53 protein-coding genes and 2 riboswitches (2 of these 55 cut by a window edge) are annotated in these 57,671 nt (G+C 53.1%); of the genes, 32 read left to right on the forward strand and 21 right to left on the reverse strand.

The window, feature by feature from the left end:
• The 3 genes from C4F51_RS05315 to C4F51_RS05325 all read left to right on the forward strand — a co-directional run.
• Positions 1–757 carry the final stretch of an ABC transporter substrate-binding protein gene (locus C4F51_RS05315; RefSeq protein WP_193907821.1) on the forward strand. The gene continues 818 nt to the left of window position 1, outside the view, so the window shows 757 of its 1,575 coding nt (coding positions 819–1,575); its start codon lies beyond the left edge, outside the window; the stop codon is at positions 755–757.
• Between the two features lie 138 nt (positions 758–895).
• Positions 896–1,519: a glutathione S-transferase family protein gene (locus C4F51_RS05320; RefSeq protein WP_193907823.1), complete on the forward strand. Its 624-nt coding sequence runs from the start codon at positions 896–898 to the stop codon at positions 1,517–1,519.
• A 118-nt stretch (positions 1,520–1,637) separates the two neighbouring features.
• A complete protein-coding gene (locus C4F51_RS05325; protein WP_193907825.1) occupies positions 1,638–2,687 on the forward strand; it encodes an NADP(H)-dependent aldo-keto reductase in 1,050 nt (349 codons plus the stop codon).
• Between the two features lie 77 nt (positions 2,688–2,764).
• Here the strand turns inward: C4F51_RS05325 and C4F51_RS05330 are convergent, their stop codons facing one another.
• The gene (locus C4F51_RS05330) at positions 2,765–3,067 is read right to left on the reverse strand and encodes a hypothetical protein (RefSeq protein ID WP_193907827.1); all 303 of its coding nucleotides are present in this window, start codon (positions 3,065–3,067) and stop codon (positions 2,765–2,767) included.
• Positions 3,068–3,419: 352 nt separating this feature from the next.
• Here C4F51_RS05330 and C4F51_RS05335 point away from each other — a divergent pair, with 352 nt between their 5' ends.
• A complete protein-coding gene (locus C4F51_RS05335; RefSeq protein ID WP_193907829.1) occupies positions 3,420–4,838 on the forward strand; it encodes a hypothetical protein in 1,419 nt (472 codons plus the stop codon).
• A gap of 90 nt (positions 4,839–4,928) precedes the next feature.
• On the opposite strand, the gene C4F51_RS05340 is transcribed toward C4F51_RS05335, so the two are convergent.
• The gene (locus C4F51_RS05340; protein WP_193907831.1) at positions 4,929–5,735 is read right to left on the reverse strand and encodes a hypothetical protein; all 807 of its coding nucleotides are present in this window, start codon (positions 5,733–5,735) and stop codon (positions 4,929–4,931) included.
• 262 nt (positions 5,736–5,997) lie between these two features.
• Between C4F51_RS05340 and C4F51_RS05345 the strand changes: the two genes are divergently transcribed.
• From C4F51_RS05345 to radA, 9 genes are all read left to right on the forward strand, one after another.
• The gene (locus C4F51_RS05345; protein ID WP_193907833.1) at positions 5,998–6,492 is read left to right on the forward strand and encodes a rhodanese-like domain-containing protein; all 495 of its coding nucleotides are present in this window, start codon (positions 5,998–6,000) and stop codon (positions 6,490–6,492) included.
• 75 nt (positions 6,493–6,567) lie between these two features.
• On the forward strand, positions 6,568–7,542 hold the full coding sequence (gene epsC, locus C4F51_RS05350) for a serine O-acetyltransferase EpsC (RefSeq protein WP_193907835.1): 975 nt from the start codon (positions 6,568–6,570) through the stop codon (positions 7,540–7,542).
• Complete coding sequence (locus tag C4F51_RS05355; RefSeq protein ID WP_193907837.1) at positions 7,539–7,778, forward strand: helix-turn-helix domain-containing protein; 240 nt, start codon at positions 7,539–7,541, stop codon at positions 7,776–7,778. Before epsC ends, C4F51_RS05355 begins: the two co-directional genes overlap by 4 nt.
• An 83-nt stretch (positions 7,779–7,861) precedes the next feature.
• Positions 7,862–8,053: a hypothetical protein gene (locus tag C4F51_RS05360; RefSeq protein ID WP_193907839.1), complete on the forward strand. Its 192-nt coding sequence runs from the start codon at positions 7,862–7,864 to the stop codon at positions 8,051–8,053.
• A 106-nt stretch (positions 8,054–8,159) separates the two neighbouring features.
• Positions 8,160–9,092, forward strand: a complete 933-nt coding sequence (locus C4F51_RS05365) for a family 2A encapsulin nanocompartment shell protein (protein ID WP_193907841.1) — start codon at positions 8,160–8,162, stop codon at positions 9,090–9,092.
• Positions 9,067–11,049, forward strand: coding sequence for a family 2A encapsulin nanocompartment cargo protein cysteine desulfurase (locus C4F51_RS05370; RefSeq protein WP_193907843.1), 1,983 nt, complete (start codon positions 9,067–9,069; stop codon positions 11,047–11,049). The genes C4F51_RS05365 and C4F51_RS05370 overlap by 26 nt, the downstream gene beginning before the upstream one ends.
• A 523-nt stretch (positions 11,050–11,572) precedes the next feature.
• The gene (locus C4F51_RS05375) at positions 11,573–12,733 is read left to right on the forward strand and encodes a conjugal transfer protein TraF (RefSeq protein WP_193907845.1); all 1,161 of its coding nucleotides are present in this window, start codon (positions 11,573–11,575) and stop codon (positions 12,731–12,733) included.
• Between the two features lie 242 nt (positions 12,734–12,975).
• Positions 12,976–13,896, forward strand: a complete 921-nt coding sequence (locus C4F51_RS05380; RefSeq protein ID WP_193907847.1) for a PDC sensor domain-containing protein — start codon at positions 12,976–12,978, stop codon at positions 13,894–13,896.
• 15 nt (positions 13,897–13,911) lie between these two features.
• Complete coding sequence (radA, locus tag C4F51_RS05385) at positions 13,912–15,282, forward strand: DNA repair protein RadA (protein ID WP_328701314.1); 1,371 nt, start codon at positions 13,912–13,914, stop codon at positions 15,280–15,282.
• Between the two features lie 40 nt (positions 15,283–15,322).
• On the opposite strand, the gene C4F51_RS05390 is transcribed toward radA, so the two are convergent.
• Together C4F51_RS05390 and C4F51_RS05395 are read right to left on the reverse strand one after the other, a co-directional pair.
• Positions 15,323–15,742: a DUF3597 domain-containing protein gene (locus C4F51_RS05390; RefSeq protein ID WP_193907851.1), complete on the reverse strand. Its 420-nt coding sequence runs from the start codon at positions 15,740–15,742 to the stop codon at positions 15,323–15,325.
• A 257-nt stretch (positions 15,743–15,999) separates the two neighbouring features.
• Complete coding sequence (locus C4F51_RS05395) at positions 16,000–16,971, reverse strand: LysR family transcriptional regulator (RefSeq protein ID WP_193907853.1); 972 nt, start codon at positions 16,969–16,971, stop codon at positions 16,000–16,002.
• 100 nt (positions 16,972–17,071) lie between these two features.
• Here C4F51_RS05395 and C4F51_RS05400 point away from each other — a divergent pair, with 100 nt between their 5' ends.
• The 9 genes from C4F51_RS05400 (at position 17,072) to C4F51_RS05440 (ending at position 28,319) form a co-directional block, all read left to right on the forward strand.
• Complete coding sequence (locus C4F51_RS05400; RefSeq protein WP_193907855.1) at positions 17,072–18,172, forward strand: alkene reductase; 1,101 nt, start codon at positions 17,072–17,074, stop codon at positions 18,170–18,172.
• Between the two features lie 22 nt (positions 18,173–18,194).
• The gene (locus tag C4F51_RS05405; RefSeq protein ID WP_193907857.1) at positions 18,195–18,578 is read left to right on the forward strand and encodes a nuclear transport factor 2 family protein; all 384 of its coding nucleotides are present in this window, start codon (positions 18,195–18,197) and stop codon (positions 18,576–18,578) included.
• A 157-nt stretch (positions 18,579–18,735) separates the two neighbouring features.
• A complete protein-coding gene (locus C4F51_RS05410; RefSeq protein WP_193907859.1) occupies positions 18,736–19,368 on the forward strand; it encodes a Rossmann-fold NAD(P)-binding domain-containing protein in 633 nt (210 codons plus the stop codon).
• A gap of 546 nt (positions 19,369–19,914) precedes the next feature.
• Positions 19,915–21,525, forward strand: coding sequence for a methyl-accepting chemotaxis protein (locus C4F51_RS05415; protein ID WP_193907861.1), 1,611 nt, complete (start codon positions 19,915–19,917; stop codon positions 21,523–21,525).
• Between the two features lie 223 nt (positions 21,526–21,748).
• Positions 21,749–22,636, forward strand: coding sequence for a hypothetical protein (locus C4F51_RS05420; RefSeq protein ID WP_193907863.1), 888 nt, complete (start codon positions 21,749–21,751; stop codon positions 22,634–22,636).
• 112 nt (positions 22,637–22,748) lie between these two features.
• Positions 22,749–23,657: an ROK family protein gene (locus tag C4F51_RS05425; protein WP_193907865.1), complete on the forward strand. Its 909-nt coding sequence runs from the start codon at positions 22,749–22,751 to the stop codon at positions 23,655–23,657.
• Between the two features lie 133 nt (positions 23,658–23,790).
• Positions 23,791–23,975: riboswitch (cobalamin riboswitch) on the forward strand.
• Between the two features lie 106 nt (positions 23,976–24,081).
• Entirely contained in the window at positions 24,082–26,016 is a 1,935-nt protein-coding gene (locus C4F51_RS05430; RefSeq protein ID WP_193907867.1) for a TonB-dependent receptor family protein, read from the forward strand.
• A 430-nt stretch (positions 26,017–26,446) separates the two neighbouring features.
• A complete protein-coding gene (locus C4F51_RS05435; protein ID WP_193907869.1) occupies positions 26,447–26,938 on the forward strand; it encodes a hypothetical protein in 492 nt (163 codons plus the stop codon).
• A 148-nt stretch (positions 26,939–27,086) separates the two neighbouring features.
• Positions 27,087–28,319, forward strand: coding sequence for a substrate-binding periplasmic protein (locus C4F51_RS05440; protein WP_193907871.1), 1,233 nt, complete (start codon positions 27,087–27,089; stop codon positions 28,317–28,319).
• Between the two features lie 75 nt (positions 28,320–28,394).
• Here the strand turns inward: C4F51_RS05440 and ettA are convergent, their stop codons facing one another.
• Positions 28,395–30,059 carry an energy-dependent translational throttle protein EttA gene (ettA, locus tag C4F51_RS05445; protein WP_193907873.1) on the reverse strand — a complete coding sequence of 555 codons (1,665 nt, stop codon included), beginning with the start codon at positions 30,057–30,059 and terminating at the stop codon, positions 28,395–28,397.
• A 376-nt stretch (positions 30,060–30,435) separates the two neighbouring features.
• Between ettA and C4F51_RS05450 the strand changes: the two genes are divergently transcribed.
• The 10 genes from C4F51_RS05450 to C4F51_RS05495 all read left to right on the forward strand — a co-directional run bounded on the left by C4F51_RS05450 (position 30,436) and on the right by C4F51_RS05495 (position 41,141).
• Positions 30,436–31,548 carry an ABC transporter permease gene (locus tag C4F51_RS05450; protein ID WP_193907875.1) on the forward strand — a complete coding sequence of 371 codons (1,113 nt, stop codon included), beginning with the start codon at positions 30,436–30,438 and terminating at the stop codon, positions 31,546–31,548.
• A gap of 1 nt (position 31,549) precedes the next feature.
• Complete coding sequence (locus C4F51_RS05455) at positions 31,550–32,335, forward strand: ABC transporter ATP-binding protein (protein WP_193907877.1); 786 nt, start codon at positions 31,550–31,552, stop codon at positions 32,333–32,335.
• On the forward strand, positions 32,332–33,312 hold the full coding sequence (locus C4F51_RS05460; protein ID WP_193907879.1) for an MlaD family protein: 981 nt from the start codon (positions 32,332–32,334) through the stop codon (positions 33,310–33,312). The genes C4F51_RS05455 and C4F51_RS05460 overlap by 4 nt, the downstream gene beginning before the upstream one ends.
• A 4-nt stretch (positions 33,313–33,316) precedes the next feature.
• Positions 33,317–33,892 (forward strand): PqiC family protein, encoded by a 576-nt coding sequence (locus C4F51_RS05465; RefSeq protein ID WP_193907881.1) that lies wholly within the window; start codon positions 33,317–33,319, stop codon positions 33,890–33,892.
• Positions 33,893–34,305: 413 nt separating this feature from the next.
• Entirely contained in the window at positions 34,306–36,672 is a 2,367-nt protein-coding gene (locus tag C4F51_RS05470; RefSeq protein ID WP_193907883.1) for a hypothetical protein, read from the forward strand.
• A gap of 194 nt (positions 36,673–36,866) precedes the next feature.
• Entirely contained in the window at positions 36,867–37,451 is a 585-nt protein-coding gene (locus C4F51_RS05475; protein ID WP_202987624.1) for a DedA family protein, read from the forward strand.
• A gap of 476 nt (positions 37,452–37,927) precedes the next feature.
• A complete protein-coding gene (locus tag C4F51_RS05480; protein WP_193907887.1) occupies positions 37,928–38,125 on the forward strand; it encodes a hypothetical protein in 198 nt (65 codons plus the stop codon).
• On the forward strand, positions 38,122–38,895 hold the full coding sequence (gene tpiA, locus C4F51_RS05485) for a triose-phosphate isomerase (RefSeq protein WP_193907889.1): 774 nt from the start codon (positions 38,122–38,124) through the stop codon (positions 38,893–38,895). The genes C4F51_RS05480 and tpiA overlap by 4 nt, the downstream gene beginning before the upstream one ends.
• Positions 38,896–38,997: 102 nt before the next feature.
• Positions 38,998–40,077, forward strand: coding sequence for a class II fructose-bisphosphate aldolase (gene fbaA, locus C4F51_RS05490; protein ID WP_193912379.1), 1,080 nt, complete (start codon positions 38,998–39,000; stop codon positions 40,075–40,077).
• Positions 40,078–40,172: 95 nt separating this feature from the next.
• Positions 40,173–41,141 carry a class 1 fructose-bisphosphatase gene (locus tag C4F51_RS05495; protein WP_193907891.1) on the forward strand — a complete coding sequence of 323 codons (969 nt, stop codon included), beginning with the start codon at positions 40,173–40,175 and terminating at the stop codon, positions 41,139–41,141.
• Between the two features lie 52 nt (positions 41,142–41,193).
• Here the strand turns inward: C4F51_RS05495 and C4F51_RS05500 are convergent, their stop codons facing one another.
• The 16 genes from C4F51_RS05500 to C4F51_RS05575 form a co-directional block, all read right to left on the reverse strand.
• Entirely contained in the window at positions 41,194–42,123 is a 930-nt protein-coding gene (locus C4F51_RS05500; protein ID WP_193907892.1) for a cobalamin-binding protein, read from the reverse strand.
• Between the two features lie 4 nt (positions 42,124–42,127).
• Positions 42,128–43,168 carry a threonine-phosphate decarboxylase CobD gene (gene cobD, locus C4F51_RS05505; RefSeq protein ID WP_193907894.1) on the reverse strand — a complete coding sequence of 347 codons (1,041 nt, stop codon included), beginning with the start codon at positions 43,166–43,168 and terminating at the stop codon, positions 42,128–42,130.
• On the reverse strand, positions 43,165–44,130 hold the full coding sequence (cbiB, locus tag C4F51_RS05510) for an adenosylcobinamide-phosphate synthase CbiB (RefSeq protein WP_193907896.1): 966 nt from the start codon (positions 44,128–44,130) through the stop codon (positions 43,165–43,167). Before cbiB ends, cobD begins: the two co-directional genes overlap by 4 nt.
• Positions 44,131–44,175: 45 nt before the next feature.
• Complete coding sequence (locus C4F51_RS05515) at positions 44,176–44,955, reverse strand: heme ABC transporter ATP-binding protein (RefSeq protein ID WP_193907898.1); 780 nt, start codon at positions 44,953–44,955, stop codon at positions 44,176–44,178.
• Positions 44,952–45,980, reverse strand: a complete 1,029-nt coding sequence (locus tag C4F51_RS05520) for a FecCD family ABC transporter permease (RefSeq protein WP_193907900.1) — start codon at positions 45,978–45,980, stop codon at positions 44,952–44,954. The genes C4F51_RS05515 and C4F51_RS05520 overlap by 4 nt, the downstream gene beginning before the upstream one ends.
• Positions 45,980–47,458: a cobyric acid synthase gene (locus C4F51_RS05525; RefSeq protein WP_193907902.1), complete on the reverse strand. Its 1,479-nt coding sequence runs from the start codon at positions 47,456–47,458 to the stop codon at positions 45,980–45,982. The genes C4F51_RS05520 and C4F51_RS05525 overlap by 1 nt, the downstream gene beginning before the upstream one ends.
• Complete coding sequence (gene cobO, locus C4F51_RS05530) at positions 47,458–48,090, reverse strand: cob(I)yrinic acid a,c-diamide adenosyltransferase (protein WP_193907905.1); 633 nt, start codon at positions 48,088–48,090, stop codon at positions 47,458–47,460. The genes C4F51_RS05525 and cobO overlap by 1 nt, the downstream gene beginning before the upstream one ends.
• A 54-nt stretch (positions 48,091–48,144) precedes the next feature.
• The gene (locus C4F51_RS05535; protein ID WP_193907907.1) at positions 48,145–49,983 is read right to left on the reverse strand and encodes a TonB-dependent receptor plug domain-containing protein; all 1,839 of its coding nucleotides are present in this window, start codon (positions 49,981–49,983) and stop codon (positions 48,145–48,147) included.
• A gap of 103 nt (positions 49,984–50,086) precedes the next feature.
• A riboswitch (cobalamin riboswitch) is annotated at positions 50,087–50,214 on the reverse strand.
• 595 nt (positions 50,215–50,809) lie between these two features.
• The gene (locus tag C4F51_RS05540) at positions 50,810–51,067 is read right to left on the reverse strand and encodes a helix-turn-helix domain-containing protein (protein WP_193907909.1); all 258 of its coding nucleotides are present in this window, start codon (positions 51,065–51,067) and stop codon (positions 50,810–50,812) included.
• A gap of 339 nt (positions 51,068–51,406) precedes the next feature.
• Positions 51,407–52,180 (reverse strand): lipoprotein intramolecular transacylase Lit, encoded by a 774-nt coding sequence (locus tag C4F51_RS05545; protein ID WP_193907911.1) that lies wholly within the window; start codon positions 52,178–52,180, stop codon positions 51,407–51,409.
• Between the two features lie 26 nt (positions 52,181–52,206).
• Entirely contained in the window at positions 52,207–53,364 is a 1,158-nt protein-coding gene (dapE, locus tag C4F51_RS05550) for a succinyl-diaminopimelate desuccinylase (RefSeq protein ID WP_193907913.1), read from the reverse strand.
• A gap of 171 nt (positions 53,365–53,535) precedes the next feature.
• Positions 53,536–53,946 carry a TM2 domain-containing protein gene (locus tag C4F51_RS05555; protein ID WP_193907915.1) on the reverse strand — a complete coding sequence of 137 codons (411 nt, stop codon included), beginning with the start codon at positions 53,944–53,946 and terminating at the stop codon, positions 53,536–53,538.
• A 707-nt stretch (positions 53,947–54,653) separates the two neighbouring features.
• Positions 54,654–55,349: a YebC/PmpR family DNA-binding transcriptional regulator gene (locus C4F51_RS05560; RefSeq protein ID WP_193907917.1), complete on the reverse strand. Its 696-nt coding sequence runs from the start codon at positions 55,347–55,349 to the stop codon at positions 54,654–54,656.
• Positions 55,350–55,371: 22 nt separating this feature from the next.
• Complete coding sequence (dapD, locus tag C4F51_RS05565; protein ID WP_193907919.1) at positions 55,372–56,403, reverse strand: 2,3,4,5-tetrahydropyridine-2,6-dicarboxylate N-succinyltransferase; 1,032 nt, start codon at positions 56,401–56,403, stop codon at positions 55,372–55,374.
• A 55-nt stretch (positions 56,404–56,458) separates the two neighbouring features.
• Positions 56,459–56,800 (reverse strand): ArsC family reductase, encoded by a 342-nt coding sequence (locus C4F51_RS05570; RefSeq protein WP_193907921.1) that lies wholly within the window; start codon positions 56,798–56,800, stop codon positions 56,459–56,461.
• 399 nt (positions 56,801–57,199) lie between these two features.
• Positions 57,200–57,671, reverse strand: the 3' portion of a protein-coding gene (locus C4F51_RS05575; protein ID WP_193907923.1) for a CvfB family protein. Its footprint extends 368 nt past the window's final position; only the last 472 of its 840 coding nucleotides appear in the window; its start codon lies beyond the right edge, outside the window — the gene reads right to left on this strand; its stop codon occupies positions 57,200–57,202.

The following is a 57,671-nucleotide window of genomic DNA, read 5'->3' on the forward strand; positions in this document are numbered from 1 at the left end:
ATCCCTGTTCGATAACAACCCCAAAGTGCGTTTGCTGCGCTCGGTAACGGCGGGTTGGCGAGGTTTTTATTTGAACACCGCCAAAGCCCCGTTTGACGATGTCCGGGTGCGCCAGGCGTTTCGTTTGCTGGCCGACAGGGAAGATCTGGTTGCGCGGGTATTAAACGGCGAAGGGCGTGTAGGGAATGACATTTATGCGCCGCACGACCCTACCTTTAATCACGCCATTCCGCAGCGCCAGCGCAACATTGAAGAAGCCAAAGCGCTGTTGAAAGCGGCTGGTCATGAGTCGCTGGAATTGGAAGCGACGGTAGACGTGGCCGGTGCCAATTCGGCGCTGGTATTTGCCGAGCAATTGCGACCTGCCGGTGTTCGTTTGAATGTAAAACAGGTGGACACGGCAACCTTTAACGGGCCGCGCCGCAGTGAATGGGTGCTCAGCACCGGCGCATCGTTGGGGCAACCCTTTCTGGCGCAGGCCACCACGCAAGATGCGCCTGTGTCAGCCAGTAACCGCACCAACTTTCACGATGAGCGTTTTTCAGAGCTATACTTTGAAGCGCAAAAACAACCGGACACCGCACTGCGCGCACCGCTGGTTCATGAAGCCCAGCAAATTCAGCACGAGCAGGGCGGGTTATTACTGTGGGGGTTCATCAACATACTCGACGGTTACTCACCCAATGTTGGCGGGCTGGTAGCGGAAAACTCGCACTTCCCCACCTGGCGTTTTGACAAAATCTGGCTGCGAAGCTGATTTTTCCAGTACACGCCGGGCAGTACATATAGAACAACCGTCGGTTGGCCTTGTTGCCAAAAAACCATTATCGGTTGCTGTGTACTGCCCGGCGTATTTTTTTATTGTTCCTTCAAACCGGTATCGGAATATTTCCCTATGACAACATTGTACATTGCACCGGGTGCCTGCTCATTGGGGACTCAGGTGGTGGTTCGTGAATTGCAATTACCGATTGATATCGTCAAGGTTCCCCTGCGCCAGGCCGACTCGCCCATTCACCGCATCAACCCGTTAGGCCGCGTACCGGCATTGCAGCTGGATAATGGCACAGTGATTACCGAAAACACTGCCATTCTTCCCTACCTGGCGGATCTGAAACCCGAAGCCGGTTTGATTCCTGCCGCAGGTACGGTAGAGCGCGCCCTGGTGCAATCCTGGTTGGGTTTTGGCTCGGCAGAAATTCACGCCGGTGCCTTTCGTATTGTCAATCGCGGTGGCAGTTGGGTAAGCGATGAAGGCGCGCAACAGGAGTTAAAAGATTTTGGTAAAAGCCAGCTGCGTAAATCTTTCACGCATGTGAATAATGCCTTGCAAAATAACACCTGGATTACCGGCGACAATTTCACCATTGCCGATGCCTACCTCGGCGTATTTGTGCGCTGGCTGGCGAAGTTCGGTAATGAGTTTGATGACCTGCAACAGCTTCGCCGTTTCCGCGACGCCTATGAGGCGCGCCCGTCAGTGATTGCCGCGTTGGAATTTGAAAGCGCAAAGGGTTAAGGTAGCAAAGCATTTTGAGCGGCCTACTATTTTGGCCGCGCTTTAATACCCTATGCGGCTGCGCTCACCGCCTTGCAAAACACGGTGAGCGCAGCCGCGGTTACCGGAGATGACTCGCATGCAATATCGCCGCCCTGGCAACGCCGACTTTGACATCAGTGTGATTGGTTTGGGTACCATGACCTGGGGAGAGCAAAACACCGAAGCGGAAGCGCACCAGCAGTTGGATTACGCGCTATCCCGTGGTGTTAACTTTATTGATACCGCTGAAATGTACCCGGTGCCGCCCCTGCCGGATACCCAGGGTGATACCGAACGTTTTATCGGCTCCTGGCTGACCCGCAGTGGCAAACGTAACCAGGTGATTCTCGCCTCCAAAGCTGCCGGGCCGGTCGGTGGTAATCGCCCCGGGCACATTCGCAATGGCAAACCGCATTTTGACCGCGCCAACCTCAGCCAGGCGCTGGATGACAGCCTGCGCCGTTTGCAAACCGATTATCTGGATTTGTACCAGTTGCACTGGCCGGATCGCCCGGTCAATTCGTTTGGCCAGTTGGGATACCAATGGGCACCACTGGACGAACAGGCAGCCAGTATTGAAGAAACGCTTCAGGTGCTGGCCGATTTTGTTCAGGCCGGGAAAATTCGCTCCATCGGCGTCTCCAATGAAACGCCCTGGGGCGTAGCGCAGTTTTTACGCATTTCCGACAAGCTGAACCTGCCGCGCATTGTCAGCATTCAAAACCCCTACAGCTTGTTAAACCGCACTTATGAAATTGGCCTGTCAGAATTTTCCCGCTACGAAAACATCGGCCTGCTGGCTTACTCGCCGCTGGCGTTTGGTGTATTAAGCGGTAAATACCTCAACGGCGCCCGTCCGGAAAAAGCACGTCTTACATTGTTTGACCGCTTCACCCGTTACACCAAGGCACCTATTGACGTTGCTGCAAAAGCCTACGTTGAACTGGCAAAAGAAGTAGGCATTTCACCGGTGCACCTGGCACTGGCTTTCGTCAACTCAAGACCGTTTGTCACCAGTAATTTGATTGGTGCCACCAGCCTTGAACAACTGAAAGAAAACATCGACAGTATTGATGTGGTGTTGTCAGACGATGTGCTGGCAGCCATTGAGGCTATTCACCTGAGCAACGCCAATCCTGCGCCTTGATAAAACGGACAGAATGGCACTTGCCGTACAGCCCGGAAAAATAAGGCACTTTGTCAATAACCGGACACCTGACTTGATCAGGCGTAATCTGTCAGCGCCACCCAGCCGCGAATACCGGTGTTATACACAAACGCCATACCGAGGTTTTTAATATAACGTGCATCACCCGCCGTTGGCGGACTGTATTCCTCAAGCCCCTCCAGCGCCAGGCAAGTGTCCAGCGGCGCCTGCCAGGTAAGTGGTTGCGCACTGGCTGGCATATGCAATTCCTCACTGCTCCACACCAAACCATCCCGCTCCACCGGCGACGCGCCATTAAAGTCCGCAGGAATAAACACCGCCGAAGTCCCCGCCATCTTCTTGTAACTACGCTCCCGCATACCACCTCCGCTATAGCATCAACAAAGCCTTATTAAAACAGCGATGGAAAAGGGCAGTTTGATGTAGCTCAAAACAGGGTTTATTTGTTGCCGAAGCGTGCGCGAACGATTTTTACAAAGCAGCCGATGGCGACAAGTCTGGAGCGGGTCGGCGAGCTATTACTGCGGCATTGCAAGAATGTGGTTGGTCGCCTGGTGTTCTTCAGCACTTGCAGGTTGATACTCCGGATTGATAGGTAGATTAATACTGTCCAGTATTGATGCTGGTAGACTGATACTCTAAAGCTATCAACCGCCGCGGTTCATCAAGAGCGCTGGCGAAGATCATTTGTCAAAGGTTGAGAGGGGCAAAGTGTTTTCACTGAAACGTAAGGGCGACTATCGCGTACAGCTGACCCGCATATTAAAAAAGCCTGGAAAGTATAGTGTTGAGCTGTATCTGTTTACTCCCCATGAAAGCAATTTCTCCGCATGGACTCTGACTGAGCAACATTTCTTTTTCAACTCCCTGGAGCATCGCTTTAGCCGGTTAGGCATGCCCGATAAAGACAGAGTCAGCAAGGCTGACCGCTCATTCAAACTGCTCTCGCCGCACTACGAGATTATGTACGGCTCCTGGCTGTTTCAATATCGCGCCTCAATGGACCGCCTGCGCCAACAAATTCAAAGCGCGGAGCCTACTGCCGAACCATTAAAGCGCGCGTTGCGCCTGAGCCAGAACTTTGCCGAACGCCTGCGCAAAACCATTCCCGAACAAAGCAATCAGCAGCGTTATTTTCGATTAGTGGATGTCTACTTTTCCTGGCATGCCGAGCAGTTCTTGCTGGAGTGTATGACGCTGGAAGGATTCTCCGAGTTGGATCAGGAGCTCCGCGATGCAATTCAGGGCTTTCTGCAGCAGGAATATCGGCATCGAGGCAAACTAAAATACATGAGTGACTTTAACGGCACGCCAACCCGGGTCTGGAACCGTATGAGTCTTTATTTACGGTTACTGGAATACCCCGTGCTGCTTCGCGCCAAGGTGACCGAACTGGGTGCTGGCACGGTAAAAGTGGTCAAGGCGATCTCGACGATGTTGGTCATGTCACTGGTCACTTACTTTTTGTTCAATGCGCGCTCGGGTGGCCAGCAGCTAACCCTGTCTTTGCTTGTAGGTATTGCGCTCGTCTATGCAATGCGTGACATCTTGCGTGACGATATGATCAAGAGCCTTACCCAATGGCTGCGCAAAGGCAAACCACGCTGGAAGATTCGCTTGCTCATGCCATACACTCACATTTTGTTGGCTCTGCAAAAGGTCTGGCTGGACTACCGCAAGCTGCCCGAGCTGCCGCAACAGGTCCTGGAAAACGCGGGAAAATGGGCCACCAATGAGGAGCGGCAAATCATTTGCTATCGCTCGGTGCTCAATCTGGGCAAAGCCGCATTGGAGCAGGATCAGATTCAGGAGCGTCTCATTCTGGATTGCGAAGAGCTCTGTAAAATGATTCAAGCTACCCGAAACAAATTGTTTGTGTGGGCAGATCAGGATGATCCATCATCTACCGTTCAGGCTCATCCCATAGAAAAGCAACACGATTACAACCTGTTGCTGGTGTGCACCGAGCCGGGTGAAACACAATCCTCGGCGCAGCGCTGGCACTTGCGATTGGGAACCAACGGCATCGTGCAATGCGAAAGTAAAAACACGCCTTGGCCGAGTCCGGAGGAGCAACAGCAGAAGAAAAATTGGTTGCAACGCCTACGCGAGCGTTTACGCGGCGGCTGATAGTCGCTGGAAGCTCTGATGGTTTTCAATCTACCTTATCAATAGAGATATGTAGAAAGCAGCCTGCCAAAATTCATCACTGTTATTGCGCTAAGTGAGCGCTTTTAGCGGATTAAAAATTTCAGCATTTTCAAATGACTGCTTCAGCGAAATCATCCCATCAAAATTTTCGCTGTGTTTATTGTCCAGGCCTCGTATGTCTCCAACCACAATCCTTTTCGCTAATGCAGTGTCGCTGCTGCTTTTACTCCTTGGTAATGCGGCTGCATTTGCTTCGGGTAATCGGTAAAAAATAGCATCCGGTTCCAAATCCAGTTGTTCCAGTAATTTAACGTCTGCCGGATTTTCTATGGTGATGCCAATGCGATAACCGCGTGAGCGGTAATTCAATAGCGCCTGGCGAAAGTGGGCGAGGCTGGTTTCGTCCAATAAGCGGGTGTGTAGTAATACCCGGTCTGGCCCAAGGCCGCAGTCGCTCAAAATTCCTTCAAAGGTTTTACCGTGGTCACCGGCTACGCCAGTGATGTGGCCTGGTTGTACGGCGAGCGCGAGCAGGTCGCGGTTGTCGTATTGCTGCAAATAATTTAGCGAGTGCAGGGTACGGGTGAGGCGATCCAGGTGCACCACTTGTTCGGTGTTTTCCAGTGAGTGAAATACTTCATCCAGACTGAATTGCTTGCCGGTTACGGAGCGGGCGATCAGTTCGCTGTAAAAGCCGGTGATGCCGTCTTCGCGTGGCTGAATAATCGGGTGGAATTGGCTGGAGAAGGTGAGGCTGCCGAAACGCGCACCATACACATTACCTGCTTTGTAAAAACCGGTCGCCGGTAACCGCTGGCTGCGTGCTTGCGATTGCAGCTGGTCATTGAAGTAGTGCATCAGTTCGGTCAGGGGCATGGCGTGTATCGGCTCATCAATATTACGAGAGCTTATGATAGAGAGCGGTAACACCTTTAAGAAAGAATAAATAATTCTCAGCTTATAACAGGGGTTGGAGGGTGAGTTACACGTCAGGAAAGGTATAACGATATGTATTTATATTCTTTCCAATTGTCTATAGCCATCATTATATTTTCTCCCATACCGAGTGCCGCTTGCATTCGTCACCAGGGACAGAGGTGTTTGCTTTTCACCCGTTCCTATTGTCATCGAGGTTTTTATGACTGTCGTATCCCTGAATCAGGTTACTCCGCCCTCAGCCAACCCGGATAGTTTGCCGCCGGTATTGCACGCTGCATGGCAAGCCGCCCGCGATGACGGCTTGAAGTTTGCCGGACAGGTTAGCCCGGACGATGCCTGGAAGTTGTTTACCGGCGGGCAGGCGCATCTGGTGGATGTGCGTGCGGCGGAAGAGCGCAAGTTTGTGGGCCATGTGCCCAATACCTTTCATGTGGCCTGGCAGACCGGCCCTGCGTTGATTAAAAACCCGCGTTTCTTGCGTGAGCTGGAAAGCAAACTGTCCAAAGACGCTCTAATCTTATTGTTATGCCGCAGCGGTAAACGCTCGGCGGCCGCAGCAGAAGCTGCCACAGCAGCCGGTTTTAAATACGTTTTCAATGTGTTGGAAGGTTTTGAAGGTGATCTTGACCAGCGCCAACAGCGTGGTGCCAGCGGTGGCTGGCGGCAACGCAATTTGCCCTGGGTCCAGGATTAATCACTTCAGGATTAGATAGTTACAGGATTAACAAAAAAACCGGGGTATGGGGCAGTTCGAGGCTTGAGGGACAATATGAGCAGTCATTACAACAAAGATCCTGACGTGAAGTTTATTGCAGCCACCAATTGGGAGCTGGATAAAATCGTCAGTGAGTTACGCGGTATTCGCAACGAGTGGCGCATTGAAAGCGGCCGCTTGCAAGAGTTGGGTTTGCGCGAGTTGCCTTCGCGCGACGTGTTGCAGAATATTATTCGCGAGCTGTGCGGCGCGCTGTTTCCGATGCGCCTTGGCCCGCAGGATTTACGTGAAGAAAGCGAAGATTATTACGTCGGTTACACCCTGGATGCTGCGCTGAGCCAGTTGCTGCAACAGGTGCAATTGGAGTTGCGCTACAGCGCCCGGCAGCACCGCGATACGCTGAGCGGTGTAGAAATTAAAACCCGCGCCAACACCATTGTGCGACAGTTTGCTGTGTCGCTGCCGCAGTTGCGCCGCATTCTGGATATCGACGTTCGCGCCGCTTATTACGGCGACCCGGCAGCCAAAAGCGTGGATGAAGTGTTGCTGTGCTACCCGGGTGTCGTGGCGATTATTCATCACCGGTTGGCGCATTTGCTGTATGAGTTGGGCGTGCCTTTACTGGCGAGAATTGTCGCTGAACTTGCCCATTCATCGACCGGTATTGATATCCACCCGGGCGCTACCATCGGCAGCGGTTTTTTTATTGACCATGGTACCGGCGTAGTGATTGGCGAGACGGCAATCATTGGCGAGCGGGTGCGTTTGTATCAGGCGGTTACGCTGGGTGCAAAAACGTTTCCGGCCGACGATACCGGTGCATTGCACAAAGGCTTACCAAGACACCCCATCGTTGAAGACGATGTAGTGATTTACGCAGGTGCCACCATTCTGGGGCGCGTTACTATCGGAAAAGGCTCGGTAATTGGCGGCAATATCTGGCTGACTCGCAGCGTACCTGCGGGTAGCAATATTACCCAGGCCAGTTTGCGCAACGATGCCACCACTACCACGGAGAGGAATTTATGAGTCTTTCATTACACTTCGGTCGAATCGTCAAACAGGTTCGCGAAACCCGCGGCTGGTCGCAGGAAGTTTTGGCTGACCGTGCTGAACTCAACCGCTCTTATGTGGGCGAAGTAGAGCGGGGCACCGCGGTGCCTTCTCTCAGTACCGTTGCCAAAATTGCTCGCGCCCTGGATTTGCCGGTATCGGATTTGCTGGCGCGCAGTGAGGCACGAGAGAGCGCCGAAGCGACCAGCTGATTTTCCCCCACCGGAGATAACGCGATAACGTGCTCCGGTTATGACGGTTTGATACGCATTGAAAAACTCGCTTGTTTAAATGAATGAAGCTTGTTTCTCAAGAATATCTTGCCGATCTGCCACCCGTTAGCTCCAGCTTAAAAACGCTTCAATCGTTGTTGATTTTCCAACAGTGTTTGGAAAATTACGGCTGGCTGACGACTATAGGTATCGAAAAAAGTGATTTAAAAAAATTATTTTTTTGTGGCGCGGGAATGGTGGCTTTAGCAGGTTGATGGCTTCTTATATCAATGCGATCTTAGCTTAGTCGATTTAATTATATGAAAATTTATTCTTACCTCAGCTTTCTGTTATACGAAATAACACTACCAGGAGCGTTTCATGTCTACTGACAATGATGCCCAGTTAGCGCTCGGCGATAATGCCGCTCGTCAGCTGGCCAATGCCACAAAAACCCGTCCCCAGCTTTCCATTATCACCCCCCGTTGGCTGGTGCATTTTCTGCAATGGGTGCCGGTAGAAGCCGGTATTTACCGCGTTAACAAAGTGAAAAACCCTACCCGCGTTACCGTGACTTGCTCACAGCGCGATGAGGCAGAAATTCCGCCTACCTTTGTTGATTACGTTGAAAACCCCCGCGAATATTTTTTAAATTCGGTCACCAGCGTGGTGGATGTTCACACCCGCGTTTCCGATTTGTACAACAGCCCGCACGATCAAATCAAAGAGCAGCTGCGCCTCACTATCGAGACGATTAAAGAGCGTCAGGAAAGCGAGTTGATCAACAACCCGGAATACGGTTTGTTGGCTAACGTGGATGAAACCCAGCGCATTTCTACTTTAACGGGTGCTCCTACACCGGACGATCTCGACGAGTTGCTGGTTCGCGTTTGGAAAGAGCCAGGCTTTTTTCTTGCGCATCCTTTGGCGATTGCGGCGTTTGGTCGTGAATGTACCCGCCGTGGTGTGCCGCCACCTACCGTCAGCCTGTTCGGTTCGCAATTTATTACCTGGCGTGGCATTCCGCTGATTCCATCGGACAAAGTGCCCATTGACGAAGACGGCAAAACCAAAATTTTGCTGATGCGTGTGGGTGAGAAACGTCAGGGCATCGTCGGTTTGTATCAGCCTGGTTTGTCCGGGCAACAAAGCCCTGGTCTGTCAATCCGCTTTATGGGTATTGGCCGTAATGCTATCGCGTCGTATCTGATCTCTCTCTACTGCTCTCTGGCAGTGTTGACCGAAGATGCTTTGGCCGTTTTGGATGACGTAGAGGTTGGCAAGTACCATGACTACCCGGATACCTACAAGTAAGGAATCGGTCGATAGCGGGGATTTTTCAGGTCAGGCATTGCCTGATCTGGATTCCATTGCCGCGATGGCCAATGCGTTTTATCGCGCATTGCCGGGCAGCTCTTCACCGGCTACTGCCGGTGTATCGGGCTTGCAACCGGCGCTTGATATTCCAGCCAAACCCCGGATCGGTTTGAGTACCGATACGCCCGCGCCTCCGCCGCACGTTGAGTCTTTCACAACGTCGTTACCGGGGCCGGGCTATTATTTTCTGGATCACAATAATCCCTGGGCGCAAGTTTCCCAGCCTGCTGCGCAAGGTGAGCGAATGCTGCCTGCGGATTACGGCTTGCCGAACGAGCAGTACGGTTTGCTCAATGACAAGCAGTTGGCTGAGTTGCTGAACGATGACGCTCGCGTGGTGAATCAGGCGAGTGCACCCGAAGCGCCGGAGTTACAGGTGCCCACCGGTTTTGATTCTGCCTCGGCAGATTATCACCGCGATCTACCATCGGGCAGCGATCGTATTGCGGCGCAGTCTTACCATTTACCGGGCGAGCCTGACGTGCAGCGCGCTCTTTCGGTGGAATCCATTTTCGGTCAGCGTGATGACGCATCGGTTGCTGCCGGCAACCGCCCATCGTCTTCTGCATCGCCAAAAAAACCAGGCAGCCCGGATTTTTATTTTCTGGAGTCAGGTCATGCGCCGGTGTTTGGCAATCAGCCGTTGGCTGCGTCCAGCCCGGTGGCGCAAGGTTTTGATATTCACGCTATCCGCAAGGATTTTCCGATCCTGTCAGAGCGCGTCAATGGCCGTCCGTTAATCTGGTTTGATAACGCCGCGACTACGCATAAACCGCAGTCGGTGATTGATCGCATCAGTTATTTTTACCAGCACGAAAATTCCAACATCCACCGCGCCGCGCACGAACTGGCCGCACGGGCTACCGATGCCTATGAAGCGGCGCGTAATAAAGTTGCCCGTTTTCTTGGCGCAAAATCGTCGGATGAAATTATTTTTGTGCGCGGAGCTACTGAAGCGATTAACTTGCTGGCCAATACCTGGGGCAAACAACATATTGGCGAGGGCGATGAAATTATTGTGTCGCTGCTTGAGCACCACGCCAATATTGTTCCCTGGCATATGCTGGCGAGTGCGGTGGGGGCAAAAATCCGTGTCATTCCGGTGGACGATTCCGGGCAAATTCTGCTCGAAGAATACCGCAAGTTGTTCAATGGCCGCACCAAACTGGTAGCGGCTACCCAGGTGTCCAATGCACTGGGTACGGTAACGCCGATCAAAGATATGATTGATATCGCTCACGCCTCCGGTGTGCGGGTGATGGTGGATGGCGCCCAGGCGGTTTCGCACATGAGTGTGAACGTGCAGGCGCTGGATGCGGATTTTTATGTCTTCTCCGGGCATAAAGTCTTTGGTCCTACCGGTATCGGCGTGATCTACGGCAAGCGGGAATTGCTGGAAAAAATGAACCCCTGGCAGGGCGGCGGCAATATGATTGCCGACGTTACTTTCGACCGGATCATTTATCAGGACCCGCCAAACCGTTTGGAAGCCGGCACCGGTAATATCGCCGATGCGGTTGGTCTTGGTGCTGCCATTGATTACGTGCAGCGCATTGGTATGGACCGCATTGCCCGTTACGAGCACGACCTGCTGGAATATGCCATGCACGGTTTGCGCACTATTCCGGGCGTGCGTTTGATCGGTACCGCGAAAGACAAAGCCAGTGTGGCGTCGTTTGTGCTCGACGGGTACAAAACCGAAGAGGTGGGCACCGAGTTGAACCGCGAAGGCATTGCGGTGCGTTCCGGTCACCACTGCGCCCAGCCGATTCTGCGCCGTTTCGGGGTAGAAACCACGGTTCGACCTTCCTTTGCGTTTTACAACACCTGTGAAGAAATCGACCTGCTGTTGAATGTGGTAGATCGACTTTCACGGCAGCGCCGGGGACGTTAGTGCGTTAACCACCGTGCAGGATGGTGGGGGATAAAAAAGCCGGGTGCCAACAGGTAACCTGGCTTTTTTATTGATAAGTCATCTGTGCTTTCGCTCACAATAACCAGTGCCATTCTGTCCGTTTGTCATTAGGCTCTTTGTTCCAAAAACGCATGAACACATCCCTGTGGCTCCGACGAGTCATCCCTCGCCGGGCGCCCCTGACTAACGGTTTTGGAACAAAGAGCCTAACGCCAAACTCGCATTGTGTCGGCATGGAGTTTGTCAGCAGTTTGAGCCGGATCACCAACGGGTGCTCCGGCTTTTTTATGGGGGCTTCCTGACGGTTGGACTCATCAAAAAGTATTCGAGGCGGATTTAGGTCTTCGGCGTTTAGATGAAAAATGCGACATTTGTGGAATTTCCATACCTAAACGATCTATCTGGGGATTCTTTTAATGCTTTATAATTATTTGGCGTTAAAACACACATTGTCATTACATTGCCATCTATTCGATTTCACTACGTCAAGGACTGCTCTTCAATGAAGAACCCGCTTTTAGCTGTCGCACTGCTCGCTGCCTCCACCTCTGTTGTTGCTAATGAAAACTTTAATGGCCGTTTAACCGGTATGTCCGGTGCTGGCTACGTTACCGCCGATTATGTCGATGGTGTTCTCAGCAACCCCAGTCTGGGTGCGACCTTTGGCGAGCGCGATGATTTTGCGGTGGTGTTGAACGTGGGTGCTACCGGTTCTGATAAAGATGATCTGATTGATGCGATGGATGAGCTGGTTGATTACATCGACATGCTCGATCGTATTACCAATTTCCGCGATCTTGACCCGAGCATGGCGACCGGTCTGATCGACCGCATTCGCGATATCGACGATAAAACCGTTTATGTACAAGGCGGTGCCAGCCTGGTCGTTGCTATCCCTAACGAATACCTGTCTGCATCGCTGGTGGTTAAAGCCAATGCACACGTGGGCGCCGCCACGCTGATTGATCAGGGCGATTACGATTTGATCCGCAATAGCGTTAACAATCCTTTTGATACCGCTGACCTCAAGTCGTCTGTAATTGGCAAGGGCGCGCTGGTGACCGAAGTGGGTGTGGCGCTGGCAAAAACCTTGTTTGAAAACGAGCGCGGCCGTTTGCTGGTGGGTGTTACGCCGAAGCGTGTAACCGTTGAAACCATCGCCTACCACGCTACCGTGGCGAACTACGACGAAGATGATTTTGATGCTGACGAATACACCCTGAAAAGCAGCACCAACAGCTTCGATGCCGGTGTCACTTTGATTGATGGCAACCTGCGTTACGGTCTGGTGGTTAAAGATGCGATCAGTAAGGAGTTCGCGGCGGTTAATGGCGAAAAAATGCGCCTCAAGCCACTGGCAACTGCGGCCGTTGGCTACCAGAGTGGCTGGTGGACTGCTGAAGCGGCATTGGATTTGAACACCGTGACCCTGTTCGGCCTGAACGGTGACGTACAAATTTTGCGCGCCGGTGTAGAAGTTTCTCCGTTGAGCTGGTTGCAACTGCGTGCCGGTTTGCAGCGCGATCTGGAAAGCACCCTGGAAAACACCTACTCGGTGGGCGTTGGTTTTAACATTATGAACACCTTCAATCTGGACATCGCCGGTGTCACCGGTGACAACAAAACCTACGGCGGCGCCATTCAGTTAGGTCTGCGTTTTTAATTGAGGGTTTACCCCTTGGCTGTCAGGCTCCGGGCGCGCTGCTCGGGCCTGACAGGTTTTAACACCTGAACATCCCCCGCTTTTTGCTGCTGTGTAGTCATGCGCCGCTCTGGTGCAAACCCCTTCTGTAGAATTTCTGCTTTTTAATCACTCGCCGGTTTTTATCGGAGTGGTCATTTTTTCGCGGTATGATAAGCCTGCCGGTTCTTTTGTTTTAACCCGTTTTTCCGAATGGATACGCTATGACGCCACGCAATTATCTGTATTTACTGAACAAATATGATGAGTACCAATCTGCCATTGATCAGTTATTGGGCTCTATTGTCACCACGCTATCGCCGCACCGCTTTGCCCGCGCCGCCGGTGAGCTGGAGGCGATTGTCAGTAAATTGCATGCATCCTATCCCTTTGTAGAGTTGATTTACTGCCTGGATGACAGCGGCAATCAAATCAGCAATTCCGCAGCTGCGCCCGGCATTGCCGATTCCAAACGCCGCGAAGGTGGCCTGGGTTCTGACCGCAGCAACCGGGTTTATTACACCAGTGCTATGCGCAACAGCGAAAGCATTACGGTAACGGCACCTTATCTGTCCAGCGCCACGCATCAGTTGGCTTTGTCGGCGGTACAGCGTTATCGCGACGGCGATAATAAAACCTGTTATCTGGTCATCAACGTTAACCTGGAAAAACTCATTACCTTTTTAAACGGTGATGACTTGCGCCGCCGGGTGCATCCGCTGTTTCAAATTGTCTACGGCATTATTGGTGTAATGCTGGTGCTGGTCGCCGGTTTGTTATTGCTCACGGCAGGCATTTCCTTGTGGGATGTGATGCGTGAGCATACCAATACCGCCACCGAAGCCTTCGGCATCGTGATATTGATAACCTTGGGGCTGGCCATTTTTGATTTGGGAAAAACCATTCTCGAAGAAGAAGTGCTGATGCACAAAGATGTTCATCACCAGGGATCAACCCGGCGAACCATCAGCCGTTTTATGTCGGCCATTGTGATTGCGGTTTCCATTGAAGCGCTGCTGTTGATGTTCAAATCCTTGCTGGGCGATGCCACGCATTTGAACAGCGCTGTTGCCATGCTGGTTGCTGCGGTAGCGCTGCTGGTGGGGCTGGGCGCTTATCTGCGTCTCACCACCGATAAAAAATAAACGGAGACAATGCCAGTGGCAAAAAATAAATCGGCCTTTGTTTGTAATGATTGCGGCGCGGAGTTCAGCAAGTGGCAAGGGCAGTGCACCGAGTGTGGCGCCTGGAATACGCTGAGTGAAGTGCGGCTTGGCCCCACGCCGTCCAACCGCTCGGCCAAGTTTCAGGGCTATGACGGCGCTGCCGGTAGTAACCCGGTACAAACACTGGCTGAAATCAGCGTGCAGGATTTGCCCCGTTTCAGTAGTGGTGCCGGTGAACTGGACCGCGTACTGGGCGGCGGTTTTGTGCCTGGCTCGGTGGTGCTGATTGGTGGTAGCCCGGGCGCGGGTAAAAGTACCGTATTGTTGCAAACCCTGTGTCATTTGGCGCGCACCATGCCGGCACTTTATATTACCGGTGAAGAATCGCTGCAACAGGTCGCCATGCGCGCCCAGCGCCTCGGGTTGCCCACTGACAAATTGCAAATGCTGAGTGAAACCAGCGTTGAAGCTATTTGCGCCATTGCGCAAAAAGTTGTGCCGAAAATTATGGTCATTGACTCGATTCAGGTGATGCACCTCGAAGATATTACTTCGGCACCCGGCTCGGTTTCCCAGGTGCGTGAAAGCGCCGCTATGCTCACCCGCTTTGCCAAACAAACCGGCACGGTATTGATTCTGGTCGGCCACGTTACCAAAGACGGTTCGTTGGCAGGCCCGAAAGTGCTGGAGCATATGATTGACTGCTCGATCCTGCTGGAAGGCGACAACGACTCCCGCTACCGCACCTTGCGCGGCCATAAAAACCGTTTTGGTGCGGTGAATGAGTTGGGGGTGTTTGCTATGACCGAGCAGGGCATGCGCGAAGTCAGCAATCCCTCCGCCATTTTTTTACAGCGCGCCGAAGAAATTGCTTCCGGCTCGGTGGTGATGGTGATGTGGGAAGGCACGCGGCCGTTGCTGATTGAGATTCAGGCCTTGGTGGATGACAGCCATTTGGGTAATCCGCGCCGGGTTGCAGTGGGTATGGATCAAAACCGCCTTGCCATGTTACTGGCGGTATTACACCGCCATGGCGGCATTATGGTGGGCGATCAGGACGTGTTCGTGAATGTGGTCGGTGGTGTGCGGGTGATGGAAACCAGTGCTGACCTCGCGGTATTGCTGGCGATTGTTTCCAGCTTTCGCGACCGCGTTTTGCCGGAAGATTTGATTGTATTTGGCGAGGTGGGCTTGTCTGGCGAAATCCGCCCGGTACCCGGCGGTCAGGAGCGTTTGCGCGAAGCGGCCAAGCACGGCTTTAAAAGAGCGATTGTGCCTTACGCTAATGCACCGCGTGAGAAAAAATCCGATATTGACGTGGTGGCGGTGAAGAGTTTGCAGGAAGCGCTGGATGCCTTGTCGTGAAAATGAAAAAGGGTGGCTGTTGATCGCCACCCTTTTTCATTTAATTCCGCAATTCTGCGGGAACATTTCCGCCATTTTCCGCAAGCTTTTGCAGCACCTGTTTGTGCAGCCAAATATTCATCTGCGCTGAATCTTCCAGTTTCTCCGGCGGAATTCTCAGTTCCATCGCCAACTCCTTGCGTGCTGCCAGGCTGCTATCCAGCCCTAACAATTTGAGCAAATCGACAATTGATGTTCTCCAATTCAACTTCTCCGGATTGGCCGCTGCCAGCGCCTCCAGTTTTGCAGTTACGTCTACGGGGGCAATCACGTTCGGCGTCGGTGTTGCTTCCGGCGTAACAGGTACCGGTGGCGCTGCAGCGATGGCGGCACCTTCGGTAGTGGCATGAGGCACCGTATCATTCTTCGCGGCTTCCCCGCCCAACCCGAGTTTTGAAAGAATTTTATTGAAAATACTCATGAGACTTTCCTTTTAATATCGTCAGAATTGCCAGCATACCCTCCGGCGACCAGTAATTCATCAGGATGGGTTTATCCTGGGTCTTTTGAACATAGCATAGCCTTGCAAAAACGAGACATTTCGCCGGGGAGGGTTTGCGGGTCAGGTTGGGCTATTTGCGCGTCAACGGATGGGTGTTTGACGATATTCGGTTAGAAAATTTTCCCTGCCGAACAGAGTGTTTTCTTCCCGTATAGGTTGCCTCAGGGAATATCAAATCAGGACCTTCTCGCTCTATTGGCGGTGCGCATATAATCAACAAACGCACGCAGTTTTCCGGGCATGTGTTTGCGGTGCGGGTAGTAAAGATGAAACGCGTCGTCCATGCCGCTGTGCTGTTTCAGTATTTGCCGCAGCGTGCCGTTGGCCAGCTCTTGTTTGGCAAAATCTTCGAAGACAAAACCGATGCCGTGGCCTTGTATTGCTGCATCAAGAACCGACCTCATTTCGTCGACGACAAGGCGCCCTTGCACATCAATTTGAACCATTTGCCCGTGGGCATCAAATTTCCATTCAAACAATCTGCCCCCTACCGAATAGCGTTGGCGAATGCAGTTGTGCGTTAGCAATTCATCAAGTGTTTGCGGTTCACTTCGCTCAAGGAAGTAACCCGGCGCAGCCACCACAATTCTTTTTTGTACCGCACCCAACTGCACGGCCACCATATCGTTTTGCAGTCTTTTACCCATGCGGATGCCGATATCAAAGCCGGCGTTGACGATATCGCTAAGTTGGTTATCCAGAGATATTTCGACATTGATCCGCGGGAATTTCTCAAAGAAGGGCGTCAGGTGCGGCTCAATCAAAATATGGTAGGCGACGTACGACGAGTTGACCCGCACCGTGCCGGAGGGTTGATCGGTTGCTAGCGAGACCTGCGACAAAGAGCTTTTGATCAGTGCCAGTGCAGGCGCCAATTCCGCGTTCAATGACGCGCCAGCCTCGGTCAAGCTGACACTGCGGGTGGTGCGGTTAAACAACCGGACATTCAGTTGTGCTTCCACACTTTTGATGGTGCGTGATACCGCTGTTGGTGTAACGCCCAGCTCTGCTGCCGCCCGCGCGAAGTTCAAATGTCGGGCCGCTGCCTCGAAGGTTAAAAGACCGGGAAAATGCACCGGTGGTGAAGGCAGTGAGCCTTCAATACCTTCCGTGCTGGCGGGATGTTTGATTATGACTTTTTTGCTCATACTCTATGTCCGCTTGTGACTATTTACGTCATTATCGCTGATCTTCATAGTGGTTACCGCAAGTAATTCATCACCAAACCACTTATCACCAGGAGTCGCTATGACGCTGACCCGCTCATCGACCGATCTTTTCTCACCAATGACCCTGGGCGCCTTATCTCTGGCGAATCGCATTGTTATGGCGCCTTTAACGCGCAGTCGCATGGGTGACGATGGCGTACCCGACGAATTGCACGCTCGCTACTACCAGCAGCGCGCCAGCGCCGGCCTGATTATCAGTGAAGCGACTAACATTTCCGCGCAGGGGCGGGGATACGCGTTGACCCCGGGCATCTGGACGGAACAGCAGGTAGCCGGTTGGAAACTGGTAACCGATGCAGTCCATGCGGCGGGTGGCCTTATTGTTTGCCAGTTGTGGCACGTAGGGCGCTTCTCGCATGTGGATCTGCAGCCGGAAGGTGCTGCGCCGGTAGCACCTTCTGCGATTCGAGCAGAAGGTCAGACCTACACCGACAATGGAATGCTGGATGTCTCTATGCCACGAGCACTGGAAACATCGGAGATTCCCGGCATTATCGAGCAATACCGACACGCTGCCAGGTGTGCAAAACGGGCCGGTTTTGATGGTGTTGAAGTGCACTCTGCGAATAGCTATTTGCTTGATCAGTTTCTGCGCGATTCCACCAACCGGCGCAACGATCAATATGGCGGTTCCATTGAGAATCGCAGTCGACTCACCCTGGAAGTTACCGCCGCCGTAGTTGAGGTGTGGGGGCATGAGCGGGTTGGCATTCGCCTTTCTCCGGTGACGCCGGATGCGGGTAACACCCCACTGGACAGTCAGGTCATGCAAACCTATGGCTACCTGATTGAGCAACTGAATCGCTTCCAGCTCGCCTACCTGCATTTCGTCGAGGGCGCGACAGCCACGTCACGCCTTGTTCCTGAAAACGTCGATCTCGATGCGTTACGTGCACTCTTCAAAGGGCCCTATATAGGCAACAACCATTACACCCTTGAGCTGGCGGTTAGCCGTCGTGCTGAAGGCAAAGTTGACGCCGTGGCTTTTGGTCGTCCGTTTATCGCAAATCCGGATTTGGTGCGTCGATTACAGGAAGGGGCAGAACTCGCTATTGCTCCCCGCGAAAGCTATTACGGCAATGGCGCAAAGGGTTATACCGATTGGCCGGCAATGATTTAAATTTACAACCAGGAGTAAAAACATGAACAAACCCACTTACGTGCAAGATTATCAAGCTATCGTTGAGGTTCTGAACAAATACAACGAGGGGGGCAAGCAGGCTAAAAGTAGCATCATGAAGCCGGCGTTTAGTGAACAGGCAACCATCTTCGGGGTAGATGGCGATGGTAAGCTGATTGGTGGTGAGATACAGGGCTTGTTCGATACCATCGACAGCGCCTTCCGTCCCTCTCCCGAAGCCCAGGGGGTAATCGTCAATATTGATATCGTGGGTACGGCGGCCAGCGCACGCATCGACACCAACGACATCTCCGGTTTTTGCTTTACCGATTTCTTTAATCTGCTGAAGGTTGATGGCAAGTGGATTGTGGTCAGCAAGATTTACCATACTCACGTCGCACCTTGATGTTTCACTGATGCCGTTTTAGTCACCGCACCATGGATGCGGTGGCTTTTCAATGGCAACAAGCTACCGTTAATTCGAGGTAGAAGGAACGACCCGGCGATTGGACGTACAACCTGTAAATCTATCAAGTCATATCAAGTTATAAAAGGAACGCACGATGAACTTGCTGCTTGTTGGTGCCAGTGGATTGGTGGGAAGTCATGTGCTGAAACTGGCGTTGCAGGATTCAAGAATAAGCAACCTAGTGGCACCATCACGACGTGCCTTATCAGTGCATGCAAAGCTGCATAATCCGCTGGTCGATTTCGATAATTTACCGATGGACGCCGACTGGTGGCAGGGCATAGATGCGGTCATCTGCACGCTCGGCACCACAATGAAAGTGGCAGGCTCCAAAGCCATGTTTTATCGCGTGGATCACGATTACCCATTGGCTTTTTCCCAAATTGCGCAGAGACACGGTACTCCTACTTATGTTTTGAATTCGGCGATAGGCGCAGACGCTTCATCGCGATTTTTTTACAACCAGGTCAAGGGGACGTTGGAGCAAGATCTGGCGGCCCTGGGTTTTCGCTCTTTTACGGCGGTGCGTCCTGGAGTTATTGGCGGGCAGCGTTCGGAATTCCGTTTTGGTGAATCGATATTGGTTAGGATTCTGGGGGTATTGAACCCCGTCTTGCCTCGCCGTTGGCGCATCAACCCGGCAGCGCATATCGCCCATGCTCTGCTGGAAAGTGCGGTTAATCCGGTTGCTGGTATTCACGTCATCAGCGCCGATCGCCTTGCCTGATACATCGACGGTGGAAACTCCTGCACCTTGATGACGCACTATTGGAAAAATCCATTCACAGAGCTTTTTTGCCCATCGATTTAATCGCGTATTCATTGTCTTAAAAATAATTTTCCGCACCTTTAAAAATCCGGCCTGGAAGGCATCATCGCGTTGCAATACCGGGAGTTTTTATTATTCGTTTCCTCTTGCCACCTCGTATTACGGGTTCTGGTAACGCCCTTCACAAAAGGCTTCGCCGGGCTTGCAACGGCATTGGCTTTCCGGCAGGATGGCGCCTCAAATCGATTGTTCAGGCGACAGCTATGCTGTTGGCCTGGTCTGCTTGACGCATTGTCTTTTCAATTTTCAATCAGGCTTGATCGATTCAGTTTCAAGCTGTTATCAACAAGGCCGGGGCAACAGCCCGCAGCCGACTCATACGCCAACAACTTGCACAGGTGCGTGCAGTAGACAGTTGGCTCGGTGACATGGATATCCGCACGATCGTGCATTCCCTTCCGGGGCTAAATTTTTCATCCTTCTATATCCCGAGACATGATTTCCATGCTGAAAAAGTCCCTGCGCGCGCAGATCCTTTCCTTGCTGGGCGGTAGCCTTGCGCTCATTTTAATTACCGCTCTGGCGTGTTTCAGTTTTCTTTCAGGCGGCATTCAGGCTTATCGCGGTTTGCTGGACGGGCCGATGCATAACTCGCGGCTGATTGACGTGGCCAACCTTGAATTTAAAGTGCAGGTGCAAGAGTGGAAGAATGTGTTGGTGCGAGGTCATGAGCAAGAAAATCTTGACCGTTACTGGAACCAGTTTGAAGCGCAGGAACGCAAAGTGCAGATCGTGCTCGATGAGCTGGCCGCGGATCCAACGTTGAAAGATCAGGTTGAGCGGCTGCGCAACGAACACCGCACGCTCGGTAATAATTACCGTACCGGACGCGATGCGTTTCTTGCCGCCGGCGCCAATGCCCAGGCGGGTGATGATGCGGTTCGCGGTATAGACCGCGCGGTCAGCGAGCAGATGACCGCGCTGGTTGAGCAATTGCACCAGCAGAGCCAGCAGCAGTCTGTAGAAATTAATGCGGTTGCGCAGCGTACTTTGCTGGTAGGCACCTTATTAATATTGGGCGCTGCCCTGGTTATTGGCCTGTTCAGTTTGTGGCTGGTCAATCGCCGTTTGATTGTGCCTATCCGTCACTTGATTGATCACATTGATCAACTCAGCCACGGACAATTCAGCAAGCGCGTAGAAAGCGACCGTCAGGACGAGCTGGGTTTGCTGGCCCGCGCCGCCAATACCTTGCGCGATTTTCTTGCTGATACCACCGAGCGTTTGCACAGCAGCACCCGTAACCTGGATAACGCCAGCGGTGAATTGAATGCAATTGCCTCACGCATGACCGAAGGCGTTAATGAGCAATTCCACCGCACCGATCAGGTCGCCACCGCCATGCATGAAATGTCGGCAACCGCGCAGGAAGTTGCGCGTCATGCTGCCGATGCAGCGCGCGCCGCTAACGATGCCGATGACTCTGCGCATCAGGGGGGGCTGGTGATGCAGTCGACCATTGCGACCATTACCGATATCCGTGGCGAGATAGCCAGCACCGCCGACGTGATTCATCAGCTGGAGGCCGATAGCGGGCGAATTGGCAAGGTGCTGGAGGTGATTCGCGGTATTGCCGAGCAGACCAATTTACTGGCGCTTAACGCGGCTATCGAAGCCGCACGCGCCGGTGAACAGGGGCGCGGTTTTGCGGTGGTGGCTGACGAAGTGCGCCACCTGGCAAAACGAACAGCTGAGTCTACTGCCGAGATCAACCAGATCATCGCCACCGTACAGACCGGCGCACTCGATGCCGTGCGCGCTATCGAAAGCGGCCAGCAACGTAGCGAGCAGGGCGTTACGCAGGTGACCGAGGCGGGTGACATGCTGAAGCGCATTACTGGCGCGGTGGAAGCTATCCGCGATATGAACCAGCAAATTGCCACTGCCGCTGAAGAACAAACACTGGTTGCGGAGGATATTTCCCGCAACCTGACCGAGTTGAGCACCATCGCCAGCGCCAACCAGGAAAACGTCGAACGCACCCGCGGCGCCAGCCAGAATCTGCACACGCTTTCCGGCGAACTCGGCGAAGTAACCCGCCGCCTCGGTTCCTGATCCATCCCCGCTGACCGGTGCATCACGCGCCGGTCATTCAATGCCCCGCACAATATTTTTCCTGGTGTTTTGACAGATGCTCGTCACCGTATTAGGGTATGCGACTGCTGTTGCTTCCGGCTTGTTTTTGGTTGCCAGGCTGGTCTATAACGATGAGGATCGTTTTTTTAAAATGCTATGAATTTTTGGAATTTTTCAGAAGTCAGGTATCAGGGACGTTGCAATGAAAAAAATAGTATTTTTTATTTCTGTTGTTACTGCATTTTTTATTCTTTGGATTTATCAAAAAAGCTTCACGGATAATACGCCTGTAGCTACCCCCAATAACCACTCTCTGTCTGCAACAAAAGGCAGGGAAGCGGCACCTGTCAGTTCCGATAAAAAATCCTTACATGATGATGTCGATGTTTCCACTCAATCTGTCAGTGCGCGGGGGAAGCCTGAACAACTGCTATATTCACCGCTTACCGAACAGGATATTGAAGAAACGCGCGCATGGATGGAAAAAAGAGAGCTGGATGAGTATGCCCGAAATCTTTATTCATCGTACGACGAATCAGTGCTTACTGAACTGGCGGATCAAGGCGATGTAGTGGCAATCAAGCAGCTTTATCATCGGTCTATGCAGGAGCTCATGGATGCTTCTCAAGTCTCCGGGGCTGAAATGACTGCGGCGTACATCCAGTGGCAACAACAACTTTTCGACAAGGTGGATAAGTATGTTTACTCAGCCATTTTGCATGGCGACAGGGAGTCGCTTGCTCACGGTGAGCGTTTATTTCAGAGATATTCTGGTGCAGGATTTGACCCGGATACTCGTGCAATGACATTGGATAGCCTGGCATTTTATGAGTTTGCCAACATAAGGGGCGATGTGATTCTTGGGCATATCGGCACGGAGGGCGCAACAAGACAATTTGAACGTACCCACGGGCCACTACAGCTATCAGCCGCTGAGAAAACGGCTATTCAGAACAGAGCCCGGCAAATTCACGATGAAGTGGAAAACAAGCGCATCGAATTGGGGCTGGGGCCATTTGACAACTCTGTTTCAGCGTGGGAATTAAAACGCGTGGAGTTAATGCGTCAACGCCAGGAGGGTATGGATTGAGATGATTTTTAATGTAACGCGCTTGTCGAATGCATTCCTGTTAATTGAACACATTGCCCAAAAATCCCCAAGCCTCCTATAATCGCGGCTTTTTAACCGGTCGGGTTTTGTTATGTCAGATTATCGTGTGGGTATTGATTTGGGTGGCACCAAAACAGAGGTGATTCTGTTGAATCTCCGGAGTGAAATCCTGTTCCGTACCCGCATTCCTACCGTGCGTGGCGATTATCAGGCGACTATCGAAAGTATTGCCACATTGGTGGCGCAGGCCGAAGCCGAAGTGGGTATTGCCGGGTTGCCGGTCGGTGTGGGTATTCCCGGTACGGTATCGCGCAAAACCGGCTTGGTGAAAAATGCCAATTCGGTATGGCTGAATGGTCAGCCGTTGCAAAAGGATCTGTGTGCTCGTATGGGCCGGGATGTAAAACTGACCAACGATGCCAACTGCCTGGCCGTGTCTGAAGCGACTGACGGTGCAGGCCAGGGCTACCCGCTGGTGTTTGCCGGAATTCTCGGCACCGGTTGTGGTGCTGGCCTGGCGTGGCAGGGTTCGCCGCTGGTTGGCCCCAACGGGGTCGCCGGTGAATGGGGGCATAACCCTTTGCCCTGGACGGATGCGGCCGAATTGGCGCAGCGCCCTTGCTATTGTGGACGCAGCGGTTGCCAGGAAACTTTTTTGTCCGGTACCGGTTTTTGTCTGTCTTACCAGCTTCGCACCGGGTTGGCATTGACCGGTGCCGACATCTCGGCACGGGCTGCTGCCGGAGAGGAGGCGGCAGTTGCCGTGCAAGAGGAATATCTGGATCAACTGGCGCGCGGTCTGGCGGCGGTTATCAATGTGCTGGATCCGGATGTGATTGTGCTGGGGGGCGGCTTGTCCAATAACCTCAGTATTTACCAGACGTTGCCGACGCTGCTGCCGCGTTATGTGTTTGGCGGGGAATGTGACACCCCGGTAGTGCAGGCCAAACACGGTGACTCCAGCGGTGTGCGCGGTGCGGCCTGGTTGAATCCGCTGTAAAAATGGCGCTGCTGCGCCCTGGCGCGCGGCATGCAAATTCCTGTCAGATATCGGTCATAAATTGTAGTCATCCTGCTTGACTCACCCGGGGCGTAGACATACATTGCGCCCCGAGGTTTTTCGCTGTCCCGATGTTTCACGCCGCTTGCGTGGTCATCTGCTTTTATAGCTACGGGGCGCGCAAATTAAATGGGAAGTCGGTGCGCCTTTGAGCAATGCCGACACTGCCCCCGCAACGGTAAGCCATTAACTGAATTGATGTGTTGCAGCACATTGGCCAGTGGTGAGTCCGATACCAGCCTTGCAGTTAGCCACGTAATTCTCTCGATGCAGCGGAGGGCTCATCGGTGACGATCCTGTGTATTGCGCAGATTGTTTGCTATCGCCTTCCTGTTGTCATCATCTCTCATTATTGAGGCATGTTATGACCCTATCTCTGTTTACCCGTGCACCTTTAAGCGCAGCTGTGATTCTTCTGACTGGCAGTTTGACTGCCCATGCGGTTGAAGAGGTTGCGCTGGATAAAGTCACCGTGAGCGGCACCCGCAGCGAAACTGTTCAGTTGCCGCTGGCCACCAGCATTACGGTTATTGATGCGGAACAAATCCGGCAGTCCGGGGCGACTCAGGTTTCAGAGGTCTTACGTCTTCAGGCGGGCATTCAGCTGCAAGACCTGGATGGCAGCGGCGGTCGTAATGTCACCATCGGTATGCGCGGTTTTACCGCCAACGCCGCCAATAACACTCTGGTGTTGGTCGATGGTCGCCGACTCAACAATGCCAGCCTTGCTGCACCGGCATTAAATACCATTGCCATTAAAGACATCGAGCGCATTGAAATTGTGCAGGGTAGCGCCGGCGTTTTGTACGGCGATCAGGCCGTCGGTGGTGTGATTAATGTGATCACCAAGCGCGCCACCAAAGGTGAGTTGAATGGCTCGTTGCAAGTGCTGGGCGGCAGCGATGATTTGCAAAGTTATACCGCCAGCGTTAACCAGGGGTTTGATAACGGTTTGAGCTACAACCTGTCAGCGCAAAAGCGTAAAACTGATAATTATCGCGATAACAACAAAGCCGATATCGAAAATGTTTTTGCCGGGGTGCGCTACGATTTTACCGGTGGTTTTATCTTCGCCGATGGCCAGCATGTGGATGATGAGCTCGGTTTACCGGGTAATTTGAGTGATGCCGCCGTAAAAGAAGATCGCCGTCAAACGCGCACGCCCAACGATTACGCCGATCAGAAAACGGAAACCTGGCGTGTGGGCGGTGGCGTTGATCTCGGCTCGGAATGGCAATTGCTGGCCGAGTACGCGGATCGTGAAGACAAATCCGAATCCTCCTACAGCGACTCGGTATCTCACCAGGTATTGCGTTCCAAAAATTTTACGCCGCGTCTGGTAGGCACACTGGGATTGAATACCGGCAATGCCATTGTTACCCTGGGCTATGACCGCAACGATGCAGAATACAGCTCTGCCAGCGCCTGGGGGGGTAACGACACTGAACAGAAAAGCGATGGTATTTACGGGCAATTGGTGTTGCCATTTACCACGGCACTCACCGCGACGCTCGGTGCACGTTATTCCAATGTGGAAGACATTGATAACCTGACCGGTGACAACCACAAAGCCAGCCTGAATGCGCAAGAGTACGGTTTGAATTATCAGTTCACACCGGCTTTCCGCGTCTTTGCCCGTTATGCCGAAGGTTTCCGTTTTGCCAACGCCGATGAAAATGCCTACACCTTGTTTGGTGTGGATTATCTACAACCGCAAACCAGTGAATCTGCCGAGCTGGGGGTGGCCTGGGACGGTGACCGCATCAGCACCAGCCTGACCGCGTATCAAATGGACGTTGATAATGAAATCATGTACGACGCCTTCAACTATGCCAACATCAATTTGCCCGCCTCAGAGCGCCAGGGTGTAATGGTTGATGCAACGTTTGTGGTAACGGAGCAGCTCTCCATTCGCAGCAACTACACCTGGACCGATGCGGAATTGTCCTCCGGCGATTTGAAAGGTAATGCGGTTCCGTTTGTTGCAGAAAACACGGCTAACCTGGGCCTGGTGTTCAAACCGCTTGATAGTTTGACGACCTCGCTGGATGCCAGCTACACCGGCTCCCGCTACCGGGTTGGTGATGACCTGAACAATGCCGCCAAAGTGAAAGATGTCACGCTGCTGAATGCCAACATCATGTGGGCAGTAGTAGAGAATGTTGAGTTGGGGCTGCGGGTTAAAAATATCACCGATGAGACGTACTCTGACTACCAGGGTGTGAGCGCCTTCTCTGGCAACTACCAGTATCCGCAACCGGGCCGTACCTGGAACGCCAGTGTGAGCTGGTATTTCTAACACCGGTTTACGCCTGCATCCGTCGCTCGCTGCCGGATGCTGTTAAACCACAAGTCCCGGGTGGGTTTCCTCCCGGGATTTTTTTATCCCCGCCACGATGTTGATTGAATTAATGTTGGCGGCCAATGACGAAAAATCTGACAACATCGGCTTTAATCTTGAATTGGTTATCCGTGATTCGACGGTTGCTCCAGTGGTTAAATGACGCTGAAATTATTGGCTTTACACCGGTCGGGCCAAGGCGAGGGCATGGGTGCAGCAACGCGTGAAGTAAAGATAGGGCGCGGTAAGCTTTTGTTGTGATCATCCGATCACAAAGTTTTATTTTGCTGGTTGTGGTGTTTGTGAATGACGCCTGGTTCTCAATGTCGCCTGCGGTGAGTCGGTATTCTCCTTGAAACGGATATAACCCGTCACCCAGGAGCCCGTCATGTCATCCGCCCACAGATTAAGTCAATTCTCCGGCAGTCATTTGGAAAAAGTTTCTGCACGTTTGGCTACATCCATGTCGCGTTCGCCAGTGGCTGCCAGGCGAGCAGCGGCGTCACCGGCCTTGCAGCAAGCGCGTAATGTGCTCGCTATCAACGTCGAGGATTTTATGGACCATGTGGCGTTTACGCCCTTCGGTGCATGGCAAGGTTATTTTGATTGCGCCACCTGGCTAAGAACACCGCGTGGTTTAACGCGCCCGGTACAGTTGGTGCTGCGATATGTCGATGCGCAGGGCGAGAAAACGCTGTTCGTGGATCGCTGTAGTGCCGGCGCTTGCCGCACCGTTTTGTTAAATGGAACCATCTTGCTGCGGGTGTGTGGCAAGGTACGCGAAGCGGCTTTCTTCCTGATGGATGATAATGCCCCCGGTGATGTCGTGGCAGAAGACTCGCACTTTCAACCGCAATACAGCCAGGTGTTACCGGTCTGATACCGCAAAGCTTTCAATTCTTCCCAAAAAGCGGAACTGGCCAAGCCGGTTCCGCTTTTTTTGTACTATTTAAGTCGTATTTTTCAACTCGGGTTTATGCGCGCGCCGACACTGGTATACTGCGACAAAACTTGCTCGCAGATCGTGTATGAAGCAGATTCCTGTAATTATGTTGGTGTGGTTGTTGGCGATCAGCCCGATGTCCGGTGCTGCGCTGACAGATCGTGAAATTCGCCTCGGTACCAATATGCATTTGGCGCCCGATGCTACCAATGACCCCCATTCTCCCCGTACCGGTTCGTTTGAGCCGCTGCAGTGTATTCTGGACCGTCTGGGCCAACCTTATTCCATCATCACCAAGCCCTGGCGACGTGCCTATCAGGAAGTGCGCAAGGAATTGCTCGACGGTTTTTTTACCGCTATCGCTTTACGGGATACGCAGCGCTATGGAAGCTTGTCGGAACCTTTGGTGCTGGAAAACTGGTACTGGTTCTGGCGGGCGGATATGCCGCCGGCGTCTTCATGGCGCGATGGTTACCGGTTGGGCACTATCCTCGGCAGCCAGCAGGAGTTGTGGTTAACGCAAGAAGGTTTTCCAAAAACGATTACCGCCAACAACTTGCCGCAATTGTTGAAGATGTTGTTCAGTGGTCGCATTGATGTACTGCTTGCCGATAAAGATCAATTTGAAGATGCGTTCAAACAATTAGCCGGAGAGTTCGCCTACCAATCCCGCTTCTTCCGTTATGTTCCGCTTAGCGTGTATTTTGGACATCCCTTTTTGAAACAACACCCGGATTTTTTAAAAGCATTTAACCGCGCCATGCCGGCCTGTGTATCCGATAATTTTTCCCTGTCGCCGTCCGAGCAAAAAATTATAGAAGACTACCTGGCACCGCTGATGGCGCAATGGCTGGTAGATGAATCACTCACCGATGCTGTTCAGGCGCAAAATAAAAACCTCGCTAAGATAACTGACGAAGCCTTACAGCAACTGGAAAGTGAATGGCTGGTGCCGATTGACGGAGAAGCCAGTTGGCAGTCCGAGGTTGTGAATCATCCGGTATCGGTTAAATTGCGGGGTTTCAAGCAACAAGCCGCCCCCCTGATTACCGAAATTATTGTGATGGATGCGCGCGGTGCCACGGTGGCGTCGAGCGATGCCACGACCAATTTTTTGAACCATCATGAAGAAAAATATTTATCGGTGTTTGGCAAACCGGAAGGTACCTTGCTGGTCGAGCCGGTGATGTACGATGCCTCCACGCGGCACTTTCAGGTTCATGTCAGTGCGCCGGTTTATATTGCCGGCGTAACACAAAGCGTTGGCGTGTTAACAGTGGGCGTTGATGTCGAGCAAGCGCTCTCGCTGGACGATTAACCGCCGTTCATTCTTTCAGCATAAAAAAAGCCCCGCACCGGATTATCCGGGCGGGGCTTTTTGCTTTCAGGTGGATCAGCTCTTCAACGGCTTGTACTTCATGCGCTGTGGCTGGGCATTTTCACCTTTACGCTTGACCAGATCTTCATGGTATTCCGCGTAGTTGCCTTCAAAGAAAACGATATCAGAATCGCCTTCGTAAGCCAGAATGTGCGTGGCAATACGGTCAAGGAACCAGCGATCATGCGAGATCACCATAACGCAACCCGGGAAGGCGAGGATAGCGTCTTCCAATGCGCGCAAGGTTTCGATATCCAGGTCGTTTGACGGCTCATCGAGTAACAGCACGTTGGCGCCCTGTTTCAAGGTGTTTGCCAGGTGCAAACGGCCACGCTCACCACCGGACAATTCGCCAACCCGTTTTTGCTGGTCGGAACCTTTGAAGTTGAAGCGGCCCACGTAAGAGCGGGAGCTGACTTCGTAGTTGCCGATGCGCAAAATATCGTGCCCGCCGGATACCGCTTCCCACACGCTTTTCTTGTCGTCGAGGTTTTCACGGCCCTGTTCAACGTAGGCAACTTGTACCGTATCGCCCAGGGTAACGGTGCCGCTATCCGGTTGTTCGGTGCCGGAAATCATACGGAACAGGGTAGATTTACCCGCGCCGTTACCACCCACAATACCCACTACGGCACCTTTCGGAATGGTGACCGACAGGTTGTCGATCAGCAGGCGATCGCCGTAGCCCTTGCTGACGTTTTCCAGCACGATCACTTTATCGCCCAGGCGCTCGCCCGGCGGGATGTAGATTTCGTTGGTTTCGTTACGCGCCTGGAATTCCTGGGATTGCAACTCGTCCAAACGGGCCAAACGCGCCTTGCTCTTGGCCTGACGACCTTTGGGGTTTTGACGCGCCCATTCCAGTTCGCTTTTCAGAGCTTTCTGGTGCGCCGCTTCGCTGCGTTGTTCCTGCGCCAGACGGGCATCTTTCTGCTCCAGCCAGCTGGTGTAGTTGCCTTCATAAGGAATGCCGTGACCACGGTCCAATTCCAGAATCCAGCCAGCCGCATTGTCGAGGAAGTAACGATCGTGGGTAATCGCTACCACGGTGCCGGAGAAGGCTTGCAGGAACTGCTCCAGCCAGAATACCGACTCGGCATCCAGGTGGTTGGTGGGCTCGTCGAGCAGCAGCATGTCCGGGCGCGACAGCAACAGGCGACACAGCGCTACACGGCGGCGCTCACCACCGGACAGTTTGCTAACGTCGGCATCCCACGGCGGCAAGCGCAGTGCGTCGGCGGCAACTTCCAGGGTGTGATCGAGGTTGTGTGCATCCCACGCCTGAATAATGTCTTCGGCGCGCGCCTGGCGTTTGGCCAGCACATCAAAGTCGGCATCGGGTTCGGCGTAATCGGCATAAATTTGATTCAGTTCTGCCAGTGCATCCACCGCTTCACGCACGCCATCTTCCACGTTGCCGCGTACATCTTTGGCCGGATCAAGTTGCGGTTCCTGGGGCAGGTAACCGACTTTGATGCCGGGCATCGGGCGTGCTTCACCGTTAAAATCGGTATCTACACCGGCCATGATGCGCAACAGGGTAGATTTACCGGAACCGTTCAGGCCCAGTACGCCGATTTTGGCTCCCGGGAAGAACGAGAGCGAGATATCTTTCAGAATTTCACGCTTTGGCGGCACAATTTTGCCAAGGCGATGCATGCTGTAAACATATTGAGCCATGTCGGGCCAGACCTCTGTCAATAATGAGTGAGTCAAAGCGGCGTACTATAAAGAAACAAGACAGGAGGGGGAAGTGTCCTCCGGTTTCCGGGGTGTTTTGATGATAAAACCATCAAAAAATCACATAAAAATTTAGAAAACGCAGAAAATTTGTGCAAAATTCATGGTATTGGCTGCGTTGGGCGTGGTTGCAATTTGCGCCCTGTGCAGGACGCTCCGACGATTTACCTCTATACTGCGCCAGTCGATTTGGCAAAATGGACGGTGCGCGCAAGCAGGATTTTTGCACCGGCAAACGAATCACTCACTGTACCTGGCCGGGCCGGGTGTATGCATTGCGACTACCACAGGGTAACCCCGACATTTCAGGAGAATAATGAGCAGCGCCAGTTACACCAGTGAATCCGATTCGTCGCAAACCCGGCTCGTGCTGGGCGGCGAATGGCAATTACAGGATGCGCCGTCCGGAGACGACATCTGTGCTTCCATCTCTCCCTCGACACCCCGCGTGGTGGTCGATACCAGCCCATTGCAGCGTTGGGATTCCAGCCTCGTTATCGCCATGACGCAGCTGGAGCGCTATTGCACCGAACAGGGTATTGAACTGGACGTTTCGCAAACGCCGCGCGGTCTTCAGCAATTGCTGGCGCTGGCGGGTGGCATCCCGGCTTTTCGTCCGGCAGAAGAACCGGAAAAACTGCATTTTCTCAGCCGCGTTTCCCACTTTGCGTTGGCGCAATGGGAACAGCTGCGCAACACGCTCATCTTTGTCGGCGATATTTGTCTGGCGCTGGGGCGGTGGTTGACCGGGCGAGCCAAAACCCGCCGTAGTGATATTTATTTCTTTGTTGAACAGGCAGGCCCACGTGCGCTGGCCATTGTTACCCTGATCGCGCTGCTGGTCGGGATGATTCTCGCCTACCTGGGTTCTGTGCAATTGCGTCAATTGGGCGCGCAGGTATACGTGGCTGATCTGGTAGCGATTGGCATGGTGCGTGAAATGGGCGCGCTGATGACGGCGGTAATTATGGCCGGGCGCACCGGTGCGGCTTATGCGGCGCAATTGGGCACCATGCAGGTCAACGAAGAGATTGATGCTTTAAAAGTGATGGGCATTTCCAGTATGGAATTTCTCGTGCTGCCGCGTTTACTGGCGCTGGTCTTTGTGATGCCGCTGCTGGCCATTTATGCCAACGTAGTGGGTATTATCGGCGGTGCCATTATCGCCACCAGCATGGATGTCAGCATCATCCAATATGTGCTGCAATCGCAAGGCGCGGTTGATTGGGTGGATGTCGCCAGCGGCCTCATTAAAAGTCTCTTCTTCGGTATTCTTATTGCCATTGCCGGCTGTCAGGCCGGGCTGAATTGTGGCCGCAATTCCAATGCGGTGGGCATGGCGGCAACCAACGCCGTGGTAAAAGCCATCGTCTACCTGGTGTTAGCCGATGCCGCGTTTAATGTGCTCTACGACAAGTTGGGGATCTGATATGGAAAAAGAAGCTTTTATTTCCGTCAGGGATTTATCCATCGGCTACGGTAAGCGCATCGTTCAGCAAAACCTGAATTTTGATGTAAAAAAGAACGATATCTTTTTTATTATCGGCGGCAGTGGCTGCGGCAAAACAACGCTGCTTAAACACATGATCGGTTTGATTGAGCCGGCTGCCGGTGAAGTCATCTATCATCCCCGCGCTGGCGAGACGGTCAATTTTTATCAATCCGATCAGGACACCCGCCTCGAATTGTTAAAGAGTTGGGGCATTACCTTCCAGTCCGGCGCCTTGTTTTCTACCATGACGCTGGCTGAAAACGTCTCCCTGCCGTTGCAGCTGTACACCGACCTGAGTGAAAAACAGATTGCCGAGGTGGTTTCCTACAAGCTGGCGCTGGTTGGCCTGGCCGGTTTTGAAAGTTTTTATCCATCAGAAATCAGCGGTGGTATGCACAAACGGGCAGGGCTTGCCCGTGCTATTGCCCTCGACCCCAAATTGTTATTTTTCGATGAGCCGTCGGCGGGGTTGGACCCGATCAGTTCGCTGCGGCTCGATCAGCTGATCCTTCAGGTGTGTCAGGCGCTCGACTCTACGGTGATTATCGTGTCTCACGAATTACCCAGTATTTTGTCCATTGGTACCAATAGCGTATTTCTTGATGCGCAACGTAAAACCATGCTCGATGCGGGCGACCCCAATGAACTGCTGGAAAACAGCCCTGAACCCAAAGTTCGTCAATTTTTAAGCCGTGCGGAAAGTTCTGCCGAGGAATCTTCATGAGTAGCAACAAGAACATTTCACTCGCCATTGGTGCTTTTATTGTGGGCGCCGTGTTCCTGGTTTTTATTGCACTGCTGTTTTTTTCCGGTGGCCGTTTGTTCGCCGATAAAGAGCGCGTGGTGATGTACTTTGACGGCTCTGTACAGGGCTTGCAGGTGGGCGCGCCGGTCAAATTAAAAGGCGTGGTGCTGGGTGAAATTGTCAATATTGAAATCAACTTTCAGCGCGATGATCAAATTGTAGTCACCGCCGTTACCGCCGATCTGGTGATGAAGCGCATCAATAGCGATGGGGTTAATGTCAGTGAGGCATTTCTTGAAAAAGCGATTGCCAATGGCCTGCGGGCGCAGCTGAACTACCAAAGTTTCCTCACCGGTTTATTGTACGTTGAACTGGATTTTTATCCCGGCAGCTTGCTGCGACTGCACGACATTCAAAAAAATTATGTTGAGCTGCCCACTATTGCTACCAGCTTTGAAGAAATATCCCGCTCGTTTCAGGAGCTGGATGTTAAAAGCCTGGTGGATAGCCTGAACAATATCACCCGCAAAATTGACGATATTGTGGGCGGCGGGCAGATTCAGGAAACCCTCGGCAACTTCAACCGGGTAGCTGAATCCATCGAACGCACCTCCCACACCGTGGACCGGGAAATCGGTTCGCTGGGGGCGGATATCAAGGTGACGCTGAACAGCCTTAACCACCTGATGACGGAACTGAATAATCAGGCACCCAGGTTGACTCATTCGCTGGATCAAAGTTTGAGTGCGCTGCAAGGCAGCCTGGAAAGTTTTGACCAGGCCACCAATAACCTCAACCAGATGTTATCCGATGATGCGCCGCTGGTTTATCAGTTGAACCGCACGCTGTCAGATATCAGCCGCTCTGCCCAGGCTTTTCAAAGCTTGAGTGAAACCCTGGATCAACAACCGGAATCCCTGTTACGCGGCAGAAAAGCCCTACCGGAAAAGGAATAAAATGATGCGCAAATTTTTAGGTATTTTGTTGGCAGTGTCGGTATTGGCGGCCTGTAGCTCGCCGCAAAAAAATTATTATGTACTCTCTTCGGCGTCTGCCCCGCAAACCACGGGCTCGCAGGAAATTACCACGCTTATCGGCATCGGCCCGGTTGAAGTGGCTGAATACCTCAACCGTCTGCACATCGTCTGGCAATCCGGGCAGGGCGAGCTGATTATGTCGGGCAATCACTTCTGGGCAGAACCGCTGGACAAAGGCATTACCCGCGCTCTCGCACTCAACCTGACGGCGGCTAACAGCAACCGCAGCACGGTTGCATTCCCCTGGCGCGCCGATAACAAGCCGCGCTACAGCGTGCGCGTTCAGGTCCAAGCCCTTGACCGCATTGACAGCAATGCCAGAATGGATGCTGTCTGGCAACTGGTAGACAACGACGCCGGCCAGGTCATCCACCGCAAACGCTTCGTCCAAACCACCCCGGTGGATGCTGGCGTCTCTTCTCTAACCCGTGCGTACAGTGATCTTTTGACGGTATTGGCGAAGGATATTGAGGGTTCGCTGATTACTTTTGGGGTTTAATAGGCTTCCGGCCGCAACCAGCTCGTCTCTTAAAAAAGTGCAATGGCTGTTGCTTCAGGAGTTAGCTGTTTCAAATAAAGCGGCTAACTCTTGCGTCGTTTTCCCGAATAAAAATAAACGGAAATATAATTTTTACGCGCCTTTCCCGGCGCTAAAGTTGGAATTCTGCTTAAGATTCACCGTGTTTTCCAACCGCAATCCCTTCATGCGTGTTAGTTGTCTTTGAGCGGGCGCTTTGCGACTTTCTGAAATGACAGGTAATAAGGTTATCTTGCATAACCTGTTAAGGTTTCTCATCTATCCTTCATTAATGTTCAAATTCGCAAAGGATATTTGGCTCGAGTTTTAGAACCCGGAGCAGATAACGATGACGGATATAAGGTTAAATTCCAATATAAGTAACGGAGCGCGGCATGAAAAATAACCTACCAATATTGGCGGCTTTGTTAACCGCTGCACTTTTGTTAACCGGCTGTGGCAGTGATTCGAAACCCGGACTTCCTGCACCGGTTCCTGCGCCCGCTCCGGAGCCTCAGCCTGAACCGGTTGGCTTTGAGCCGGGTACGCACCCGCGCTTTGATCCGGTGGTGGGTGATATTCCTTTTAATTCCGATCTGGTTTTTGCTGCGGCTGCAGCCAGTGATGGCACCGCAGATGTGGGTGTCGCTACTGATCCTGTCAGGGCTGCGGTTAATCAGTTGGACGGGTTTTCTTCCAGTGCTTATTTTGATGTACTGGTGGAGGGCAGCATTGATTCTTCTTCAGTGATTCCCGATCAAACTGTTTTCCTGATAGAGGTTGATACCGCGGGCAAAGATGCGTTGAATCCGGAAAATATAACCGGGCTGGCGGGGGCCGCCAATGTTGATGTGCAGGTGGTGTCACTGGATGCTGGAAGCCATAACGCGATTCGTGTCGTGCCCACGGAACCACTGAAACCTAAAACCAAATATCTGGTTATTCTCACCAATGATTTACGTGATGCAGCCGGGGACGCGCTGACCCCCTCCCGTGCTTATCACGATCTTCGTTCTGCGGGGGCTGATGTTCCTGCTGCGCTTCAACCGGTGCAGCAGGCGCTTGCCGGTTGGGAGCAATTGGCGAGTGGCTTTCTGGTTGCTGCCAGCAATGGACAATTAACACCGGAAACCGCAAAAGAGAAACTGGTGTTGGCTTATACCTTTACCACCACGGACGCTACGGCAACCTTGCTTGCTATGGCTGCACCTCGGGCTGCTGTGATGCAGATATTGAGGGATGCCACTACGGAACCGGTATTTGGCTTTCCCGAGGTAATTGAGTGGTCCAACGCAGGGATATTGTCCACACCTGTTGCCCGATCTTTGGGTGTCAGCGAATTCACCGGGATTGATTTCAATAATTTCAGCAGTACCTTGCTGGCCAATGTTGGCAAGTTGTACACCGGTTATATCCGTTTGCCTTATTATTTAACGCCGCCGGATGGTTTGCCCTTCGCGGGTTTTCTGGCAAAACAATGGACGCCGAATTTGGAGTTGGCCGCTCTGCTGAATACAGAAATACCGACAGATGTAGATGGCAGTTACAACCTGACGCATCGCTTTCCTTTCGCGGCCCAGGTAGCGGATGAGTCGTTACCTCTGCAAGTGACGCTACCGCAGGACAATCATATTCCAGGTTATGCAGGCGCTGCGACCTGTGGTCAGATTTACCAAAGCAATGGCTATCCGGTTGTTATTTTCGTGCATGGTATTACCAACGACCGCACTTCAGTGGTAGGGCTGGCGCATACGCTGGCGAGTCGTTGTATTGTTACCCTTGCTATCGATTTGCCTTTGCACGGTGTGCCGGCTAACAGCGCTTTTGTTAATGTCTTGAATGTTGAACACAGCAAGTCCATTCCCTTCTCCGCGTTGTATGGCAGTAATGCCCCGCGTGAGCGTCACTTCAATGTGGCCGGGGCTACCGGCGCGCCGGCGCCCATGAACTTTACCCAGCCAGGCACAAACGACGGCTCGGGTGCCCAGTTTATTAATTTGGGTAACCTCGCCAATACGCGTGATAACAATCGGCAAGCGGTGATGGATTTATTAAACCTGAATGCCAGTATTGGCAATATCAATACAGAGGTTCGCAAATTTAACCCTGTGGGTCTGGACGTTAACCGGGTGAATGTTGTGGGTCTGTCTCTTGGCAGTATGTTGGGTACGGTTTTTGTCAGTGTAAACCAGGCCGCTATACAGGCGGATGCTCAGGCTGGTCTTTCTTCAAGCTTAAAACCAATACGTGGCCTGGTGGCATCCGCACCCGGTGCCCAGGTGAGCCAGATTCTGGTGAACTCCCCAACGTTTGGCCCGGTCATTAACAATGGTCTCGCCGCTGCCGGTGTGCACGAGGGTTCTGCAGATTACGAGCGTTTTGTGTATACCGCACAAAGTATGCTGGATGCAGCTGATCCGGTAAGCTTTCTGCCAGCACTGGCACAACTGGATGTGCCGGTGTTGGTGCAGCAAGTGAATGGTGATCTCGTTATACCCAATGCGGTAGAGGGAGCACCTTTGGCGGGCACTGAAGGATTTGCCCAATTATTGTCGGCAACCCAGGTGGGGCTCGGTAATACACAGCTCGGGCGAGGTATTGTAAAAGTTACCGCCGGCGAGCACGCCTCTCTACTTAGAGTTAACACCGCTGCACCACAAATTACCGCCGAATTTCAAACACAAGTGGTGACTTTTGTACTGAATAATGGTCAGGTGGCTATCGGCGCAGGCGCACCACAAAACATTGAAATATCGGAATAATACGCGGGCTTCTCCAACCGGGACCGCTCGGCCCGGTTGGCGCTCGTTAAATTCAGACAACGACTCAAAAGCTCTGGTTAACGACCGGAAAAAATCAGTCTGTCGATTTGGGGGCGTATGAATGTCCCCAATAATAAAATGAACAGTAAGTTAATGCATGGGTAGCGGCAATGAGTGAATGGGTTCTATCCATTATGGAACGCCTGGGTTACTTCGGTATCGCCCTTTTAATGTTTTTGGATAACGTCTTTCCCCCAATTCCCTCTGAAATTATTATGCCATCCGCAGGTTACACCGCCTCCCGGGGGGAGTTGCAGCTTTTTGGGGTGATTTTGGCTGGCAGTATCGGTTCTTTGCTTGCAGCTGCCGCCCTGTATTGGATCGGGCGTAACATTCCCCGGCAAACTTTGTTTAGCTGGGTGGATCGGTATGGTAAGTATTTATTTATTAAATCGACCGATGTAGAAAAGGCTTTGGATTGGTTCGAGCGCTATGGGCATCGTGTCGTATTCTTTGGCCGTATGATTCCTGCGGTACGCTCGTTGATCAGTATCCCGGCGGGTATGAGTCGTATGCCGTTTTACAAGTTTATGTTTTACAGCACACTGGGTACCGTAATCTGGACAACCTTTCTGGCCTGTATCGGTTTTTACCTGGGAGAGAATCAGGCGCTGATGCAAAGTGTGTTGCATAAGGTAGCCATGTTGATTCTGGTTTTATTTTTGCTCTATATTCTGGTCTTTCTGATCAAAAAATATGTCAAGCCTGGTAATCGATAAACAGCTTTTTGACATAGCAACCGGAAGCATAATCACCCTTGCGGGTTTTCATGTTCGCCGCACCTTGTTTTCTGCTTTCTTCCTCCGCTGAAGTGCTGCGATTTCATTCCTTCCCTGACAGCGTTGTCATTTCAATAACGCTGACTTTCAAAAAATCCCATTGGAAAATAGTTAAAAGTACTATTAGTGGTAGAGATGGTTGCAGCGATTTATTAAATGAATTTTTGTAACCGATTACATTTTTTATGGGTTAAATGATGAAACGTTTACACGCTGTTTAGGCGTTTTTTTGGGAAGAATTTTCTAACAATTTGCCAATTTGTAAACTAAATTTATTGTCAGATGTTGCCCGATACGCATGCTCTGTGTAGTATCTCGCCTAACAGCTCACCAGAAGCAGTACCTATCGGCGCCGCATCCCATACTCCCAAAAAAAATTCCTTATTGCCTGTGATTGTACGGAAGGTAGGTATTACGTGACCGCGAATGTTTTTCAAATTATTCCGGACGAGGCTGTTAATGCTTCGCCTTTGCCCGGTTTGCGCCAAACCGCGACCCGGTTTCCTTTTACTTATACCTACTACGGCTTTGATGCCAGCCAGGAGCAGGAGAATGCTTCAGCCGGCGCATCGCTAACCCATAAGAACGACTTTGTACGAGAGAGCTGTGAATGAAAGCGCGTAAACCCATCGTGATCGCCAACTGGAAATTGAACGGTGGCCTGGATTTGATCTGTACATCCGTGGCTTCGTTTATCGGCAAACACTTCGATGCGCAAATTGCTATTTGTCCGCCGTACTTGTACATGCGCGACATGATGACGTTTTTGCAGTTCTCCGAATTGCAAATTGGTAGCCAGAACGTCAGCCGTTATGAGTCGGGTGCTTACACCGGTGAAACCTCGGCACAAATGTTAAAGCAGGCCGGTTGTTCACTGTGTCTGATCGGTCACTCTGAACGTCGCGCCATGTTTAATGAAAACAATGAAGGCTGCCAGATTAAAGTGCGTACCGCACTGAATAGCGGTTTGTTGCCGGTATTGTGTGTGGGTGAAAACCAGACCGAGCGTGAAGCCAACATCACTGAAGAAGTGCTGTATAAGCAATTGTCCGAAGGCCTGGCGAATATTGAATTGAATGGTCGCGACCTGTGTGTTGCTTATGAACCTGTTTGGGCGATTGGTACTGGCCTTGCGGCAACGCCAAGCATGGCACAGGAAGTACACCAGTTCATTCGCGCCGAGCTGACGAAAATTTTTGATGCCGAAAGTGCTGCACGCGTGCGCATTTTGTACGGCGGCAGCGTGAATAAAACCAACACTCGCGACCTGCTTGCACAGCAGGATATTGATGGATTGTTGGTAGGCGGTGCCAGCCTTGACCCGGGGCACTTCCTGGCCATTTGCGAGCAAGCCTCGGAACAGGCCGCCAAAGCTGCTGCGTGAGAGACAGCCGCTTTAATGAAGTACGGTAAAGAAAAACACCAACAAGAATAGAATCGGCGAATACCCGGTCACCATAGAATCAACCCGATGCAGGACACCATGATGAACTCTATCGTCAATCAAGTTGCTCCCGGCGTTGCCACGGGCGACGACGTAAAAAAATTGTTACTGGCTGCCAAAGAAGGTGGCTTTGCGTATCCGGCAGTTAACGCTGCCAATACCAACACGATTAACGCAACGCTGGAAGCGGCGCGTAACGTCAATTCTCCGGTGATTGTACAAATCTCTCAGGGCGGCGCCGCATTTTTCTGTGGCAAGAGCTTGAAGATAGAAGGCTTGGGAGCCTCTATTCTGGGTTCTATTGCAGCAGCGAAATATGTGCATGTCGTAGCAGAAGCTTATGGTGTTCCGGTTATTCTGCACACCGACCACGCCGCTAAAAAATTGTTGCCGTGGATTGACGGTTTGCTGGATGCCAGCGAAAAGCACGTGGCTGAAACCGGCAAGCCCTTGTTCAGCTCGCACATGATTGACTTGTCCGAAGAAAGCCTGGAAGAGAATATTGAAATTTCTGCGCGCTATCTTGAGCGTATGGCAAAGCTCGGCATCACCCTGGAAATCGAACTGGGTTGCACCGGCGGTGAAGAAGACGGCGTGGACAATTCCAACCTGGACAACTCCGCGTTGTACACCCAGCCGGAAGATGTGGCTTACGCCTATGAAAAACTCAGCGCTATCAGCGACAAGTTCACCATTGCTGCATCATTCGGCAACGTGCACGGTGTGTACAAGCCGGGTAATGTTCAACTGACGCCGGTGATCCTGAAAAATTCACAAGCTTATGTGAGCGAGAAATTTGGCCTCGGCCACAACCCGCTGGATTTTGTATTCCATGGCGGTTCAGGTTCATTGCCGGAAGAAATTGCCGAGTCTTTGCAATATGGTGTGGTGAAGATGAATATCGACACCGACACCCAGTGGGCTTTCTGGGAAGGCACGTTGAATTTCTACACCAAAAACAGCGGTTACCTGCATGGCCAGATTGGTAACCCGGAAGGTGATGAAAAGCCCAACAAAAAGTATTACGATCCGCGTGTCTGGTTGCGTCACAGTGAAGAGTCCATGGTCAAGCGTCTGGAGCAGTCGTTTGCGGATTTGAACTGTATCAACCGTTACGTGTAAAAGTCGGTTTAAATCGCCGAAGCCGTCAGGTTAAACAACCGCCTGACGGCTTCGGCGTTTCCTGCGTCCGTTATATTTACCAAGGCAGTAAACTTATGCAGCGTCTTGTTCCTACCTTGCGCCGTGATGGCGTTTCTTCCGATCTGGTGCCGGTTATCCGCACTCTGCTGGCAGCCACCAAAGAAATTGCGTTTCGCGTTCGCCAGGGCGCGCTGTCCGGCGTGCTGGGTTCAACGCTGGATGAAAACATTCAGGGTGAAACTCAAAAACAGCTGGATGTGATTGCTAACCAGTTGATCAAAGATCTGTTGCTGGAAGAACCTGGCGTTCGCGCTATTGCCTCGGAAGAAGAAGACAACGCGGTTGCCGGTAACGCCAATGGCAAATACGTGGTTGCCTTTGACCCGTTGGATGGTTCATCCAATATCGATATCAACGGCCAGATAGGCACTATTTTTACGATTTTCCCGGCGCTGGACGGTGTTGCTGCCGATAGCGATGAGCATTTCACGCAGCCAGGCAATCGCCAGGTGTGCGCCGGTTACGTGTTGTATGGCCCCTCAACCATCCTGGTGATGACCACCGGTGGCCCGAGCCGCGTGTATACGCTGGACACAACTCATGGCAGTTATTTGCTCACACAAGATCAATTGAGTGTTGCTGCAGATACCCAGGAATTTGCGCTGAATATGGCCAACCAGCGTTTCTGGAGTGAAGGCTTTAAAGGTTATGTTAACGATTTGTTGCTGGGCGAAACCGGCCCGCGTGGCAAGCGTTATAACATGCGCTGGAATGCAGCGATGGTGGGCGATGTTCACCGGGTATTAACACGCAGCGGTGTGTTTATTTATCCGAGTGATAATCGCAATCCAAAGCAGCCAGCCAAGTTGCGGTTGCTGTATGAAGCGAATCCGATGGCGATGATTACTGAAAATGCGGGCGGTAAAGCCTGGAGTGAGACCCAGCGTATTTTGGATATTCAGCCGGATGCGTTGCACCAACGTGTTGCGGTGATTATCGGTTCTGCCAATGAAGTTGATGCGTGTTTGAATTACCTGAAATAACGCCAGTCCTGCCCGACGAGGGGTGACCTGGGTCACCCCGCATTCACAACCCTCATTCTTTTTTCTGACGTGCGCTTTCCAGGTGTTCACACATCATTTGTGTACCCTGGAGAATACGCAGCGTATGGCGTTGGATAATGTCCGGTGGAATGAAGAATAAGTTTTTCTGTTTAACCGCGGTAAGACCGGAATACTTTTCCCAGGCATCCAGCCACTCCGGGCGCTGCTCGCCCATGCCGCTAGCAATAATCGTATCCGGGTTGCGGCTCAGTACCGACTCCTCATTAATTTTCGGCGCGATAGAAACCGCATCATCAAAAATATTGTGGCCGCCGCACAAGCGCATGACATCGCTCACCAAATGCTTGCCATTCAAGGTTTGCAGCGGGCTGTTCCATACCTGATAAAACACCGTTACAGTTTTTGCTTTGCTGTATTGCTCGCGTAATGCGCTCAGGTTTTTTTTCCATTCGGTGGCATTTTTTTGCGCTACTTCTTCTGTGCCTGCCAGCTTGCCAATGGTCATGACTTCGGTGGCGATATCATCCAGTGTGCGCAGCTCATCGACATACACGGTCAAACCCAATCGCTCCAGTTGCGCGGCAACCTGCGGGCCGTTGCCCGACATCCAGCCCAATACCAGGTCCGGTTTGTAGGCGAGAATCGCTTCGTAGTTCACCGAGTTATAGCCACCCACTTGCGGCAATTTGGTGGCGGCTTCCGGGTAGTTACTGTAGTTGACCGCAGCGATCAACTTATCGCCCGCCCCCGCGCTGAAAACATTTTCTACAATGTGCGGGGCGAGGGCGACAATGGTTTTTGCCGGTTTTTCCAAACGAATAACTTTGCCGCGCGCATCGGTGACTTCAATCGCAGGGACGGTCGCTTTTTCTGCAAAGACCAGGGGGCAGAAAACCAGTGGGCAGAAGCCAAAGCAAAGAAATAATACAGCCAGGGTGTTGCGAGATTGTTTTTTTATCATGAGATTATTCCTGCGGAATTTTCTGAAGAATATTTTGCAGCGCATGGGCAATACGCTCGCCGTTATCGGCGGGCAAGCCGATTCGCAGCCATGCGTTGTTGGATACCTGGTCGTTGTAGCACCAGCGAGTAAAAATACCCTGTTGCGCAAAGGCTTCGTACAAAGAGTAAAGCGCTGACCGGTTGCCGGTGAGGGTAATAAAAAGCCCGGCGCTGTGCATTGCCATGCTATCGCTCGTTGCCTGTTGCAGCAGGCGGGTTATCTGTTGCTCCAGGAGCAAGATGCGCTGACGTTGTTGCCGTTGCCATTGCGTGTTTTGCAGCGCTTGTGTCCCCAGCCAGATAGCCGGGTGGTTGATTGCCCAGCAATCAAGGCTGTCTCTTAACTGATCGGTCGGTTTGCCGCTGCCTATTAAAAAACCGAGCCGCAAACCGGCCAGCCCAAAAAATTTCCCCAGCGAACGTAATACAAATAAGCGTGGGCATTGCGGTAACCTGGCAATACTGCTCAGGTGCGGTTGCGTATCGGCAAAGGCTTCATCAACTAATAAGTAGCCGGGCAGTTGGTGGTGCCATTTTTCCAGTAACGCCGGTTCGGTGATTTCCGTGGTCGGGTTGTTCGGGTTGATGACTACCGCATGATCCACGGCGTTGCTTTCGATAAGCGAAGCCAGTTGTTCTTTATGTCGGTAGGGAAAAATGTGGTGTCCGGCCTTTTGCCAGTTGATAGCGTGTTCGCGATAACCGGGTTCGGGAATGGCGACGCGGCCGGGCGCAACCGCTTGCGGAAACCTCTGGATGGCATATTGGCTACCGGGTACGGCCAGCAGTTGCGAGGGTTCTGTGCCGTAATAACGGGCGGCGGCGTTTATCAGCGGCGATAAATCACCGGGCAATTGTTGCCAAACGCTCTCGGGAGCAGGTGGCACCGGATAGGCCCAGGGGCTGATACCGGTCGATAAATCCTGCCAGGCTTCCGGGGGCTTGCCGAAGGTGGCTTGCGCATAGTGCAAATCACCGCCGTGTTGTGGCCACTGGCTGGTCATGGAAGCACTCCGTTACAGAGCAAACTGCTTGTCACCAACACCGATAGAATAAGGATGACCGAACGTTTGACCAGCGCCAGAGCGCGATCAACATCGGCTGGCGTTGCCGGGTGGCCTGGCGTTGCGGGTTTGTCTTGCCATTGGCCGTGATAAACCGCACCGCCGCCCAGGCTGACCTGCAGTGCACCGCTACCGGCGCAAATGACCGGCCCGCCGTTGGGGCTTGACCATAAAGGGGCGTAAGTGCGCCAGCTGTGCAGGGCGCTGCGGGTGTTGCCGGTGATGGCGAAGGCGAGGGCGGTGAGCCTTGCCGGAATCAGGTTAATCAGGTCATCCCAGCGGGCGGCGGCCCAGCCGAAGGCGGAAAAGCGCGCGGTGCGATAACCCCACATAGCATCCAGTGTATTGCTGAGCCGATAAACAATGGCACCGGCGGGGCCGAGGATGACAAACCAGAACAGCGGGCCAATAACCGCATCGGAGGTGTTTTCCAGCAAGGTTTCCAGGCTGGCGCGAACCACCTGGCTTTCATCCATGGTGTCGCATTCACGGCTGACAATACGCTGCACGGCGGCGCGACCGGCGGGCAGGTCTTGCTGCAGCGCTACACCTACCGCTTGGACATGTTCTGTCAGGCTGCGCCAGCCGAGGCTCCAGTAGAGTGCCAGCGCCCCGAAAGCCAGGGCGAGCAGTGGCTCATGCTTCAGCAGTGTGTACCACAACCAGCCCGCCAGCATGCCGGGCGGAACAATCAATAACAGCAAGCCCATAATCCCAGCCAGACGGACAGAAAAAGCAGGGTTCGATGGCTGCGAGGAATGTGTTGCAGCGTGATGGCGATTGAGCTTTTTTTCCAGCGCCAGTGCGACATTGCCGAAACCGACCAACGGATGGTAACGCGGCGCTTCTCCAAGTAACCGATCCAGCAAGGCGCCAATCAACAGGGCAATAGCGGTCAGCATAACGGCTCTGCAGTCATGGCAAGCTGGGTGTTTGTGAGCGCTAACTTACGCATTGATAACCACCGGTTTTCCGGTGACCGGGTGCGGCAGAATATGCACATCGGTGGCAAATACCTGCTGGATCAGCTCTGCAGTGAGTACTTGCTCCGGCGTGCCTTGCGCGCAACATCGCCCCTGGTGAATCGCCAGCAGGCGGTCACTGAAGGCGCCGGCCAGCGTCATATCATGCAGAATCATCAGTACCGCCACGCCCTGATCGGCAAACTCGCGTACCACTTGCATGCACTGCCACTGATGGCCGATATCGAGGCTGGTGACCGGTTCATCCAGCAGCAGAAAGCGCTGCCCGGCATCCTCCGCTCGCCAGATTTGTGCCAGCACCCGCGCCAGCTGAATACGTTGCTGTTCGCCACCGGAAAACTGCGGGTATGGTCGGTCAGCAAGATGGCTAACGTCCAGCGCGGCCATAGCCGCACGGCAAATGTCCGCATCAATAACTGTGCCGGTGGCGTGCGGCGTGCGGCTGAGCGCAACCACTTCGAGGCCGGTAAAGGCGAAGTCCAGCGTATTGCTTTGTGCCAGCACCGCCATCTGTCGCGCGCGTTGAAGCGAGGGCAGCTGCCGGATTGGCTGGCTATTCAATTTCACCTCGCCACGCTGCCAGGCGATATCGCCACACACAGCACGTAGCAGCGTGGATTTACCGGCGCCATTGGGGCCAATAATAGAAACGATTTCGCCGGGTTCAATAGTGAGGCTGGCGGCGTCGAGTAAGGTTTTTTCGCCAACGCTGACACTCAGGTCGTTGATCTGCAACACGCTCATCGCAAACCTCCCCGGCGTTGATAGAGCAGCACGATAAAGAAGGGCGCACCCACAATCGCCGTCACCAGCCCCACCGGTAATTCAGTGGGGGCAACAATCACCCGCGAAATCGTGTCGGCGATTAACAGCAAGCAGGCACCCCCCAGGGCGGTCAGCGGCAGCAGCTTGCGATGGTCCGGCCCAACCCAGAGGCGCACCATGTGCGGCACCACCAGCCCGACAAAAGCAATGGAACCGGCAAGCGCCACGGACAAGCCAACACCGGCGGCAACCAGTACGATGATGCGGGTTTTTACCCGCTCAACATCCACACCCAGATGGCGCGCCTGGGATTCGCCCAGCAGCAGGGTATTCAGCGCTTTGGTCAGCCAGGGCATGCTGGCGAGCAGCGCTGTTAACACGGCGAGAATAATCACGGCGCGGGCATAGTTGGCGGCGTCCAGCGCGCCCATACGCCACAAGCTCATGCGGCGCAGCATTTCATTGTCAGCGAAAAACTCGAGCAGGCCGATAAAACTCACGGCCAGTGAGGTGGCGGCAATGCCCATCAATAACATGGTGGCGACCGAGGTGCCGTTTACGGTGGTAGCGACCCGGTACACCAGCCAAACGGTTAGCAGGCCACCGGTAAAGGCGCCCAGCGATACCAGCGACAAGCCGCCCAGTACACCCAGGCTGGCGCTGCCGAAAAAGATGGCGAGGCTGGCGCCTACCGACGCCCCGGCGGTAACGCCGATCAGCGACGGGTCTGCCAGCGGATTACGGAACAACCCTTGCAAAAATGCGCCGCTCATCGCCAGCACGGCACCGGTACCGGCTGCCAGCAGCGCGCGCGGCAGGCGCAGCGAGCGGATAATTTCCGCCTTGTAGCCCGGCAGTGGCTCGCCCATCAGGGCGGCGATCAGTTCTGACAGGGTAATGGCGGTGGAGCCGAAGGCAACGGCCACGACGAAGCTGATTATCAGCAATAGCGATAATAGCCAGGCAGCCAGCCTGATCGGGCGATGGCGGGAGCCGGTGATCATCAGGGCGCCAGCTCCGTGCACAGTTGCTCCAGCCAGGCGTTATCCATGTGGGTTTCAAGCGTATCGGCCAGCCGTTCCAGCTCACCTTCGCGGTAAGCGGCGAGATCGAAAAAATGATTGTCCAGATGATTTACGCCAGCCCAATGCAGCAGCGATTGCAGCGCTTGCGGGTGGTCAAACAGGCCGTGTACATAGGTCGCGAGAATTTGGCCGTCTTTGCTGACGGCACCTTCCGGGCGGTGGCTGCCGTTTTCTTCGATGAAAAAAATTGGCTGCTCAAAGGCCGGGCCGGAAGAAACCCCGCAGTGAATTTCATAACCGGCGAAGGCGCCGTTTTGTTCGCCCAAATGAAACTGCCCTTGCACATTGCGCAGTTGCTTGGCCGGTTTTAACTCGGTCGTAAAGTCCAGCCAGGCAAAACCGCTTTCCGTGCCGGGCGCGGCTTCAACACCATTGGGGTCGGCCACGGAATTGCCCAGCATCTGCAAGCCGCCGCAAATGCCCAGCAACTTGCCGCCGTAGCGCAAGTGGCGATCCAATTGCGCTTGCCAATTATTGGCTTTGAGGAGCGCCAGATCCGCCCGGACATTTTTGCTACCGGGCAGAATCACCAGGTCGCAGGGTGGCAAGGGTTCGCGTGGCGAGACGAATTGCAAATCCACCGCCGGGTGCAAGCGCAGGGCGTCAAAGTCGGTGTGGTTGCTGATGCGCGGCAACACCGGCACCACCACTTTCAGTGTGTTGTGCTGTTTGTGTTGCGCGGTGCTGATGGCATCTTCAGCATCGAGGTGAAAGTCGTGCAGGTAAGGGAGAACCCCCAGTACCGGTTTTCCGGTGTAGTTTTCCAGCCAGTCGAGCCCCGGTTGCAAGAGCGCAAGATCGCCGCGAAAGCGGTTGATCACAAAACCTTTGATGCGAGCCTGCTCGGATTCCGACAGTAATTGCAGGGTGCCGGCGAGGTGGGCAAAAACGCCACCGCGATTGATATCGGCTATCAGAATGACCGGGCAATCCACCGCTTCGGCAAACCCCATATTGGCGATATCATTTTCGCGCAGGTTGATTTCCGCCGGGCTGCCAGCGCCTTCCACCAGCACACAATCGTATTGCTGTTGCAGGCGAGAGAAAGATTCCAGCACCGCTTGTTTGGCGGTGTTTTTGTAGGTGTGATAATCCAGCGCCTGCATATTGCCGATGGATTTACCCTGAATAATCACCTGGGCACCGGTATCCGAAGCGGGTTTGAGTAATACCGGATTCATATCCGTGTGCGGCGCCAGGCCGCAGGCCAGCGCCTGTAGTGCCTGGGCGCGGCCAATTTCGCCACCATCTTCGGTTACGGCACTGTTCAATGCCATGTTTTGCGGTTTGAAGGGCGCAACGTGAATGCCACGACGATGGAGCAGGCGTGCCAGCCCGGCCACCAGCGTGCTTTTACCGGCGTCCGAGGTTGTGCCTTGCACCATCAGCATGGTCATTAGTAATCCACACCTTTGCGGGCTTTAATACCGGCGCGGAAGGCGTGTTTGATGTCTTTTACTTCAGACACGGTATCCATAATTTCCTGCAACCCGGTACCGCCGCCACGGCCGGTAACAACCACGCTTTGTTCGGCAGGGCGGTTGCGGATGGCATCGAGCACCATGGTTTCATCCAGATACTGGTAGCCGAGCATATAGGTGAGTTCGTCCAGCACCACCAGATCGTAACTGGCGTCGGCGAGCATAGCGCTGGCTTGTTGCCAGGTGGTTTCGGCGGCGGCGATATCGCCGGAGCGGTCCTGGGTATTCCAGGTGAAGCCGGTGCCCATTTGATACAAGGTAACTGCCGGGCATTGGTTTTTAATGTAGAGCTCTTCGCCCGACATTTGCTGGCCTTTGATAAATTGCACCACGCCGACTTTCTGGCCGTAGCCCAGTGCGCGCAACACCATGCCAAACGCCGAACTGGATTTGCCTTTGCCATTGCCGGTTAACAGCAGCGCAATGCCTTGCTCGATATCGGCAGCGGCAATTTTGGCGTCCACATTGGCCTTTTGCTTTTGCATCGACTTTTTGTGGCGTTCTTCTTTTTGTTGGTTTTTATCTTCCGGCGGGTTTTGCTCGCTCATATCACATTCCTGAAAAAACCGGCGCCCGGTGAAGGGCGCCGGTTGGGTGGGACTTTAAAAACGCACTTCAACACCGGCATAACCGGCGGCGCGTGCCGTGTTGTAACCCGCCACTTCAACATATTTCTTGTCAGTGAGGTTTTCACCGCGGGCATAGACAGTCAGCAGCGGTGTTACCGCGTAACGCACGCTGGCATCCAGCACTTTGTAATCATCCAGATCGGTGCCGTTGCTTTCCTGAGTGTCGCTGGCGCTGCGCACGTTCATGGATACCTGAACCTTGCTAACCGGCAACCAGGTCAAGCCCAGGTTGGCAATGTGCTTGGGCTGCCGTGCGCGTGGTGAACCGACTGCCGTTTCGGTATCGGTATAGGTGTAATTCAGGTTCAACACCAGCTCATCAATAACCGGCAAGTTGGCAATCAATTCAATACCGCGTGAACGGTTTTCACCGGCCGCTTGCAAATAACCGGTCCAGCCGATCAGGTCATAGGCAATTTCACGCTCGATAGACTGCTTGAACAGCACCGCTTCCAGGTGGATGCCGTTGCTGCCGAAATATTCCACGCCTACGTCCAGACCTTCACTTTCTTCCGGCTCCAGAGCGGCCAGTGTCGGGTTGTTCTGCTGGCGGTTGTAGTCAATTTCATACAGGCTGGGTGCGCGGAAGCCGGTACCATAACTGGTTTTGAACTTCACTTCACCTGCCGTTACATCCACCACATAGGCGCCGCTGACCCGGTAGCTGTTAAAGGTGCCAAAGTCGTCGTTGTCATCGTGGCGTGCACCGGCAGTCACAAAAAAGCGGTCATTGTAACGCCCCTGATATTCCAGGTAAGCCGCTTGCTGGTCGCGTTCCATCTCCAGAACGGTATCGGTGCGGTGCTCAAGGCCGTAGGCCACTGCATGGGCATCGTTCAGTTTTGCTTTACCGATCCATTCGATTTTTTCAATGTCGCCTTCGGTGTCATAGGAATTCACACCGGCAGTAAAGTTGCGACGGGTAATGTCGGTTTTGCCGTAGGCCAGGGTGTTATCGAGGTTTTCGGTGGAGTGGCTGGCGCTCAAACGGCCAACGCTTTGCTCATAGGTGCCGGTGCAATCGTCTACTGCCGGGAAACCGCAGCGGTCAAAGGCAAAGGTTGCATCGGTGTTACGTGCAACCGCTTCAATACGCAAACTTTCGGTGAGGTTTACACCGATACGGCCGTGTGCGGTGGTATTGGCATAGCCATCGTCATCACGCAGCACCGTGTCGCGTTGGCTGGTGTTGAAACCATCGGTTTTGGCGCGGGCTACCGAGGCAAAATAATCCCATTGGCCGTTGCTGCCGCCAACGCTGGCAGAACCGCTTTGGGTATTGAGACTTCCTGCTTCACCGCTCAGTTTGGTGACGGTGCCTTCTTCGGTCTGACGGGTGCTGATGTTCAAAACACCACCGGCATCTGCGCCGTACATCAAGCCTTGCGGGCCACGCAGCAATTCAACACGGCCAACATCGCTGCTCAGAATATGTTGAATTTGCACGCCGGATTGGGTGCCGGTCGGGTCACTGATATCTACGCCGTCAATTTGCACCAGTGTGCGGTAGCCGGCTTCACCACGAACGCGCAAGCTGGACGCTTTGCCCATTCCGCCGGAGTTGCTCACCGACACCGATGGCAGGGTACGCAGCACATCCGCCAGCGCCGTAAAGCCGAGGGCATCAATTTGTGCTTCTTCGAGCACGGCAACCGAGGTGGCTACTTCACGCAAGGGCGTTTCGTGGCGCGAGCTGACCACGACAATGGTTTCCAGACCAGGTACAAATTTATCAGCTTGACGGGTTTCCTGGGCAAATACAGAGGCACAGGCAAGGCTTAACGCGGTTACGGTAAAAATGGAAGTTTTCAAAGTTCAACCCCTAAGTGGAAAACGCTTGGGATCGAGGGAGGAATAGCAAAACGGTGCCCGCAGACGCAGACGAACGGATGCCAGATGGTAGCCCTCCGCTCCATCACGGTGAAGATACAGGGCCGGTATCGGGCTCACAGATTGCTCTGTTAACCGTTGCGGGGGCAGCGCCGAATGACGGACTTCCCGTTTAACCTGCTCAACTCGAATCACCGCTTGCTGCAACAAGCGTTGAATAAAGTAGCAGGCACCTCGTATCAGGGCGCGCAATGTACGGTGCCACCCGGGCTTTGTCAATTATGGCGCAATGCCGGTTTTTCGCTGCAATTGCACGCCGCAGTCGGGGTATCGATGAATGATTGTTGAGACTTTTAATGCGCGGGAGATTTGCTGCCATGAAATGAGTGGTTGTGCGGTAAAAAGAGTGCGCTGTTTCAAGTGTTGCGGTTGCGAAACCGGGATGAATCGGTTTGAAAATGTTTTCGATGGAATGCAACGCAGTAACCACTGGCTTTGATTTTTTATCTCACGTTTTTTTGCAGAAAGTTGTTATTTTTTTTCAGAAAAAAATTTGGCAAATTGAGGCGCGAGGTGAATAGCCTGCTTCAACATTTACAATGCCGGCTGCAAATTCTTGCTCGGTAGCTTGACAGAAAGTCAACTGTGATCAGACGCAGCTATGGCTTTGTCTGGTAGATCTTTGGACGACTGGCGTAGACAGGGTAAATCCGTGAAGCTGCCAATCGTCCATTTACGGCCGTAATACATAGCAGACATTAAGTGTTGTTATTGTCAGTTCGACAATACAGCGCTCGACACCATGGGATCAGTTATCGTGGCTGACAACCTCCTCCGGGTAATCCAGTAGAACTTTGGGCGGAACGTCAAGAGCTTTGGCCAACTTGAACACATTGGTCAAACTCAGGTTGCGCTTTCCACGTTCAATACCGGAGATATACGTTCTATCAAGTCCGCATCGGCCACTTAGCTCTTCCTGGCTGATTCCCAGGTTTTTTCTGAGCTTGGCGACGTGCTGTCCGAAGGGAATAAGGGCGTGGTTAGGTGCGTTTGGTTTGTCGGTCATGAATGGTTCCTTTTAGTGCCACACATGATCAACATTAATAAAAATTTCACCATGGACTATCAGTCACAACACACCTGGATTAAGAATGCAATTTTTATTTGCAGCATAATAAATGTAATTTGTGATGTTTTTCGCTCTTCCATTTCGGGCGCTGCTGGGCATTTTTCGCTCTCTGGTAAGAATGCGTGGCGCGGCAAATAAAACGCTCAGGTGTGAATGTGACCAGTGAAATTTTTTTAGCGGGCGTTTACAGAGCATACGCGTAATAGAGAAAAGTGCGCGGTAATTCTGTTATGAATAATTATGCAAGCGGTGAAAAGCGTTAAGTGTTAACCGGATTTATTTTTTCGGTTGACGGTTTTTTCGCGATGAAGATGTATCAGCCGCCAGGCGATGTCGATGCTGCAACAACCGGGAAGTAATACTCAGCGTAAACAGCCAGAGACACATGAGTAACATGAGTAAAAACAAGGTGATAACACCAAACAGATCGGGTGCTTTCATCAGGGTTGTCATCAATGAGTCTTCATAAAAGAAAAACCATTCATGCTCGTCGGGAAATATCACCGTGTGCAACCAGTAAAAAACGCGGGTAGGGCCTGCAACAAGTATCACCGCGGTGAGTGCGAACATTGCACCGACAAAGCCGCTAAGGATTTTTTTTGCGGAAGGCAGTGGTAACCGCTGCCGCCACGCGTAGATTAACAACAGACACCACAGCAGCGCAGCGGCGATGCCGGCCGTAACCAGATGATCAATCAGCTTGGCAACGTCTTGCAGGTGGATAACTTCCGGAGTGCGCAACAGCGTATCGCTATCACCTGACGGCAGTTCATAGCGAATATCCGCTAATCCCTTGCCCTGTTGATGCACCGCCCGGTTGATTTCGTGAAAAAGTTGCTGGTGGGTTTCTGGCGAGGTTTGTTCAAAGCCGGATTTGTAGCGGTTCTGCGGGCCGTATTCCTGAATGTGCTGTTCTATATCCAGCAGTTGGTACGCCAGTGGATACAGAAAATCCACTTTTGCCAACAGCAACCAACTGACCAGCGCCACCATGAGCAGGTGGCTGGTCAGCAACAGGGGCCATAAAAAAATCCGTTTGAACAATGCCATGATGTTGGGTCGTTTGGGCGCTGTTATTAGCGCGCGCCTGCCAGCAGACGTTGCATCAGATTTTCGTAAATATCCGTGAGGGTGTCCAGATCGCTGGCCAGCACGTTTTCGTCCACTTTGTGAATGGTGGCGTTCAACGGACCCAGTTCGACCAGCTGAGCGCCGGTAGGCGCGATAAAACGGCCATCGGAGGTGCCGCCGGAGGTCGACAGCTCGGCTGTTCTGCCGGTAACCGCACGAATGGCTTCCACCGTGGCATTAACCAGCTCGCCTTCACCGGTAATAAACGGCTGGCCGCTCAGTGCCCAGTGAATCTCGTAGGTCAGCCCGTGCTGCTTGAGAATCTGTTCAGTGCGCTCGCGCAAAATGGTTTCGGTCACTTCGGTAGAGAAGCGGAAGTTGAACAACACTGTCACATCGCCAGGAATAACATTGGTGGCACCGGTGCCGCCCTGGATGTTGGAGATTTGAAAGCTGGTGGCCGGGAAAAAGCGGTTGCCCTCATCCCACACTTCGCTGCTTAACTGTGCCAGCGCGGGCGCGACCCGATGAATCGGGTTATCGGCAAGGTGCGGATAAGCCACATGCCCCTGAATGCCTTTAACAATCAATTCGGCACCCAGCGAGCCGCGTCGCCCGTTCTTGATAACGTCGCCCACCAGTGTGGTTGATGACGGCTCGCCAACGACGCACCAGCGAATTTTCTCCTGCCGCTCTTCCAGCCACTCCACGACTTTCACGGTGCCGTTCACCGCGGGGCCTTCTTCGTCGCTGGTAATCAGGAACGCGATACGGCCGGTATGGTCAGGGTGCTGCGCCACAAAGCGCTCACAGGCCACCACCATCGCTGCCAGGGAACCCTTCATATCGGCGGCGCCACGGCCATAGAGGTGGCCATCGCGAATCTCGGGGGCAAAAGGTGCCGACTGCCAGTTGGTTTCGGCACCGGTGGGCACGACATCGGTGTGCCCGGCAAACGCGAGAATTGGGCCTTCGTTGCCACGCACCGCCCAGAAGTTATCCACCTCGCCAAAACGTAACGGAAACAGCTGGAAGCCAATCGCTTGCAGGCGCTGCATCATAAGCTCCTGGCAACCGACATCCTCCGGGGTAACAGAGCGACGGCTGATCAGATCAAAGGCGAGCTGAAGGGTAGGCGAGAGTGCAGACGGGAATGCAGACATGGCGATTGGATCCTGAACAGAGATATCGAAACAACGGGAGTCGGTAAATGGGGCGTGATTTTAGCAGGCTTCCGAAAAACTATCTGCGTTGCCGCTAGGCTAGCCACCGGGCGGCAGAGTCAGCCTTCTGTCGAAAGGCGTTTTTACAGCGGCAATAACGCTCCGGGCGGTCTAGCGCAGGGCACTGGAAAGGGGTAAGTGCTGGCGGTTGCGTTCATCGATTTGTCCGTTCAGCGTCCACAAGTCGTAGAGCAATCCCAGCCCGAACAAGCCCAGCGTAAACAGATAGAGAATGCCGGTGAGCCATTTACCCATGTACATTCTGTGGATGCCAAACAGGCCGGTAAATACCAGCAGTACCCAGCCGAGTGAATAATTAATCGGCCCCGGGCTGTAGCGGGTTTCGGCTTTGCTTGCCATGGAGGGAATCAGAAACAGGTCAATCAACCAGCCGATTCCCAGAAGTCCCAGAGTAAAAAACCACAGCGTACCGGTGATCGGTTTCCCAAAATAAAAACGGTGCGAGCCCATAAAGCCAAAAATCCAGGTGACATAACCGATCAGGATGGAGTGTGTTTTCATGGGGTGGTGCAACCTCGTTTCAACTTTTCGATAAGCAGTCGCTTTGCCCGGTTTTTGTGAGGGCTGTGCGCAATTGCTGTCAGGTTAGGGTAAGTGCTGTGTGTCTCGCAACCGCGAGGCATCGCAGTGTGCACATTGCGCTTATGGACTGCTGTGCAGAATGTCGAGTTCCTGAAAATTCAGGAAAAGAGAACGAAGCGGGTGATTAATTTTTTCGGCTGGTTGGCATTTTTTGTGTGTCAACAGTTGGGGTGCAGAACATTTCGGAGTGAGTCTGTTCGTTTGCTTTCAGGGTCAGGCTTTCAAAGTCGCATGAATACGTCCTGTAGCTCGAGCAAGCCATCCATGGCTTGCACGCTTTGAAAGCCTGACCCTGAAACCAAACTTACTTTGTGCCAACGTGAAAGAAGGATTGTTGGCATGGATAAGGACGAGTTACCAATATATTTCGATTGGCACAGAGCGAGTTCGCCAGCGGGGTATTTGTTCCAAAACCGTCGAGTCATGGACGAGCGCCAGGGATGGTGGAAGTTGGAGCAACGCGGTTGCCGCAACGCAGGAGCAATTGCCGTTGACTCGTCGGAGCCATATGGCTGGCTCCGCTTGCGGATGTTCATGCGTTTTTGGAGCAAGTGCCCCCGCTGGCGAACGGAAGGGATACTGCTTTGGGGCAGGCCGGGTAATCCGGCCTGTGGTCGTGCGGTTACTTAAGAGAGCGAGGTATAGACTTCCTGCACATCATCATCGTTGTCGATGGCGGCGAGGAAGTTTTCAACGTCTTCCTGCGCTTCGCCACTCAGCGACACCGGGTTTTTCGGGCGGTAGCCAAGTTTCGCTGATTCCACGGTAAAACCCTGCTCCGGCAAGGCTTTACACACCAGATCAAGATCCGTCGTGTCGGTAATAAATAACACCAGGTTTTCATCTACTTCGAAATCCTGTGCACCGGCTTCAATGGCCGCCAGTTCCGGATCGGCATCAGACTTGCTGGCGCTGGCCTCAATCAAACCGACGTAATCAAAATCCCAGGAAACTGCACCGGAGCTGCCCAGCTGCCCCTTGCGGAACAGCACGCGCATGCTGGAAATGGTGCGGTTCACGTTGTCTGTCAAACACTCAACAATGACCGGCACCTGATGCGGGGCAAAGCCTTCGTAAGTGACTTTTTCGTAGTTGATCGCACCATCCAGCTGGCCGGAGCCTTTCTTGATGGCGCGCTCCAGGGTTTCACGAGTCATGGACGCTTTTTTGGCTTGCTCCACCGCAAGGCGTAAACGCGGATTCATATCCGGGTCGGCGCCGTTACGGGCGGCGATCATGATTTCCTTGGTCAGTTTGGTAAACAGCTTGCCTTTGGCATTCGCTGCCGCTTCGCGGTGTTTGGCTTTCCATTGGGCGCCCATGGTAGTTCCTCGTGTGTAAGTATCAGTTTTTGTGCAGGGCTTCGTTCAGTTGCAATGCACTTTTGTTGGTTACAGCTTCAACCCGGCCAGAGACCGAGTTACGGCGGAATACCAGGTCGGATTGTCCGGCCAGATCCCGCGCTTTGACGGTTTGAACTTCTTTGCCGGCATCATCCAGCACGGCGACTTTGGTGCCAGCGGTGATGTACAAACCGGATTCCACTTTGCAGCGATCGCCCAAAGGAATACCGACACCGGCATTGGCGCCGATCAGGGATTCCTTGCCGATAGCAATAATAATGTTGCCGCCGCCCGACAGGGTGCCCATGGTAGAGCTGCCACCGCCGAGATCTGAACCGGCACCGACAAAAACGCCGGCAGAAATACGGCCTTCGATCATCGCCGGGCCTTCGGTGCCCGCATTAAAGTTCACAAAACCTTCGTGCATGATGGTGGTGCCTTCGCCCAGGTAGGCGCCCAGACGCACGCGTGCAGTGTGCGCAATACGCACACCTTTGGGCACTACGTAGTTGGTCATTTTCGGGAACTTGTCGACGCACTCAACGGTAAGCAATTCGCCACGAGCACGGGCTTGTAATTGGCGGGTTGGCAGTTCTTCCAGATCAATGGCGCCCTGGTTGGTCCAGGCAACGTTCGGCAGCGCGCCGAAAATACCGGTCAGGTTGGTCTGGTGCGGTTTTACCTGACGGTGCGAGAGCAAATGCAGTTTCAGGTAGGCTTCCGGTACAGACGTGGGGGCTGCGTCGGTTTCCAGCAGGGTGACCACCAGCGGCTGGTTGCTGTGGCTGAGGGCGTCGGCAACGGCCGCTTGCGCGGTGTCACCGGCGTCGTTCAGCGCTTTGGCAATCAAAGCGGCCTGAGCTGGCAGGATGGTAATGGTCTGGTTGCCGCCTTTGTATTCCAGCAGGTCAGCAATCGCTTTGGCGGTTGCCGCAGCCGGGTTAAGCAGTGGTGCGGAGTAAAATACTTCCAGCCATTGCTCACGTGAGTTCAAGGTGCCTACACCAAGTCCGAGGCTATATAAGCTTGTCATAACAGTTCCTGATAGTGACCGGGAGGGCGGTTGACCGCACGGCTCCTGGTAAGTATTAAAAAAGAGGTTGCCAGTCGGCGGCTTTGAAGCCCACCCGGCGGGTGTTGCCAGTTTCCAGTAGCGGACGTTTGATCAGCGTGGGGTGCTGCACAATCAGCGCGATGGCTGATGTTTCATCAAACCCTGCTCGTTCAGCTTCGCCCAGTTCTTTCCAGGTGGTGCTGCGTTTGTTGACCAGCGTTTCCAACCCGAGGTCAGCGACCCAGGTTTTTACCTGTTCCGCAGTAAGGCCATCTGTGCGGAAATCGTGAAAACGGTATTCCACTTGCTGTTCGTCCAACCATTTGCGAGCCTTTTTCACGGTATCGCAGTTTTTAATGCCGTAAAGCGTCGTCACCGGCTAGCCACCTGTATCGTTAAAAAACGCAAATGATAACAAAAAATCGCCGGGAGCGATTTTTGACATTGCGTCAGCGATGGCCCGAAGGGCGGCGGCCATGGATGGCAAGCCGCCATAAATCGCCGGGAGCGATTTTTAACGATTAATAAACCTCATGTCGGCACAGTGTGAGTTTGGCGTCAGGGTCTTCACTCCAAAACCGTCGAGTCAGGGATGACTCGTCGGAGCTACAGGGGACGTATTCATGCGATTTTGGAGTGAAGACCCTGATGACAAGCGGACAGGGTGGCACTGACTACCTAACTCCGGATGGTGCTGGAGCTTGCGAATAACCGGGGGACACCTTGAGCAACTTCCATGTATCGCATCGCATTAGCTCCGGGTGCCTACCATCAGTTACTCAACCAGGGTGATTTCTTCCTTGCTGATAAGAATTTTGCGTTCTTTATACAGCTGGCTCAGGGCGTTTTTATAGTTGCCCTTGCTGACGCCGAAGCGTTCGAAAATCAGATCCGGGTCGCTTTTATCGGTCAGCGTTGAGCGGCCGCCGTGTTGTTTTAAATCGTCCAGAATCCGGCTGGCGAGGGACGCTTTGGCATCGCCACGGTTGGCCGGTTGGCGCACGGTTAAATTGATTTTGCCGTCCGGGCGAATCTGCTTTACGTAGCCGGGGATTTTTTCGCCGACCAGCAGAGTTCGCGGGCTGTCTTCAAAGAAAACCAGGCCAACAAACTCGTCGTTGACCACGGTTTTAAAACCCAGGTCGCTGCGGCCGCTGATCAACAGTTCAACCTGTTGATTCAGCTGCAAGCCGAAAGCACTTTCATGCAAGTGTCGGCTCAGCCGCGACGAGGCGGTAATCCGCCCG

The organism is Cellvibrio polysaccharolyticus (assembly GCF_015182315.1).
GTDB lineage: Bacteria > Pseudomonadota > Gammaproteobacteria > Pseudomonadales > Cellvibrionaceae > Cellvibrio > Cellvibrio polysaccharolyticus.

Bases quoted from the DNA above. Each gene is read 5' to 3' on its own strand.
- C4F51_RS05375 (WP_193907845.1), top strand. From the start codon at position 11,573: ATGAAGAACCCGCTTTTAGCTGTCGCACTGCTCGCTGCCTCCACCTCT.
- C4F51_RS05475 (WP_202987624.1), top strand. From the start codon at position 36,867: ATGGAACGCCTGGGTTACTTCGGTATCGCCCTTTTAATGTTTTTGGAT.
- C4F51_RS05555 (WP_193907915.1), bottom strand. From the start codon at position 53,946: ATGAAAACACACTCCATCCTGATCGGTTATGTCACCTGGATTTTTGGC.
- C4F51_RS05320 (WP_193907823.1), top strand. From the start codon at position 896: ATGACAACATTGTACATTGCACCGGGTGCCTGCTCATTGGGGACTCAG.
- C4F51_RS05365 (WP_193907841.1), top strand. From the start codon at position 8,160: ATGTCTACTGACAATGATGCCCAGTTAGCGCTCGGCGATAATGCCGCT.
- C4F51_RS05355 (WP_193907837.1), top strand. From the start codon at position 7,539: ATGAGTCTTTCATTACACTTCGGTCGAATCGTCAAACAGGTTCGCGAA.
- C4F51_RS05405 (WP_193907857.1), top strand. From the start codon at position 18,195: ATGAACAAACCCACTTACGTGCAAGATTATCAAGCTATCGTTGAGGTT.
- C4F51_RS05410 (WP_193907859.1), top strand. From the start codon at position 18,736: ATGAACTTGCTGCTTGTTGGTGCCAGTGGATTGGTGGGAAGTCATGTG.
- tpiA (WP_193907889.1), top strand. From the start codon at position 38,122: ATGAAAGCGCGTAAACCCATCGTGATCGCCAACTGGAAATTGAACGGT.
- C4F51_RS05540 (WP_193907909.1), bottom strand. From the start codon at position 51,067: ATGACCGACAAACCAAACGCACCTAACCACGCCCTTATTCCCTTCGGA.
- C4F51_RS05525 (WP_193907902.1), bottom strand. From the start codon at position 47,458: ATGACCATGCTGATGGTGCAAGGCACAACCTCGGACGCCGGTAAAAGC.
- C4F51_RS05435 (WP_193907869.1), top strand. From the start codon at position 26,447: ATGTCATCCGCCCACAGATTAAGTCAATTCTCCGGCAGTCATTTGGAA.
- C4F51_RS05430 (WP_193907867.1), top strand. From the start codon at position 24,082: ATGACCCTATCTCTGTTTACCCGTGCACCTTTAAGCGCAGCTGTGATT.
- C4F51_RS05560 (WP_193907917.1), bottom strand. From the start codon at position 55,349: ATGGGCGCCCAATGGAAAGCCAAACACCGCGAAGCGGCAGCGAATGCC.
- C4F51_RS05395 (WP_193907853.1), bottom strand. From the start codon at position 16,971: ATGAGCAAAAAAGTCATAATCAAACATCCCGCCAGCACGGAAGGTATT.
- C4F51_RS05380 (WP_193907847.1), top strand. From the start codon at position 12,976: ATGACGCCACGCAATTATCTGTATTTACTGAACAAATATGATGAGTAC.
- C4F51_RS05545 (WP_193907911.1), bottom strand. From the start codon at position 52,180: ATGGCATTGTTCAAACGGATTTTTTTATGGCCCCTGTTGCTGACCAGC.
- cobO (WP_193907905.1), bottom strand. From the start codon at position 48,090: ATGAGCGAGCAAAACCCGCCGGAAGATAAAAACCAACAAAAAGAAGAA.
- C4F51_RS05515 (WP_193907898.1), bottom strand. From the start codon at position 44,955: ATGAGCGTGTTGCAGATCAACGACCTGAGTGTCAGCGTTGGCGAAAAA.
- C4F51_RS05450 (WP_193907875.1), top strand. From the start codon at position 30,436: ATGAGCAGCGCCAGTTACACCAGTGAATCCGATTCGTCGCAAACCCGG.
- C4F51_RS05330 (WP_193907827.1), bottom strand. From the start codon at position 3,067: ATGCGGGAGCGTAGTTACAAGAAGATGGCGGGGACTTCGGCGGTGTTT.
- C4F51_RS05455 (WP_193907877.1), top strand. From the start codon at position 31,550: ATGGAAAAAGAAGCTTTTATTTCCGTCAGGGATTTATCCATCGGCTAC.
- C4F51_RS05470 (WP_193907883.1), top strand. From the start codon at position 34,306: ATGAAAAATAACCTACCAATATTGGCGGCTTTGTTAACCGCTGCACTT.
- dapE (WP_193907913.1), bottom strand. From the start codon at position 53,364: ATGTCTGCATTCCCGTCTGCACTCTCGCCTACCCTTCAGCTCGCCTTT.
- C4F51_RS05400 (WP_193907855.1), top strand. From the start codon at position 17,072: ATGACGCTGACCCGCTCATCGACCGATCTTTTCTCACCAATGACCCTG.
- C4F51_RS05420 (WP_193907863.1), top strand. From the start codon at position 21,749: ATGAAAAAAATAGTATTTTTTATTTCTGTTGTTACTGCATTTTTTATT.
- C4F51_RS05465 (WP_193907881.1), top strand. From the start codon at position 33,317: ATGCGCAAATTTTTAGGTATTTTGTTGGCAGTGTCGGTATTGGCGGCC.
- C4F51_RS05390 (WP_193907851.1), bottom strand. From the start codon at position 15,742: ATGAGTATTTTCAATAAAATTCTTTCAAAACTCGGGTTGGGCGGGGAA.
- C4F51_RS05360 (WP_193907839.1), top strand. From the start codon at position 7,862: ATGAAGCTTGTTTCTCAAGAATATCTTGCCGATCTGCCACCCGTTAGC.
- cobD (WP_193907894.1), bottom strand. From the start codon at position 43,168: ATGACCAGCCAGTGGCCACAACACGGCGGTGATTTGCACTATGCGCAA.
- C4F51_RS05500 (WP_193907892.1), bottom strand. From the start codon at position 42,123: ATGATAAAAAAACAATCTCGCAACACCCTGGCTGTATTATTTCTTTGC.
- C4F51_RS05370 (WP_193907843.1), top strand. From the start codon at position 9,067: ATGACTACCCGGATACCTACAAGTAAGGAATCGGTCGATAGCGGGGAT.
- C4F51_RS05460 (WP_193907879.1), top strand. From the start codon at position 32,332: ATGAGTAGCAACAAGAACATTTCACTCGCCATTGGTGCTTTTATTGTG.
- epsC (WP_193907835.1), top strand. From the start codon at position 6,568: ATGAGCAGTCATTACAACAAAGATCCTGACGTGAAGTTTATTGCAGCC.
- C4F51_RS05425 (WP_193907865.1), top strand. From the start codon at position 22,749: ATGTCAGATTATCGTGTGGGTATTGATTTGGGTGGCACCAAAACAGAG.
- C4F51_RS05495 (WP_193907891.1), top strand. From the start codon at position 40,173: ATGCAGCGTCTTGTTCCTACCTTGCGCCGTGATGGCGTTTCTTCCGAT.
- C4F51_RS05415 (WP_193907861.1), top strand. From the start codon at position 19,915: ATGCTGAAAAAGTCCCTGCGCGCGCAGATCCTTTCCTTGCTGGGCGGT.
- cbiB (WP_193907896.1), bottom strand. From the start codon at position 44,130: ATGCTGACCGCTATTGCCCTGTTGATTGGCGCCTTGCTGGATCGGTTA.
- C4F51_RS05440 (WP_193907871.1), top strand. From the start codon at position 27,087: ATGAAGCAGATTCCTGTAATTATGTTGGTGTGGTTGTTGGCGATCAGC.
- dapD (WP_193907919.1), bottom strand. From the start codon at position 56,403: ATGACAAGCTTATATAGCCTCGGACTTGGTGTAGGCACCTTGAACTCA.
- fbaA (WP_193912379.1), top strand. From the start codon at position 38,998: ATGAACTCTATCGTCAATCAAGTTGCTCCCGGCGTTGCCACGGGCGAC.
- ettA (WP_193907873.1), bottom strand. From the start codon at position 30,059: ATGGCTCAATATGTTTACAGCATGCATCGCCTTGGCAAAATTGTGCCG.
- C4F51_RS05345 (WP_193907833.1), top strand. From the start codon at position 5,998: ATGACTGTCGTATCCCTGAATCAGGTTACTCCGCCCTCAGCCAACCCG.
- C4F51_RS05340 (WP_193907831.1), bottom strand. From the start codon at position 5,735: ATGCCCCTGACCGAACTGATGCACTACTTCAATGACCAGCTGCAATCG.
- C4F51_RS05325 (WP_193907825.1), top strand. From the start codon at position 1,638: ATGCAATATCGCCGCCCTGGCAACGCCGACTTTGACATCAGTGTGATT.
- C4F51_RS05520 (WP_193907900.1), bottom strand. From the start codon at position 45,980: ATGATCACCGGCTCCCGCCATCGCCCGATCAGGCTGGCTGCCTGGCTA.